56 protein-coding genes and 2 riboswitches (1 of these 58 running past the window's edge) are annotated in these 57,671 nt (G+C 40.0%); of the genes, 34 read left to right on the top strand and 22 right to left on the bottom strand.

The features are described from left to right. From IRY55_RS10860 to IRY55_RS10835, 6 genes are all read right to left on the bottom strand, one after another. Positions 1–560 carry the 5' portion of a pentapeptide repeat-containing protein gene (locus IRY55_RS10860; protein ID WP_194563344.1) on the bottom strand. 76 nt of this gene lie to the left of the window's left edge, so only the first 560 of its 636 coding nucleotides appear in the window; it begins with the start codon at positions 558–560; its stop codon lies off the left edge, out of view. A gap of 133 nt (positions 561–693) precedes the next feature. Continuing rightward, positions 694–2,166, bottom strand: a complete 1,473-nt coding sequence (locus IRY55_RS10855; RefSeq protein ID WP_194563343.1) for a DASS family sodium-coupled anion symporter — start codon at positions 2,164–2,166, stop codon at positions 694–696. Between the two features lie 281 nt (positions 2,167–2,447). Further along, positions 2,448–3,182 (bottom strand): YwaF family protein, encoded by a 735-nt coding sequence (locus IRY55_RS10850; RefSeq protein ID WP_194563342.1) that lies wholly within the window; start codon positions 3,180–3,182, stop codon positions 2,448–2,450. Positions 3,183–3,322: 140 nt separating this feature from the next. Beyond that, positions 3,323–5,857 carry a YfhO family protein gene (locus IRY55_RS10845; RefSeq protein ID WP_194563341.1) on the bottom strand — a complete coding sequence of 845 codons (2,535 nt, stop codon included), beginning with the start codon at positions 5,855–5,857 and terminating at the stop codon, positions 3,323–3,325. Further along, on the bottom strand, positions 5,841–6,239 hold the full coding sequence (locus IRY55_RS10840) for a GtrA family protein (RefSeq protein ID WP_194563340.1): 399 nt from the start codon (positions 6,237–6,239) through the stop codon (positions 5,841–5,843). Before IRY55_RS10840 ends, IRY55_RS10845 begins: the two co-directional genes overlap by 17 nt. Then, positions 6,232–7,173: a glycosyltransferase family 2 protein gene (locus IRY55_RS10835; protein WP_194563339.1), complete on the bottom strand. Its 942-nt coding sequence runs from the start codon at positions 7,171–7,173 to the stop codon at positions 6,232–6,234. Before IRY55_RS10835 ends, IRY55_RS10840 begins: the two co-directional genes overlap by 8 nt. Positions 7,174–7,688: 515 nt before the next feature. Here IRY55_RS10835 and IRY55_RS10830 point away from each other — a divergent pair. Then, positions 7,689–8,531, top strand: a complete 843-nt coding sequence (locus IRY55_RS10830) for a malate synthase (protein ID WP_194563338.1) — start codon at positions 7,689–7,691, stop codon at positions 8,529–8,531. A 39-nt stretch (positions 8,532–8,570) separates the two neighbouring features. Here the strand turns inward: IRY55_RS10830 and IRY55_RS10825 are convergent, their stop codons facing one another. From IRY55_RS10825 to thiD, 3 genes are all read right to left on the bottom strand, one after another. Next, a complete protein-coding gene (locus IRY55_RS10825; RefSeq protein ID WP_194563451.1) occupies positions 8,571–10,205 on the bottom strand; it encodes a Na/Pi cotransporter family protein in 1,635 nt (544 codons plus the stop codon). Positions 10,206–10,308: 103 nt separating this feature from the next. Further along, the gene (locus tag IRY55_RS10820) at positions 10,309–11,082 is read right to left on the bottom strand and encodes a TSUP family transporter (RefSeq protein WP_194563337.1); all 774 of its coding nucleotides are present in this window, start codon (positions 11,080–11,082) and stop codon (positions 10,309–10,311) included. A gap of 102 nt (positions 11,083–11,184) precedes the next feature. Then, entirely contained in the window at positions 11,185–12,015 is an 831-nt protein-coding gene (gene thiD / locus IRY55_RS10815) for a bifunctional hydroxymethylpyrimidine kinase/phosphomethylpyrimidine kinase (protein ID WP_194563336.1), read from the bottom strand. A 307-nt stretch (positions 12,016–12,322) separates the two neighbouring features. After that, a riboswitch (M-box (ykoK) riboswitch) is annotated at positions 12,323–12,486 on the top strand. 199 nt (positions 12,487–12,685) lie between these two features. On the opposite strand from thiD, the gene IRY55_RS10810 reads away from it, so the two are divergent. The 20 genes from IRY55_RS10810 (at position 12,686) to IRY55_RS10715 (ending at position 34,692) form a co-directional block, all read left to right on the top strand. Beyond that, positions 12,686–13,273 carry a GNAT family N-acetyltransferase gene (locus tag IRY55_RS10810; RefSeq protein ID WP_194563335.1) on the top strand — a complete coding sequence of 196 codons (588 nt, stop codon included), beginning with the start codon at positions 12,686–12,688 and terminating at the stop codon, positions 13,271–13,273. Positions 13,274–14,160: 887 nt separating this feature from the next. Then, positions 14,161–14,445 carry a hypothetical protein gene (locus tag IRY55_RS10805; RefSeq protein WP_194563334.1) on the top strand — a complete coding sequence of 95 codons (285 nt, stop codon included), beginning with the start codon at positions 14,161–14,163 and terminating at the stop codon, positions 14,443–14,445. Position 14,446: 1 nt separating this feature from the next. After that, the gene (locus tag IRY55_RS10800) at positions 14,447–16,096 is read left to right on the top strand and encodes a sodium:solute symporter family transporter (protein ID WP_194563333.1); all 1,650 of its coding nucleotides are present in this window, start codon (positions 14,447–14,449) and stop codon (positions 16,094–16,096) included. Positions 16,097–16,168: 72 nt separating this feature from the next. Then, positions 16,169–16,741, top strand: coding sequence for a YIP1 family protein (locus IRY55_RS10795; RefSeq protein ID WP_194563332.1), 573 nt, complete (start codon positions 16,169–16,171; stop codon positions 16,739–16,741). 275 nt (positions 16,742–17,016) lie between these two features. After that, positions 17,017–17,802, top strand: a complete 786-nt coding sequence (locus IRY55_RS10790) for an enoyl-CoA hydratase-related protein (RefSeq protein WP_194563331.1) — start codon at positions 17,017–17,019, stop codon at positions 17,800–17,802. Positions 17,803–17,814: 12 nt separating this feature from the next. Next, positions 17,815–18,855, top strand: a complete 1,041-nt coding sequence (locus IRY55_RS10785) for an enoyl-CoA hydratase/isomerase family protein (RefSeq protein WP_194563330.1) — start codon at positions 17,815–17,817, stop codon at positions 18,853–18,855. Positions 18,856–18,876: 21 nt separating this feature from the next. Further along, entirely contained in the window at positions 18,877–20,649 is a 1,773-nt protein-coding gene (locus IRY55_RS10780; RefSeq protein ID WP_194563329.1) for a sigma 54-interacting transcriptional regulator, read from the top strand. A 98-nt stretch (positions 20,650–20,747) separates the two neighbouring features. After that, positions 20,748–22,400, top strand: coding sequence for an acyl-CoA dehydrogenase family protein (locus IRY55_RS10775; RefSeq protein WP_194563328.1), 1,653 nt, complete (start codon positions 20,748–20,750; stop codon positions 22,398–22,400). A gap of 32 nt (positions 22,401–22,432) precedes the next feature. Beyond that, positions 22,433–23,305, top strand: a complete 873-nt coding sequence (locus tag IRY55_RS10770) for an NAD(P)-dependent oxidoreductase (protein ID WP_194563327.1) — start codon at positions 22,433–22,435, stop codon at positions 23,303–23,305. A gap of 262 nt (positions 23,306–23,567) precedes the next feature. Then, positions 23,568–25,136, top strand: a complete 1,569-nt coding sequence (gene mbcS, locus IRY55_RS10765) for an acyl-CoA synthetase MbcS (RefSeq protein ID WP_194563326.1) — start codon at positions 23,568–23,570, stop codon at positions 25,134–25,136. A gap of 154 nt (positions 25,137–25,290) precedes the next feature. Further along, positions 25,291–26,139, top strand: coding sequence for a DUF72 domain-containing protein (locus IRY55_RS10760; protein ID WP_194563325.1), 849 nt, complete (start codon positions 25,291–25,293; stop codon positions 26,137–26,139). Then, positions 26,139–26,963 (top strand): sulfite exporter TauE/SafE family protein, encoded by an 825-nt coding sequence (locus IRY55_RS10755; RefSeq protein WP_194563324.1) that lies wholly within the window; start codon positions 26,139–26,141, stop codon positions 26,961–26,963. The genes IRY55_RS10760 and IRY55_RS10755 overlap by 1 nt, the downstream gene beginning before the upstream one ends. Positions 26,964–26,968: 5 nt before the next feature. Next, positions 26,969–28,342 carry a bifunctional metallophosphatase/5'-nucleotidase gene (locus IRY55_RS10750; protein ID WP_194563323.1) on the top strand — a complete coding sequence of 458 codons (1,374 nt, stop codon included), beginning with the start codon at positions 26,969–26,971 and terminating at the stop codon, positions 28,340–28,342. Positions 28,343–28,394: 52 nt separating this feature from the next. Next, positions 28,395–28,562: riboswitch (Lysine riboswitch) on the top strand. Positions 28,563–28,636: 74 nt separating this feature from the next. Next, on the top strand, positions 28,637–30,199 hold the full coding sequence (locus IRY55_RS10745; protein WP_194563322.1) for a Na+/H+ antiporter NhaC family protein: 1,563 nt from the start codon (positions 28,637–28,639) through the stop codon (positions 30,197–30,199). A 134-nt stretch (positions 30,200–30,333) separates the two neighbouring features. Then, a complete protein-coding gene (locus IRY55_RS10740) occupies positions 30,334–31,860 on the top strand; it encodes a sodium-dependent transporter (protein WP_194563321.1) in 1,527 nt (508 codons plus the stop codon). 11 nt (positions 31,861–31,871) lie between these two features. Further along, positions 31,872–31,988, top strand: a complete 117-nt coding sequence (locus tag IRY55_RS10735; protein ID WP_194563320.1) for a methionine/alanine import family NSS transporter small subunit — start codon at positions 31,872–31,874, stop codon at positions 31,986–31,988. A 115-nt stretch (positions 31,989–32,103) separates the two neighbouring features. Then, positions 32,104–33,030: a lipoyl synthase gene (gene lipA / locus IRY55_RS10730; protein WP_194563319.1), complete on the top strand. Its 927-nt coding sequence runs from the start codon at positions 32,104–32,106 to the stop codon at positions 33,028–33,030. 25 nt (positions 33,031–33,055) lie between these two features. Then, on the top strand, positions 33,056–33,331 hold the full coding sequence (locus tag IRY55_RS10725) for a YutD family protein (RefSeq protein ID WP_194563450.1): 276 nt from the start codon (positions 33,056–33,058) through the stop codon (positions 33,329–33,331). 144 nt (positions 33,332–33,475) lie between these two features. Further along, positions 33,476–33,931: a DUF86 domain-containing protein gene (locus IRY55_RS10720; protein WP_194563318.1), complete on the top strand. Its 456-nt coding sequence runs from the start codon at positions 33,476–33,478 to the stop codon at positions 33,929–33,931. Next, a complete protein-coding gene (locus IRY55_RS10715; RefSeq protein ID WP_194563317.1) occupies positions 33,928–34,692 on the top strand; it encodes an HAD-IIA family hydrolase in 765 nt (254 codons plus the stop codon). The genes IRY55_RS10720 and IRY55_RS10715 overlap by 4 nt, the downstream gene beginning before the upstream one ends. A gap of 58 nt (positions 34,693–34,750) precedes the next feature. On the opposite strand, the gene IRY55_RS10710 is transcribed toward IRY55_RS10715, so the two are convergent. Then, the gene (locus IRY55_RS10710) at positions 34,751–34,987 is read right to left on the bottom strand and encodes a YuzB family protein (RefSeq protein WP_194563316.1); all 237 of its coding nucleotides are present in this window, start codon (positions 34,985–34,987) and stop codon (positions 34,751–34,753) included. Positions 34,988–35,125: 138 nt separating this feature from the next. Here IRY55_RS10710 and IRY55_RS10705 point away from each other — a divergent pair, with 138 nt between their 5' ends. Both IRY55_RS10705 and IRY55_RS10700 read left to right on the top strand, forming a co-directional pair. Then, positions 35,126–36,193 (top strand): NAD(P)/FAD-dependent oxidoreductase, encoded by a 1,068-nt coding sequence (locus IRY55_RS10705; protein ID WP_194563315.1) that lies wholly within the window; start codon positions 35,126–35,128, stop codon positions 36,191–36,193. Between the two features lie 222 nt (positions 36,194–36,415). Beyond that, a complete protein-coding gene (locus IRY55_RS10700; protein ID WP_194563314.1) occupies positions 36,416–36,649 on the top strand; it encodes a NifU family protein in 234 nt (77 codons plus the stop codon). Between the two features lie 53 nt (positions 36,650–36,702). Here the strand turns inward: IRY55_RS10700 and IRY55_RS10695 are convergent, their stop codons facing one another. Beyond that, positions 36,703–37,395, bottom strand: a complete 693-nt coding sequence (locus tag IRY55_RS10695; RefSeq protein ID WP_194563313.1) for a DUF2225 domain-containing protein — start codon at positions 37,393–37,395, stop codon at positions 36,703–36,705. Positions 37,396–37,505: 110 nt separating this feature from the next. Between IRY55_RS10695 and IRY55_RS10690 the strand changes: the two genes are divergently transcribed. The 4 genes from IRY55_RS10690 to IRY55_RS10675 all read left to right on the top strand — a co-directional run bounded on the left by IRY55_RS10690 (position 37,506) and on the right by IRY55_RS10675 (position 40,156). Next, positions 37,506–37,871, top strand: a complete 366-nt coding sequence (locus IRY55_RS10690; protein WP_194563312.1) for a HesB/IscA family protein — start codon at positions 37,506–37,508, stop codon at positions 37,869–37,871. A 156-nt stretch (positions 37,872–38,027) separates the two neighbouring features. Next, entirely contained in the window at positions 38,028–39,248 is a 1,221-nt protein-coding gene (locus IRY55_RS10685) for an NAD(P)/FAD-dependent oxidoreductase (RefSeq protein WP_194563311.1), read from the top strand. 63 nt (positions 39,249–39,311) lie between these two features. Further along, positions 39,312–39,797 (top strand): NUDIX domain-containing protein, encoded by a 486-nt coding sequence (locus IRY55_RS10680; RefSeq protein WP_194563310.1) that lies wholly within the window; start codon positions 39,312–39,314, stop codon positions 39,795–39,797. A 32-nt stretch (positions 39,798–39,829) separates the two neighbouring features. Next, entirely contained in the window at positions 39,830–40,156 is a 327-nt protein-coding gene (locus tag IRY55_RS10675; RefSeq protein ID WP_328799653.1) for a YuiB family protein, read from the top strand. Positions 40,157–40,251: 95 nt separating this feature from the next. Here the strand turns inward: IRY55_RS10675 and IRY55_RS10670 are convergent, their stop codons facing one another. After that, positions 40,252–40,719 (bottom strand): divergent PAP2 family protein, encoded by a 468-nt coding sequence (locus tag IRY55_RS10670; RefSeq protein ID WP_328799654.1) that lies wholly within the window; start codon positions 40,717–40,719, stop codon positions 40,252–40,254. Between the two features lie 134 nt (positions 40,720–40,853). Here IRY55_RS10670 and IRY55_RS10665 point away from each other — a divergent pair, with 134 nt between their 5' ends. Continuing rightward, entirely contained in the window at positions 40,854–42,347 is a 1,494-nt protein-coding gene (locus IRY55_RS10665) for a leucyl aminopeptidase (RefSeq protein ID WP_194563309.1), read from the top strand. A 56-nt stretch (positions 42,348–42,403) separates the two neighbouring features. Here IRY55_RS10665 and mnhG read toward each other — a convergent pair whose 3' ends face one another. Genes mnhG through IRY55_RS10630 form a run of 7 tightly spaced genes read right to left on the bottom strand, consistent with a single transcriptional unit; the run spans position 42,404 to position 48,165 of the window. After that, a complete protein-coding gene (gene mnhG, locus IRY55_RS10660) occupies positions 42,404–42,784 on the bottom strand; it encodes a monovalent cation/H(+) antiporter subunit G (protein ID WP_194563308.1) in 381 nt (126 codons plus the stop codon). After that, positions 42,768–43,049 (bottom strand): Na(+)/H(+) antiporter subunit F1, encoded by a 282-nt coding sequence (locus tag IRY55_RS10655; protein ID WP_194563307.1) that lies wholly within the window; start codon positions 43,047–43,049, stop codon positions 42,768–42,770. The genes mnhG and IRY55_RS10655 overlap by 17 nt, the downstream gene beginning before the upstream one ends. Beyond that, positions 43,046–43,528 (bottom strand): Na+/H+ antiporter subunit E, encoded by a 483-nt coding sequence (locus IRY55_RS10650; protein ID WP_194563306.1) that lies wholly within the window; start codon positions 43,526–43,528, stop codon positions 43,046–43,048. Before IRY55_RS10650 ends, IRY55_RS10655 begins: the two co-directional genes overlap by 4 nt. Before the next feature lie 7 nt (positions 43,529–43,535). Then, entirely contained in the window at positions 43,536–45,017 is a 1,482-nt protein-coding gene (locus tag IRY55_RS10645) for a Na+/H+ antiporter subunit D (RefSeq protein ID WP_194563305.1), read from the bottom strand. Continuing rightward, complete coding sequence (locus IRY55_RS10640) at positions 45,010–45,351, bottom strand: Na(+)/H(+) antiporter subunit C (RefSeq protein WP_194563304.1); 342 nt, start codon at positions 45,349–45,351, stop codon at positions 45,010–45,012. Before IRY55_RS10640 ends, IRY55_RS10645 begins: the two co-directional genes overlap by 8 nt. Next, a complete protein-coding gene (locus IRY55_RS10635) occupies positions 45,351–45,773 on the bottom strand; it encodes a Na(+)/H(+) antiporter subunit B (RefSeq protein ID WP_194563303.1) in 423 nt (140 codons plus the stop codon). The genes IRY55_RS10640 and IRY55_RS10635 overlap by 1 nt, the downstream gene beginning before the upstream one ends. Next, a complete protein-coding gene (locus tag IRY55_RS10630; RefSeq protein ID WP_194563302.1) occupies positions 45,760–48,165 on the bottom strand; it encodes a Na+/H+ antiporter subunit A in 2,406 nt (801 codons plus the stop codon). The genes IRY55_RS10635 and IRY55_RS10630 overlap by 14 nt, the downstream gene beginning before the upstream one ends. 156 nt (positions 48,166–48,321) lie before the next feature. On the opposite strand from IRY55_RS10630, the gene IRY55_RS10625 reads away from it, so the two are divergent. Then, on the top strand, positions 48,322–48,894 hold the full coding sequence (locus IRY55_RS10625; protein WP_194563301.1) for a DUF5366 family protein: 573 nt from the start codon (positions 48,322–48,324) through the stop codon (positions 48,892–48,894). 38 nt (positions 48,895–48,932) lie between these two features. Here IRY55_RS10625 and IRY55_RS10620 read toward each other — a convergent pair whose 3' ends face one another. Both IRY55_RS10620 and IRY55_RS10615 read right to left on the bottom strand, forming a co-directional pair. Further along, on the bottom strand, positions 48,933–50,798 hold the full coding sequence (locus IRY55_RS10620; RefSeq protein ID WP_194563300.1) for a transglycosylase domain-containing protein: 1,866 nt from the start codon (positions 50,796–50,798) through the stop codon (positions 48,933–48,935). Between the two features lie 121 nt (positions 50,799–50,919). Beyond that, positions 50,920–52,113, bottom strand: coding sequence for an MFS transporter (locus tag IRY55_RS10615; RefSeq protein WP_213086708.1), 1,194 nt, complete (start codon positions 52,111–52,113; stop codon positions 50,920–50,922). Positions 52,114–52,416: 303 nt separating this feature from the next. On the opposite strand from IRY55_RS10615, the gene IRY55_RS10610 reads away from it, so the two are divergent. Together IRY55_RS10610 and IRY55_RS10605 are read left to right on the top strand one after the other, a co-directional pair. Then, positions 52,417–53,004: a peptidylprolyl isomerase gene (locus IRY55_RS10610; RefSeq protein WP_194563447.1), complete on the top strand. Its 588-nt coding sequence runs from the start codon at positions 52,417–52,419 to the stop codon at positions 53,002–53,004. Between the two features lie 26 nt (positions 53,005–53,030). Beyond that, positions 53,031–53,243: a hypothetical protein gene (locus IRY55_RS10605; protein WP_194563446.1), complete on the top strand. Its 213-nt coding sequence runs from the start codon at positions 53,031–53,033 to the stop codon at positions 53,241–53,243. A 48-nt stretch (positions 53,244–53,291) separates the two neighbouring features. Here IRY55_RS10605 and IRY55_RS10600 read toward each other — a convergent pair whose 3' ends face one another. Beyond that, positions 53,292–54,473, bottom strand: coding sequence for a MalY/PatB family protein (locus IRY55_RS10600; protein ID WP_194563298.1), 1,182 nt, complete (start codon positions 54,471–54,473; stop codon positions 53,292–53,294). A gap of 225 nt (positions 54,474–54,698) precedes the next feature. Here IRY55_RS10600 and yugI point away from each other — a divergent pair, with 225 nt between their 5' ends. The 3 genes from yugI (at position 54,699) to IRY55_RS10585 (ending at position 57,490) form a co-directional block, all read left to right on the top strand. Next, positions 54,699–55,085, top strand: a complete 387-nt coding sequence (yugI, locus tag IRY55_RS10595; protein ID WP_194563297.1) for a S1 domain-containing post-transcriptional regulator GSP13 — start codon at positions 54,699–54,701, stop codon at positions 55,083–55,085. A gap of 138 nt (positions 55,086–55,223) precedes the next feature. After that, the gene (locus IRY55_RS10590; protein ID WP_194563445.1) at positions 55,224–56,468 is read left to right on the top strand and encodes a Glu/Leu/Phe/Val family dehydrogenase; all 1,245 of its coding nucleotides are present in this window, start codon (positions 55,224–55,226) and stop codon (positions 56,466–56,468) included. A gap of 113 nt (positions 56,469–56,581) precedes the next feature. Continuing rightward, on the top strand, positions 56,582–57,490 hold the full coding sequence (locus IRY55_RS10585) for a DMT family transporter (RefSeq protein WP_194563296.1): 909 nt from the start codon (positions 56,582–56,584) through the stop codon (positions 57,488–57,490). Positions 57,491–57,671: the final 181 nt, after the last annotated feature.

Below are 57,671 nucleotides of genomic sequence, written 5' to 3'. Positions count from 1 at the left end.
TCATCAAAAGTAATCCGTATTCCTGTTAAATTATTTGTGCTAAGGTCGAGAGAGGCTAAGGAAGTTTGTTCGAAAGTGCTTTCTGTTAAATCGCTGTGAGAAATCGTAACGTGTTGAAATGTGTTATCAAAAAAGTCTATGCCATTTAAAGAACAATTCGTCCAAGCGACTTGTTTAAACGGACTTTGTCGAAAAGAACTGAAATGAAGGACACAAGAAGAAAAGTGAACATCTTGAAAGTAGCACGCGTCAAAAATGGTGCCCATAAATTTACAATTATCGAATGTTACACGCATAAAGTCGACATGATGGAAAGTACTTGTGGAAAAATCAGTATTAGAAAAGTGTACATCGGAAATGGTTATGCGTTGAAAAGTGGTTTGAATGCATTCAGATTGATGAATCGTACATTCTATGATTTCTGCTTTCTCAACATGTTGTTGATTTAGCGTAGAGGCATTACATGTTTTTAAATAAAGTATATGGTCTTCTTCTTCAAATAGCATTTGTAAATGACCTTCCTCTAACTCTTCTGAAAAACACGGGCGTTGAATATTCATATCGTCTCCTACTTTCTGCGGTGATGTCTTCTATTGTAAACAATAGAAAGAGAAAGAACAAATGTTCCAATAAAAGAAAATGATATAGAAAACACCCCTCCTATTTTTTATTGAAAAAGGAGGGGTGTTTTAATTAGAGTAAGCCGATCCATTGCCAGTAAGTTGCACTGAAGAGAAGAATGAGTAAGTACCCGGCAATTGTTAGTGGTAGACCTGCTTTAAAGAAATCTTTGACGGAAAATGCTCCCGTTCCGTATGCCAACATATTTTGTGGTGCGTTAACAGGGAGTAAAAATCCGAAACTAATGACGAATTGTTGAATTAAGACGAATCCGACTGGATTGAAGTCTCCTTGTAATGTTGTCGCTAACACGAGCACGATCGGGATGAGCGCACTTGCTAAACTTGTCGCACTTGCAAAGCCTAAGTGAATTAAAATATTAAATAAGGCGAGAAGAGCAATTGTCGCGAGAAGTGGCATCGAATCTAATCCAAGAGCGCCGAATACTTTATCGGATAGCCATTGAGCACCAGACGTATCGAGTAAAATGAGCCCTAATGCAATTCCAACAGCGAAGACGATAATCGTTCCCCAAGGGATGAGTTTTTCGACGGTTTTCCAATCGAAAATACCGATTTTTGGCGTGAGCAAAATTGCGACCGCAACGAGTGTAATCGTCGTAGTATCGAACGGGTGGAGGCGAGATTCTGTCGACCAGAAAATGAGAAGTAAAACAGAAATGACGATGAGTCGAATTTCTTCTGGGCGAATCGGCCCTAAACTTTTTAAGTTTTCTTTTACGACATCCATGCCACCTTCTACAACTTTCGTTTCTGGTTTAATGAGTCGAACCATAATGAAGTATAAAATGACGGACATGAGAATCGACCACGGTGCGGCATATAAAAACCAATCGCCCCATGCGACAGATTCTCCAAGTTGTTTTTCGATAAAGTCGATCGCGACCATATTTTGAGCAGCAGCTGTTTTAATCCCGACGTTCCAAATGGAGATGGCTTGAACTGCTGTAATGACGAGTAAGGCGCCGAGTCTACTATTATGAGGCAGGCCGAATGCGGCAACCATTCCGAGTAAAATTGGAACGACAGCACCCGCACGTGCCGTAGCGCTCGGTACGAAAAAGGCTAAAATGATGGACACGAGAATCGCTCCGAAAACGATCGCTCCTGTTTTAGCTCCTACTTTCGATAAGATAAAAAGTGCAAGTCGCTTGTGCAAATTCGTCGCTTGCATCGCAGCGGCTAAAAATAGCGCTCCAGCTACGAGTGCGACGGCAGGGCTAGAAAATCCAGCAAGCGCATATTTCAATGCACCTTTCGTTCCCATTACTTTTTCAGGATCGTCCAAACTTGGACTCGTTCCTAAAGATAAGGCGACGATAGCGATAATCATCGCAGCACTGACGGGATAGCTTACTGCTTCAGTCACCCATAAAATAACCGCGAACGCTAAAATCGCAAGCGCACGTTGACCAGCTACAGGTAAGTCAGGCGGTGTTGGAAGAAATGTAATGATAAATAATGTTGCGAATGCGAGTAAAATCCAAAGAGGTTTCAAATTTCTTTTCTTTTTTTCTTCAGTCATATAACTCTCCCTTTCTAAATAAATAAATGATTCCATTACTATTGTGCCATATTTTATAAGGAAAAAGTATGGAAAAATGAAAGTTAATATGAGCGTTACAAATAAAGAATGAATCAAATAGATAATTATTAATTGAAGGTGAAGATATATGATTTTGTAGAAAGTGATGGGAGAGAAGGGAAAAATATCTTTTTTCTTTTAATACTATTCAATTGAAAGCGATAACAAAGGAAATTGAAATGGTAAAAAAGCTCCGATTTTTGTTAAAAAAGGAGCGAATGTTAAATTTCTCGAAATAGCTTATTCATTATTTTTATTTTTTGTACGACTTTATACAAGAGGTTGACAAGGAAAAATAGTGAAAACATCATGATTACGAGAATGGGTACATGATAAGGATAAGCAGGAATATTGCTTAAAAATGGTGTTGGTGGAGCGGCGCGTAAATAAGCGTAATTGCTGCCGAGCCACTCATTGATGACAAGAATGACTATAAAATAAATGGCGCTGTATTGATACGTTTTAAAAAGATGCACTTGATTCGGTTGATAATCGTGAATGACGGCTAGAAAAACAGTCCCCATCAATAATGCAGCATGACCTAAGAAAAATTGAATAAACATCGCATTCGGAAAGCCTAAGCCATTCGTGTCAGGAGAGAGAAGTGCAAGAAAAGCGCCGATTATTCCCCAATAAAACGTAAAATGAAACAATTTCGTATTCCATTTAAACAATAAGAATAGAACAAACAAAGTAGTAATACGACAAGGATAAAGCGGTAGAGCGTCTACTGGATTAAAGGCATTGTGGGCAATGTACCAGGAATATAATAAAAATTGTTGAATGATAATCGTTACGATGAGCGAAACGCGAATTATTTTTTCATAACGAAACGTAATTTGCGGACGAGTGACAAATAATCCAGCAAGTAAAAAAATAAGCAAGAGTAAAGAAAGATGCTCGATCGACAAAATGGCGAATGTCGGCGCCTCTGAATAATACAGAGAATGAATCATCAGCATTGGCCTCCTCATAAAAGTGTTTGTTTACTATACGATAAAAATTGAGAAAAGTTGTCAAAAAAGATAAGAATTAAGGATAACTTAAGATAAAAAACGAGCCCTCGATAAGAGGTGCTCGTTTTTTTACATAAAGGTTATTTTTTTATTTTCCGAAAAACTAATAGTGAGAATGTAAAGAGGCTGAGTATACTTAATGGCCATACGTAAGGAGTTCGGTAATGCATGTCGATGTTATTCATTCCTTCTTCGACAGGAAGCGCAATAAATGCATAATTTGCTTTTATGACGGGAACCTGTTTTCCGTTCACTTGCGCTTTCCAACCTTTTTCATAAGGGACTGGAAGAATAGCGTGAGTAGCATGAGATTCGTTATTCGCTTGAATCGTGATGGTGCTGTCTTCCCATTTCACTTTTTGTATGGAATTGTTCGCGATATCATCGTGCTTAACAGGATAAAATGCTAAGTTTTTCAACTCATATGTTCCTTGCGGTAAGGTGATTTTCACTTCGTTTGTGCCTTGAACGCGGATCGTTAAATCATCAGCAAACGTGCGATAAATGGAAGAATTCTTTTTGCGTGTCGTTTCATATTCATTTACTTTTAATGTGAAGCCTTTGTCTTGATCCAATCGTTGTAGTGAAAATTGCACGTATACATCATCGTCATTTTCAAATACTCCATCTAATAAAAATGTCACGGTCCCTTTTTTCTTTGAAACGACGATTAGTTGGTTGTCGTAAGTGGCATCTTTTGTACGTTCTTCCAGTACAGTTAAAGGCTTAGACGGAGTCGGTGTTGGCTGAGTAGCTGGAAGTTCCTCCGTGATGAGACCGTGTAAGGCGATGTTTTCCTTATCTACCGTTGGTAAAGAAGAAAGGCTTTCTTGTTCATAAATCGCAGATGTGAAATGAACAAATGGACGCAAGGCTTGATTTTCATACAAAATATAATCTCCTTCTTGATCGATTTGTTTAAAGGAAGAAGGGATACTCGTTTCTTTTTTCGAAACGATTGTATATTTACCTTGCATCATTTGATAAATAGGTAAGCGACTCCCTCCCGTCATATAGCGGCTGACTGTTTCTCGCTTCATATCAATTTGTAAATCATGCCAATACATGAGTAAGACATGCTTGTTTAAAATGCTCGAATAAACACTCATGCCATTAAACTGTTGGACGAGAGGGGTATTATTGCGTGTCGGTACCATCCAATCAATGCGATAAAAAGAAGAATCCCGTGTTGTGAGACGATGCAGTAAATGTTCGGTCGCTTTCGGATTATAGTGATCACTGTTTAAAAATGCCGCCGTCACATTGTTTTCTCCAGAAGGAGGAGCGAGTTTGCTACTAGCGAAAAGATTTAATATGACGATGGAAGAAAGCAATAACGTTCCGATCCACATTTGTCTTTTTTGCAATAAACCACCGATTACGAAAAGTAGTGTAAAAGATCCAATGATTAATAATAAAGCATACTCATACTGCTGAAACATCTTCACTCTAGGAAATGAATGGTACGACAAAGTATAGAGCATTAACGTCAAAAGAGCCCCGCCAATGAAGTCTCTTTTTTGTAATTCCCACCAATGAATGATGGTGAATGTTACAAGCATCGCACTTAAAAGCCCGATAAAATATTCCCATCGAAATTGAGGGGCAGAAAAGCCGTTAAATATACTTGCTGCTTTTGGGCTGTAATGGACAATCCACATGAATAGTAATAATAATGATACGCTGCGAAATAGGCGATGACGGTAAAAGCTGATACAACCTAATAGTAGTGGAACAATGAGCGGCATCCACATTGTTTTCCCATTGAAAAGCAAACTATCTTTCCATTCAAACAAAGGGATATCGAATGGATAGTCCGGCCGGTAATTATTGAAGAAAGCGATAGCGGAAGGAATGAAGCTAACTGCTCCGAGACAAAATCCAATAAGGCCGCTTCGAATATAAATGCCAATCTGTTGCAAAATACTTGCTTCATTATCTGTCCATCTGGATAAGAAACGCATACAAATATAGATAAAGGCAAGTAAGAAATTAATATAAGCAAAATAAAAATTATCAAATAAACTAATCGCTACAGCAAATATAAAAAGATAAGAACTTTCTTTGCGAATGATTTTTTCAATCCCTAACAATAAAAGAGGTAACCATAACAATGCATCCGCAAAAAATTCCCAGTAGAAGACATGTCGGAAGTAAATGACACTCGTGGCATATACGACCGAACCTACCCATGCTGCTCGTCGATGTTGAAAGATTTTATTTAAAAATAAAAAAGCAAAAAATGAAATGAATGTCATGCGTACAATGGAGACAAATAATGTAAGTTGCGCCCAAAATACGATGGTCGTTGGATCGATAAGAGATAGGGTAGCCAAAAGATAGACTACGACACATGTTAAAATAAAGACGATAGAAGTAGAATAGTAGTAGCCGAGCCCTGCAAATATATCGCCACCAAGTCCGAAGTGGTCGGCATAAAACCATTCACCCTTCGACCATTGTTCAAATAATAATTTTTTGAAGACGAGCATTTGAGAAACCCCATCCCCATGTCCGACCATATACGTTCCTCTAGTTGTTTGAATGATGAAATAAAGATGAGCAAGAAGAGCGATCAACAAACTAGCGCTAATGATTTTAATATGACTTTTCATCTTTTAAAATCCTCCCGGTTAAAAGAAAAGTAATCGGCACCGTAAAGAGGAGTGCAATAAAAGGAGCAAACAGTTCACTCATATGTAACACTTTAACGAAAATATAAAGAAGGACCGTCGAGCAACTAACATTGACAATTTGAGTAAGAGGATAAGCTAAGAACTTTTTTAAAGTCGGTTTTACGCGATAAGTGAACAAACTGTTGACAAAAAAAGAAAAGATTAAGCTAATGAAGAAGCCGATCCAATGAGCAAATAAAAAATGCAGTTGGATAAAATGAAGCGCTATATAATATACCGCATAATAGACTGCGGTATTGAGAACACCAACGATTCCGAAACGTATAAATTCGTTGAGAGATGTTTTGTTGAATTTAATCATGTTGTTCTCCTTCCAAACTAGCATTATCCACAATATAGTGAGGACGTTTCTTCGTTTCATTGTAAATGCGCCCAATATATTCACCGATAATTCCTAAACTAAATAATTGAATACTGCCTAAAAGAAGTACGGCACTAATTGTAGTGAAGTAACCTGGTACATCGATTCCGCCACTTACAATTTGGAAAAACGTATATCCGATATAAAAGAGAGAAAGTAAAAAAGTAGCTAAACCAAGATAAAAACAAATACGAAGCGGTTTTGTATTGAAAGATAAAATACCATCTACTCCATAATTAATGAGTTGTTTGAAAGACCATTTTGTTTCTCCGTCTTCACGTATCACATTGCGATAACAAATTGTTTTTTTAGGAAATCCAATCCATTCATATAAACCTTTAGAAAAGCGTTGATGTTCATTTAAGGATAAGAGTGCCTCACTTGCTCGTTTGCTAAGCAGGCGAAAGTCTCCTTCTCCGTCTTTCATTTCAACAGAAGTAATCCGATTAATAAGATAATAATAACTTTTTGCAAAAAGAGATTTTATAAAGTGCTCTCCTTGACGATCGCGCTTAGCGACAACTTGGTCGTATCCTTCTTCCCAAGCAGTGATTAATTCAGGTATGAGAGACGGCGGATGTTGTAAATCCCCGTCCATTAAAATAGCAGCATCGTATTCGCAATGTTTAAGGCCTGCAAGTAAAGCGGCTTCTTTCCCAAAATTACGAGAGAAATTAATAAAATGAACATATTTCTTTTGTGCGTGAAGTTGTTCTAATGTTTCTTTCGTATGATCTGAACTTCCATCGTTAACAAAAATATATTGAAACGAAAGGGAAGAATTTTTTTGCGTCACATCGTCTAAAACGTGGACGACACGTGTAATATTTTCCTGTTCATTGTAGACAGGAATAATAATGGCGATTTTTTTCATGTTTTTTCCTCAATTTCCTAAAATGATAATATATTGTCATTTCCACTTTTATGAATAGTTAAACTCACCTCTTCATCTTCTGTAGTATGAACAACCAAAATGTCCCCACCTATATTACGAAATAGAGAGCTATAAGTTTTCAAATAGTAACAAAGTGTTGTCGTGTCATTTCATATTTTGATTTCGCTTTAGTTAAATAGTATACGATGAATTAGAAGAAAAACATCGAAAATCCTTAATTGTTTATGAATAATTCATTGTAAATGATTCGAAAAATAATTAATTATACTATAGGTGAGAAGTGATAGTCAATGATTGAACTTGATTTTTTGTTACATATATGTTACGATAGATAGACAGTCGTTACAGAATTAAAAGATCGTGCTCAATTTCTTTTTTTCGAGAATTTGTGTGCGATTTTTTATATGTAAAAAGAAAAGCGCATCGAGCGTTCTTCTCAATAATCGCTCGTGGGCGAGAACGATGACACATATTGATAAAGGGAGAGTGGAATTGTGAATTTAATTGATGAAACAGTGACGCATAAAGTTTTTGGTGAAGGGCAAATTGTTGAACAAGATGATAAGACGATTACCGTGGACTTTGAAGAGGACGTCAAAAAATTCGTGTATCCAGATGCTTTTAAAACATTTATCATGTTGCAAGATCGTGACTTGTCAGAGCGTTTAGAAGAAACGTTGACCAAAATGCGTGCAGAAGAAAAAATACGTGAGAAAAAGAAAGCGAAAGAGCGTGAACAAAAAATTATTCAGCAACAATTACGCGCTCGTTTAAAAAATGAGAATGTTCATAAAAGCTCACAAATTGTCTTCTGGTTGAATGAAGAAGATGATGAAAAAGTATTTGAAGATTGGTCGGTTTTCACAGGGACAGTGCAAAGCGGTAAGAAAAAAGGAGAGCCGAATCGTGCAGCTCGTTTGCGTCCGAATAGTATGGCAGTACTGACAAAGCGAGACGCAAAAGAACAAGAAGCCGATCGTAAAATTGTCGGGATGTTTATGGTGAGTGAAACATTCATCGGAAGCGCTAACGAAGACGGTTTCATCCCTTCACATGAGCTTTTTAAAATTGAACTGACAGAAGAAGAATCTGAAAAAATGCATTTTTGGAATTATTATATGAATCCGCGTTCACCGAAGCGAATGGCATGGAATTCAGGACGTTACCGTTACTTCGATAATATTTGGGGTGCTCAAATATTGCGAGATGTTTTGAAGATGCGTCAAGGTGAAGAAGAACAAGAACGTTTAGATGCATTTTTGGACTATTATTGTCATTTAAATGTATTAAATCGTGAAACGATTCCAGTTGCAAATGGTTCATTACTTCAACAATAAATAATGAAAAGGCCTGCGTTTTTACGCAAGCCTTTTTTATTATAGACGTTTTCCAAGTACAACTTCAGCCAAGTTTACCGTATGGTCACCGCTACGTTCTAAGTTCGATAAAATATCGACATATACCATACCTGCTTCTAATGTACAAGTACCATCGCGTAATCGATTAATATGCGTTTTCCGATAGCGATATTCCATCTGATCGATGGTTACCTCTTGTTCGACGACTTGACGAGCAAGTGCTAAATCGTTCGTTTGGAGAGATTGAATTGATTTTGAAATCGTTTCAATCGTGAGGGCAAACATTTTCTCCATTTCAGCCATTGCCTCTTTTGTAATCCCATTCTTATTTGTATGATGTAAACTTTTCGTTAAGCCGACAATATTTTCACAATGGTCTCCGATTCGTTCGATGTCACGAATACTATCTAGTAGTAATGCGTGCTTGTGAGAGTCGCTTTCTGAAATGCGCATCGTCGAGATTTCAACGAGATAAGAAGTAATTTCACGATCCAAATGATTGATGGCGTCTTCTAATTGTTTCGCAAGTTCTGCATGTGACTCATCGCCTGTTTGGACGTATAAAAGAGCTTCTTGCATGCCGTGCACGGCAAATTCTCCAGTGCGCACAACTTCTGCTTTTGCTTGGCCGATCGCAACAGCAGGAGATTCTTGAATGAATAATGGGTCTAAATGTTTCGGCTGATATTCAATCGTCACGTCTTTTCCAGGAATTAATTTCGTGACGACCATTGCCCAAACGCCGATTAAAGGAAATTGAATCATCGTATTCGCGACGTTAAACGAGCCGTGAGCGAAAGCGATTTGCATTTTTTCTTCCAGTGCGAGTAGTGCTGCCAACCATTCGACATACAACGTGAAAGGCACGAGTAAAATTAAAAAGATGACGGTGCCAAATAAGTTAAACAATACGTGAACTGCTGCAGCACGTCGCGCAGTGATCGATGCTCCTAGCGCAGCTAAAATGGCGGTAATCGTTGTCCCGATATTATCTCCGAATAAAATCGGCAATGCGGCTTGCAAGTCGACGAGGCCTTCCGCATACAATCCTTGTAATATCCCGACTGTCGCACTAGAGCTTTGGACAATTAATGTAAAGATTGTCCCTGCGATGACACCGAGAATCGGGTTCTCACTCATTGATAACGTAAACTCTGCAAAGGCATCGAGTGAGCGTAACGGTTTCATCCCGTTGCTCATCATTTCGAGTCCTAAAAAGAGACCACCGAATCCGAACATCACTTCTCCGAAGTTTTTCACTTTATCTTTTTTAAAGAAAAAAATGAGAAACGATCCGACAGCCATAATTGGAAGAGCATAAGCGCCGACATCTAATCCGATGATGAATGCGGTGACCGTCGTCCCGATATTCGCACCCATAATGACGCCGATCGCTTGACGTAATGTCATAAATCCGGCGCTCACAAGGCCAACAGTAATAACGGTCGTTCCTGAACTCGATTGGATGAGCACGGTGACGATAATTCCGACGAGCACACCCATCAACGGATTCGTCGTAAACTTATCTAAAATGCTTCGTAATCGGTCACCAGCTGCCTTTTGAAGCGCGTCCCCCATAAATTGAATGGCGAATAGAAAAATACCGAGCCCACCTAAAAATTGGAAAATAATTGCTTGCCATTCGACTTCCACGATACGCATTCACTCCTTGACTCTAAAGATACATTTAGTATAGAGGGAGGAATAGAAAAGGGAAGAGGCGTTACAACAACTTTACATAACCGTTACAAAACCTTCATAGTGAAGAAACGTAGTCCCATGATTGTTTCGCAAGTAAAGAAACGGTGACGACGATAAATAAAATTCGGACGTAACCGCTCCCACGTTTCATCGCAAAGCGAGATCCTACGATTGAACCGATAATTTGTGCAGCTCCCATAATGAGTCCGTAAACGAACAACACTTCACCAAGCATCATAAACATGAGAAGTGCTGCGAAGTTACTCCCGAAATTAAGTACTTTCGCATTGCCTGCCGCTTGTAAAAAGTCAAAGCCGCGCCACAATAATGCAAACATGAGGAACGAACCTGTACCAGGCCCTAAAAATCCATCATAAAATCCGATAAATGCAATAATTCCAGCGAATAAGAGGGCAGTACTTGTCGAAAAGTGTTTCATTTGAGTGACGCTACCCCAATCTTTTTTCATGAGTGTGTATACCGCGATAATTGCGAGCATAATGAGCATGAGCGGTTTTAAGACGTTCGGATCGAAAAAAGAAACGGTGTAAGCACCGAGCATGGCACCGAAGAAAGAGAGAGGAAACAATTTCATCAATGACTTCACATCAAGGTGACCGGAGCGTAAAAACATAAAGCTACTCGTGAAGGAACCGATGGAACTGGCTAATTTATTCGTCGCAAGTGCCGCAGTTGGAGAAATGCCAGTAAATAAAAGAGCAGGTAATGTAATAAGACCTCCACCACCAACGACAGAATCGACGAATGCGGCTAAAAATCCAAAAATAATTAAAATAAGTAAAATGGTAAGATTTAAATCTTCTAACAAGATGCTTCTCCTCGCTTTCTGTTTCCATTATAACGAATTTTCCAATAATAAAATGAAAAAAGTGCGCAAACTCAACAATTCGGTGAGTTTGCGCACTTTTACTTAGTTGATTGGACGAATCGATACTTCAGGAAGCGCATGATGACGCGCAGCTCCGTGCATGACAGGTCCGACATATTCGTTTAATTTCCAGCCGTGTTGGATAGCTGCAGTGACGAATGCTTTCGCTTGGACGACCGCCTCTTGAACAGCGAGGCCGTTCGCTAAGTTTGCGGTAATCGCTGCTGCGAACGTACATCCCGCTCCGTGATTGTAATGAGAGTCGATGACGTCGCTTTCTAATACGTAAAATGTCTTACCGTCATAAAATAAATCTGTCGCTTTTTCAGTAGGGAGTGAACGACCGCCTTTAATGACGACAGTTTGGGGTCCATGTGCGTGAATGCGTTTTGCTGCTTCTTTCATTTCTTCAATCGTTTTTGGCGTTTTCATGCCCGCTAGTTGTCCCGCTTCGAATAAGTTCGGTGTCGTCACCATCGCATGTGGGAGTAAGTATTGAATCATCGCGTCGGTATTTCCAGGGTTGAGCACTTCATCTTCCCCTTTACATACCATGACAGGATCGATGACGACTTTTAGAGTTCCAGATTGTTGAATTGCATCTCCCGCAATTTGGATAACTTCTTCTGTCGCTAACATCCCAGTTTTCATCGCATCGATTCCTGTAGAGAGCGCTGTTTTAATTTGAGCTTGTAATACATCCGTCGGCAATGAGTAGACACCGTGTGCCCAATATTGGTCTGGATCCATCGTTACGACGACAGTGAGCGCGGTCATACCGTAAGTTCCATGTTCTTGGAATGTTTTCAAATCCGCTTGAATTCCAGCGCCACCTGATGTATCTGAACCAGCAATTGTTAAAGTTTTCTTCATATTTTATACACTTCTTTCTCGTTGGAATGAAATGAACAAATTATACATCGTAACAGAAAAAACGACTAGAGTCAGTTCATTTTGAATCGATAAGGTCAGAATTTACATACAAATAACAATCTGAATTATCTGTCAATATAAATTAGTTAAAATGAGCACAAATAACTATATAAAATAGGTCTAAAGTGCATTGTTGAAATGTTGGAATCGATGTAAATTTAGATTGTTCCAAGTGAACGAAACAAGTTTAAAAAATAAAAAATCGGGCATAGACAAATAACGGTCTTATGCCGCTAACAACATAAAATACAAACCTCGTTAGGTGAGGCTCCTGTATGGAGATACGCTGCTACCCAGAAACGTCTACAGACGCCAATGGGTTAGCAAAAACAATCGATTTAAGGTTGTTTTTAATGTAGCTGGATTCGTCCTATGCCATACAGTGCTAAAGCTCAACGATTGAGGGTTGATCTTAGAAATGTCTATGAGACATTTTAGATTCGACGTGCCTTCAATTGTGGAGGTGCGTTTTTTTGTTGTTCGAAAGGAGGGGTGAACATGAGGGACAATTCAGAACTGCCGGCCAGTAGGTCCAACCATCATACAAACAACAATCAAATACAATGTGTGAGCGAGGAAGTACCTCTGTTCACACCGGGAGGTTATCATTATGCTCAAAAAACGTATCCTCAATCATTTCGAACAACAGCGCCTTTACGAAATGATGAGCCATCCTGAAGTGTTACCATTCGTTCGCCACAAAGCGTATTCATTGGAAGAGTTCACAAATGTGAATCGTGAAACAATCGAAGCAGAACTTCGTGGCGAGCTCATTTCACGTGTCATTTTAGACGCGTATGAGCAACCAGCAGGAACAATTAATTTATTCGATATTCATGGTACGAGCGGCTTTTTAGCAACTTGGCTCGGCAAAGAATATCAAGGTAAAGGATTAAACCAAATGGCAAAATCCGAATTTTTATATGAAGTATTTACAACGACATCGATCGATACAGTATACATGTGCATCCGTAATGAAAACATTCGCTCACAACGCGCAGCGATGAAATTACCTTACGTTTCACAAGCGACAGCAGCGAGCTGGGCACATTTTGAAACAGTGCGCAAAGACTACGCACAATTTCAACTACTTCAAGTAAACCGTGAAGATTTTTTACGCTACAACGAACAAGTTGTTCCGTTTATCGCAGCAGAAGCGATGGAAGTTGCGCCGATGTTAGTCGCAACAGAGGGGTAAGCGTATGGATCATCCGATACAAAGATATGAAAATCCGTAAATATGGAGAGAATATACTCCATCATTTACGGATTTTTTATTTTTAAAAAAATTATTTTTCCTATTTTAAAAAGTTTAATAGGAGATAAATTTGATATTAAATCAACTTATCATATATGAAATCAAAGAACACTCTATACATAGTTGTCTAAATGAGAGAAAAAAGAAATGAAAACGAGCAATTGGACAATTGTCTAATGAAATATGTAAAAAAACAGTGTAAGTCGTAAAAAGATCCATTAATTTTTGTAGAAAGTAAACAAAGTTGTGTATTTCAGTTAGACGAAACGAATAAAAAAGAAAAAATGGAGCGATTCGTTTATTGTTCTAAAAAAATAGATTGTCTAAAAAGATTGTATAAATAATAAAAAGCGTCTAAAACTGTCTGAATTATTTTAGTGGATCAATATTTTTTCAGGAAAGGAAATGGAATAAAAAGTATAAAAAAGCATTTGACAACATTTTAGTAGTGAGGTATATTTCACTCATATTAACAGCGTATTTGCTATTTCAAGCAGAAAAAACAGCTCCTGCATTATTTTAGGATATGTTGTAAATTCTAGTTGTGATGCGAGATTGAATTTTTTCCGCTGTTAGCGATCGACTCCAGTATTCTTTCATAACTGTCTAGACATGATAAAGGGAAGTGTCGATAGAAAAGAATTTGGAGAATAGGTAGAGGAGGGTAGTTATAATGAGGAGGTAATGAGTTCACGTTTATTTGTAAGCGCTTTCTTTTATGTGTTGGGGAACACGATGGATAGAAAAGAGCCGATTGGGGAATGGGCACTCCTTTTCTTCTTTACAAAGTGAAACGCTACAAATGAAATAAAAGGGGGAAATAGAATATGAATGCGTATCAAAAAGAAGTGTGGTTCACGATTATTATGTCAGCTATCTTTTTAGTAGTAGGTCACTCTGGTTTATTGTTTGCGATGTTTCCAACAGACGCGATGCTCTTCGGGTTTCCGGTAATGTATATCGTCCCGATTTTGTCTGGTTGGTTCGGCGTTTTAATTTTAACGATCATTGCGGGGGCAATTGGCAATAAAATTGACGAAGCGATCGAACGTGAAAATGAGATGAAACGAGCGGAAGCAGCGGAACAGAAATCGTCGAAAGGAGTGAACTAATATGGGGGAAAATGGATGGCAGCTTGAAAATCCGATTATCGGGATTGTCGTTGTAGCTTTAACGTTTTTATTATTCTATGTCGTTAGTTATATTTCCAACCGTTCGAGTAAATCGGTAGAAGATTTATATGCAGCAGGCGGGGGCGTCGGTGCATTTACGAACGGATTAGCGATGGCTTCTACTTATATGAGTATCGCGACGTTTTTAGGAGTTACAGGTCTTATTCTTAATATGAAAGTTCCATTCGTTATTATGTGGATTCAATTAATTTTAGCGATTCCTTTAATTACAATTATTTACGGAACCTCTTTACGACGTATGGGTGCATTTACACCGACTCACTTTATTCGTGAACGATATGGAGTTCGAGCATCGATCGTCGCAGCACTCTTTATGATTTTAGTTCAAATTATGTACGCTTTAGGGCAGATGATTGGAATTGCAGTAGCATTTGAAACATTGTTAGGAATTCCATATTTTGTGGGTCTTGTTGTTGGAGGGGTTCTTGTCATTGGTTATGTCACAATGGGGGGAATGTCTGGAGCGACAAATAATGCGGCGATTCAAATGGTCATCATTACATTAATGTTCGTTGTGCCACTCGGTGCCATCATGAAAGCGATGGGTGGGTCTGGTTGGTATTTCCCGCCACTTCTATATGCGGACATGGTACCGACGATGTTGGAAGCAGTTCCTAACTTCTTTGACTATCAATATTCTGTGAAATGGTATTTCGCTATTATTCCGGCATTGACATTCGGATCACTCGGCTTACCGCACTTAGCGATGCGTGTGTATACGGCATCTAGCCTTCAAAGTGCGCGTAAAGCGATGGTTTGGTTCGCATTAGTATTAGGAGTCGTATTCTCGGCGACATATGTGATGGGGTTCGCAGGTGTTTACTTTACAGAAACGACAGGTAATCCAATTTCTGTAGAAGATGCAGATAAATTAACGATTATTTTGAACCTTGTGTATAACTCAGAATGGGTGACAGCACTCGTTATTGCGGGAGCTGTATCAGCAGGGCTTTCTACTTTAAGTGGAAACTTAATTGCGATTGGGGCACTCATTTCACAAGATATCGTTTCGACATTGCGTCCGCATTTAGCGAATAAATCAAAAGTACGTCTCGGTTATATTTCGATCGCACTCGGTGGTGTTGTCAGTGTCGTCTTAGCATTTAACCCACCTGATTTCTTAGTCGTTAGTATTTTATGGGCGTTCGGATTAGCAGCCGTAACGAACGCACCACTTATCGTTACAGGAGTTTGGTGGAAAGAGGCGAATAAATTCGGTGCGATGTCTGCCGCAATTATCGGTGGAATCGTCTACATCGTCGTATCACCGTTCGTCTTCCCTTCAATCGTCATTAGTGGCCATGCGATGACGGATGGTTTAGGGTTGTCGGGGGCGATGTTTACCGTACCGATCAGTTTCATTTTATTAATCGTCGTGTCATACGTGACGAACCGTATGCCAGGACTTCAAAAATATTTAACGAAAACAGAAGATGCGGAGTTAATTGAACGTATTCACGGCTGGGAAACAGTTAACCCAGCGCGCTACAATAGTATGGTAGCTGCGGTGATTATCGTTGTCGGAAGTATTGCGGTGTTCGCATGGGCGATCATGCCTTGGAACTTATAATGAAAATGGAGAAATTCGGTGATTGCACATCATCGAATTCTCCTTTTCTTCTATTAAAAGGAGGCGGAAACAATGAACTCACTCCAAACGATTAAAAGAAGTTTATTTTTAGATAAAGAAGCGATGGCGCAATTTAGCCAATCTGAAAACATGGGAAAGTGGAGCATTTTCCTTATCGGATTGCTCGGAGCTATATACGGAGGGCTTTCCATTTATCAAAATCTCGAAACTGTACAGGCGTTAGAATCACCGTTATTGCGCACGGTTTTAATGCCGCTACTGCTCGTAGGTGTCGGTTTTATTACGGTATGGTTAACTGTTTTTGTTTTTTCTTTATTGCTTTGGGCAGCTGCGCGTGGGTTTGGCGGAGCGGGCATTTTACGCATCATCCGTCGCGTGACGAGCATAGCTCTTTTGCCGGCAGCATTTGCGATGCCAGCGTTCATTACATTTACGAGTGGCGGGACGTTAACGATGCTTCATATCGGATTAGCGCTCGTAGCTCTCATTTGGATTTATTTACTTTGTGTTAAGGCGTTGGAAGCGACTCAACAATTCGAAACGAAAAAAGCGTATATTGCAGTTCTCATTATGTTTGTTTTCTTTACGAGTATTTATTACATTATATTGCCACCCGTTGCTTGATCTCTTGCCGACGAACGTTGCGAACGTTCGTTTTTTTATTTGTCTAAAATTGTTGTTTAGACAAACTGAAAGTGAAATGGAGAACGATGTAGAGTGAATATGTTCAATGAGCATAAACTGTAAAAATGTGTATGTACAAAACTATACAATAATGTATAATTGTATATACAGGTAGTCGTTTTTACAATTTAAAAATGTTGAAAGCGCTACCATTTAGACATTGGCATACAACTTGCATTACTTATATAGGCAAATCAACTGGAAAGGGGAAAAGTATGATGAGTGAATATTCAAATGTAACAGTAGAAAATCATATTGCAGTATTGGAGATTGATCATGCACCAGCGAACGCACTGTCTTCGCACGTTATTCAAGAGTTGCGAGATGAAGTGAAAAAATTGGGTGAGCAAGACGATGTTCATGCAATTATCATCACAGGAAAAGGACGCTTTTTCGTAGCAGGAGCGGACATTAAAGAATTCATTCCAGCGATGGGGAACGATGAGAATGGATTAAATATGGCGAAAGCAGGACAAGCGTTATGCGATGAAATTGAAGCGTTACGCAAACCGGTGATCGCAGCAGTGAATGGTCCAGCATTAGGGGGCGGACTTGAAATTGCGTTAGGATGTCACGTTCGTTTAGCGAGTGAGAAAGCGATTTTAGGATTGCCAGAATTGAATTTAGGTTTAATTCCAGCGTTCGGCGGGACACAACGTCTTGCGCGTTTGACAAACGAAGCGGTAGCACTCGACTTAATTTTATCAGGGCGTCATATTACAGCAGCAGAAGCGAAAGATTTACACATCGTTCAATATGTTGTTCCAGGGGAAGAATTGCTCGATAAAGCGAAAGAAGTAGCAGCGTCTTACGTAAGCGCTCATAGTAATACGTCAATTTCACGTGCGATAAAGGCAGTTCAAGAAGGACTGGCAACGACTTTAGAAGAAGGATTGAAAGTAGAGCGTGAGATGTTTGCTGAATTGTTCTTAACAGAAGATGCGAAAGAAGGCGTTACCGCATTTAGCGAAAAACGTGCAGCTGAGTTTAAGCATAAATAAGGAGGGGTTTTTGTGGGAGAAGTACTCGTTATTAAACATGAGAACGGGCTCGGAGAATTAATTCTAAATCGTCCGAAAGCGTTAAACTCATTAAATACAGACATGCTTTTAATTATTCAAAAGGCTTTAGAAGAATGGAAGACAGATGATTCAGTACAAGCGGTGTTGTTACGTAGTGACTTAGAACGTGCACTCTGTGCAGGCGGGGACATCAAGATGCTTCATGCTGCACAAGAATCAGAAGAAAATCGTCAAGCAGCGATGAACTTCTTTGAAATTGAGTATGATGTAGATTTAACGATTGCAGAATATGATAAACCAATCATTGCTTATTTAAATGGAATCGTCATGGGTGGCGGTGTTGGATTGACACAGGGAGCGAGTCATCGCATCGTGACAGAAACAACACGTTGGGCGATGCCTGAAATGAATATCGGCTTCTTCCCAGACGTTGGAGGATCGTATTTCTTAAACCAAGCACCTGGTAAGGTCGGTCGATATTTAGCTTTGACAGCAAGTACAATCGGTGCACAAGATGCGATTTATGCGAAAGTAGCTGATGACTACGTGTTAAGTGATAACTTAGCAACTTTAACAGATGCTTTAAAACGAGCCGACTTTTCGACTGGAGAAGCACAAGCGATCGTTGAACGAGCGATTGCAAAAGTTCGAGCGACATTCGATGGAGAAGGAAAGCTCGAACAACAACGCGAGTCAATTGACGAGCATTTTGCGAAAGAAACAGTAGAAGACATCATCACATCTCTTGAAAATGCGGGGGATGAATTTTCCAAAAAGACGGCTAGCATCATAAAAAGCAAGTCACCCGTTTCTTTAAAAGTAACATTAGAACAACTGAAGCGTGGGGAAGGCAAGTCGTTGAAAGACTGTTTAGCGATGGAGTTAAACATCGGAGCGAATTTCTTAAAGCATAAAGATTTTTACGAAGGAATTCGTTCAGTTGTCATTGACAAAGACCAAAATCCACAATATGAATATAAAAATTTAGAAGACGTTTCGGAGGCGTTTGTCAATTCATTTTTCACAGCGTAAATAGAAAGGTTTGGTGATGATATGTTTGCCTTTGAAAAAGAGACCGAAGTAAAAGATTGGATGCGTCGTAATTATTTAACGATTCAACATACGAGTATCGTCCGAGATGCGATTCATCTCGTTATGCAAGTTGAGTTGAATGAATTGCCAGTCATTCAAGAAGATAAAATTATCGGTGTTTTTAATTTAAAGACGTATGTTCAAGCGTTGCAAAGCGCGGAACAGATTGATCAAACAGACTCAGTCACCAAATGGATGAGCAAAACATTCGCGTACGTGATGGAAAATGAAAAGATGATGCACATTGAAACGGTACCTAGTTATGTCGTCGATACGGACTATACGTTAATCGGTGTCGTCGATCAAGCGGTGCGTCATGATTACCATAAGGCTGCGGTTCAAGAAATTAAACGTCTTCAAGAGTTAGATCACTGGTATAGTTTAACATTTGATCTTGCTTATGAAGGGCTCGTGATCGTGGATAATGACGGCATAATTCGTGTTATGAACGATGCGTATTGTCGTTATGTTGGCTTGAATAAAGAGCAAGCAGTCGGCAAGCGAGCGGCAGATGTCATCGAAAATACACGCCTACCCGTCGTATTAAAGACGGGAGTACCTGAACGTAGCCAAGCGCACGTACTAGGTGGACATAATTTAGTCGTTCATCGTTTGCCGATATGGCGAGATAAAAAAGTCGTCGGAGCTGTCGGGATGCTGTTGTACGAAGGGGTCGCTGAAATTTATCAAGCCGTCCAGCGCATGCAAAAGCTAGAAGTGACAGACAAGGAAGGACTTCACATTCATTGGGAGAGTGAGGAGGAGCGCAATGCGGTTGTTCGTTTCGATGACATTTTAGGAGATAGTTTAATCATTACGCGGACGAAAAACATTGCGATTCGTGCGAGCGATACGAAAGCGACCGTGCTCATTACTGGGGAGAGCGGAGTTGGGAAAGAGCAATTCGCAAAAGCGATTCATGATATGGGAGTCATGAAAGCAGGCAACTTCGTCAGTATTAACTGTGCGGCGATTCCGGATAACTTGATCGAATCAGAACTGTTCGGATATGAAGAGGGCGCCTTCACAGGTGCGAAACGCGGCGGACATAAAGGGAAGTTTGAAATGGCTCATAACGGTACTTTGTTTTTGGATGAAATTGGGGAAATGTCTTTAAATATTCAAGCGAAAATATTGCGTGTGTTGCAAGAGCGTGAAGTTGAGCGAATCGGTGGAACAGAAGCGATTCCAATCGACACTCGAATTATCGCAGCGACGAATCGCAACTTAAAAGAGATGGTACAAGCGGGAGAGTTTCGTGAAGATTTGTACTATCGTTTAAATGTCATACCGATTGAAATTCCACCATTGAGAGAGCGTTTGACGGATATTCCGCTTATCGTTTCACATAAGTTGAGAGAACTGGCGAAAAAATATGGAAAAGAAAAAACGATTGAAGAACAAATCATTCGAAAATTTTATAACCATAGTTGGCCGGGAAATGTTCGAGAGCTCGTTAACATGTTAGAGCGTTTATACGTTTTAACGGATGAAGACCACATTCGCATTAACGATTTGACGATTCATTTATTCCAAGAGCACGAACAAACAATTGAATCACCTGTTCATACACAACCTGTAGAGAATTTAGAAGAGTTGCTGGAAATGGAAGATAAGCGCTCAATTATTCGTGCTTTACAAGAGACGGGTGGCAATAAAACAAGAGCTGCACAATTATTAAACATATCGAGAGCGACGCTTTATAATAAATTGAATCGGTATAAAATGTCTTAAGTAATCGATGAAATGAAAGCGTTTTAATGAGGCTCATGGTGAGCATCATGAGCCGACTATTTCACATAAAGGTAGTTAATAAAGGGAGGATGTTTACGATGACAAGAACTTATATTTTTCCACAAATGAATGATACGACAAAAAACTTTGCACCTGATCACTTCAATGATGAAGAGAAATTAATTGAACAGACGGTAGAGCAATTTGCAGCAGAACGAGTTTATCCATCACTTGAAAAGTTAGAGTCTTACGATTATGCGACAGCGCGTCAATTGTTTGAAGAGGCGGGAGAGCTTGGACTTTTAGGGGCGGACGTACCAGAAGATTACGATGGAATGGAAATGGGGAAAAAAATCTCAGGACTTGTTGCAGAAGGGCTCGGTCATGGGAGTAGTTTCGGAGTATCGTTCAACATACATACAGGAGTGGGAACACTTCCTTACATGTACTTCGGAACGAAAGAACAGAAGAAGAAATGCTTACCGAAACTCGCTTCAGGAGAGTGGATTGGAGCATACGCATTAACGGAGCCAAACGCTGGTTCAGATGCTCTTGCAGCGAAAGCGACAGCGAAGTTAAACGACGATGGTTCATATCGTTTAAATGGTGAGAAACAATGGATTACAAACGCTCACTTAGCGAATGTGTACGTCGTATTCGCAAAGACAGAAGAAGGGATGACAGGATTTATCGTCGAGCGCGATATGCCTGGCGTTTCAGTAGGGCCGGAAGAACAGAAGATGGGAATTAAAGGTTCTTCAACAGCGACATTAATTTTAGAAGATGTGAATGTTCCCGAAGAAAATATTTTAGGTGAGCGTGGTAAAGGACATTACATCGCATTAAATATTTTAAACTTAGCTCGTCTAAAATTAGCTTTCTCTAATATCGGATCAGGAAAACAAGCGTTCAATACGGCACTTCAATATACGCAAGAACGTAAGCAATTCAATCGTGAATTATCGCAATTTTCAATGTTACGTGAAAAGCTCGCCATGATGGCAGCGTCCATCTATCGAGCGGAGACAGGCGTTTATTACACAGCACGTCTTATTGACGAAGAAGATCTTTCCGAAGACAATATTTTGAAAGTTCTTCCACAATACGCAGCAGATTGTGCCTTGAATAAAGTAGCAGCATCTGAAATGCTCGACTATGTTGTAGATGAAGGGGTTCAAATGCACGGTGGATACGGATATATGGAAGAGTATGATATCGAGCGCATGTATCGCGATGCTCGAATCAACCGTATTTTCGAAGGAACGAACGAAATTAACCGTCTTACAGTAGCGCGAAGCATTACAAAATTGTTTACGAAAGATGCATCGGTGTTCGAAGCGGATGATGCGTTAGGCAATGAACAATACGAAAAAGCGTTAGCGGCATTTAACAAAGTGATGCAAACATTGACGAGTGAAGAAGTGATTTCATTAAAAGAGTTTGAAAATGAGCAAGAATTAATGCGCCTCATTTCAGATACAGTAATGGACTTATACTTAATGAAAGCAGTGCTCATTCGCGTTGAGGAATCGAAAAAGCGCGACATTGAAGAAGCGCTTGCAGCGTACATTACACATGATAGCAGCCGAAAGATTCAAGCGAACTTATTAGAAATTACAGCACGTATCGCAAAAGATCCAGCAGCACTCCAAGGGGCAATACGTGATTTAACAGTAGATTCAGTGGATTTAATCGGTCTGAAGCGTCAAATTGCCGACTATATGATTGGAAAAGGTTCATACTCACTATAATTTAACACACATTCACAAAAGGGGGATTTTACATGAAAAAGGTAGGAATGATTGGACTCGGGAATATGGGATTACCGATGGCGAAAAACTTATTAGCGAAATTTGAAGTGTACGGAAACGATATCAATGAGGCAGCATTAAAGGAGTTAGAAAGTCTCGGGGGAAAAATTGCGACAGGACCTGCACAGTTAGCGGAAGAATGTGACGTCATTTTAACGAGCTTGCCTTCTGAAGCGGTCGTTGAAGCAGTTTATTTGGGGAAAGACGGCATTTTCAACAATCCGACGAATGCAATTATTGTCGATACGAGCACAGTATCACCTGAAATGAACTCGAAACTCGAAAAAATTGCGAAAGAAAAAAACATCCGGTTTTTAGCAGCTCCAGTTAGTGGTGGTGTCATTGGAGCGGAAAATCGTACGTTGACATTTATGGTCGGAGGAGACAAGGCGACATTTGATGAAGTCATGCCTGTATTTGAACAGTTAGGGGAAAATATTTTCTTAGTTGGTGAACAAATCGATAGCGGAACGACTGTAAAATTAATCAATAACTTATTGATCGGTTTCTATACAGCAGGTGTCGCGGAAGCGCTCCATATTGCGAATAAACAAAATATCGATTTGGATATGTTATTCTCCATTTTAAATGTAAGTTATGGCCAAAGTCGTATTTATGACCGTAACTATAATACATTCATTGCAAAAGACGACTATGAACCTGGATTTGCGCTCGCACTCTTATTAAAAGATGTAAACTTCGCATTAGATTTGGCGAAAAGCCATGGCTTAGATTTGCCAATCAGTGAACAATTACAAAAATTATACACGGAAGCGAATTCAGAAGGATACGGACCGAAAGATATGGCTGTCTTGTATGAACGAGTAAAAGAACAGTCAAAATAAATAAAGATAGGATTGAAACAGGAAATAATTTTTTATGTAAATTATTATTTTAAAAAGAATTAGAAAGGAAGTTATTCACTTCCTTTCTCCATTCTATTTTTTTACAAAAAATGGGTTGAATTCTCTTAATGTAAGGGTTATCATTGATGTAATGATTTTTGTGAAGGGGAAAGCAGAAATCAGTAATTATTATTTTTAAGTAGTTTTATGATCGTTGTTTTGGGGTTCATACATTTAGTAATTCAAACGGAGGGAATGCGTTATGACAAACAAAGACATTATTGCACCAGAGAAGTATAATATCATTCAAGAATTTGAACAATTTACATCGGATCCAGAAAGACTAGCACTCGTATGGCAAAGTGAAGCAGGAGAAGAAAAGCAAATTACGTATGATGAATTAATTAAAGGTGCAAATAAAATTGGAAACGTTTTCAAAAAGCAAGGATTGAAAAAAGGGGACGCGATTCTCGTTATGCTTCCACGTTTAATCGAAGCGTATCAAACGTATATCGCAGCATTGAAAATTGGTTTAATCGTTGCACCAAGTTCAGAATTACTTCGCGCGAGCGATTTACAATATCGTATTAATCATGGTGATATTAAAGCGGTCGTATCTTATCATCCGTATGTCGATCGATTCAATGATGTAGAAGAAGTTCAGAAGGTGGAGCGTTTCGTCGTTGGAGGCGATACAGATAACTGGACGAACTTAGTCGCAGCTGCAGAGTCAGAATCAGATGAATTGGAAATGTCGGACACGACACGTGATTCGACAGCGTTTTTATCTTTCACATCAGGGACAACTGGAAATCCGAAAGCCGTCATTCATGCGCACGGATGGGGTTATACACATCTTCGTTTAGCAGCTAAAAAATGGTTGACGATTAAAGAAGGTGACCGTGTTTGGGCGACAGCTGGACCCGGTTGGCAAAAGTGGATTTGGAGTCCGTTTTTAGCGACACTTGGACTCGGAGCGACAGGTTATACGTACTACGGTAGCTTTGATCCAGAAAAGTACTTACAAATGCTTCAAGAGAATGAAATTAATGTTTTATGTTGTACGCCGACAGAGTACCGCCTCATGTCGATCGTTGACGATATCGGCAAGTACGACTTAAGTAAATTACGTTCTGCAGTATCAGCAGGAGAACCGTTGAACCGCGAAGTAATGGACACGTTCAAAAAGCACTTTGATTTAACGGTCCGTGACGGATACGGTCAAACGGAAAATACATTGTTAATCGGTGTGTTAGAAGGAATGGAAGTTCGCCCAGGATCGATGGGTAAACCGATGTTCGAAGGCATGATTGAAATTATCGATGATGAAGGAAAGCCAGCACCTGTTGGTCAAGTCGGAGATATTGCGATTCATAAAGACACACCTGCATTGTTCCGCGGGTACTATAAAGAGCCAGAGCGAACAGCAGCTCAGTTCCGTGGAGATTATTATGTGACGGGTGACCGCGCATCGAAAGACGAAGATGGGTACTACTGGTTTGAAGGTCGTTCAGACGATATTATTATCAGCTCAGGATATACGATTGGACCTTTCGAAGTTGAAGATGCATTAGTCAAACATCCTGCAGTTCAAGAATGTGCGGTCGTAGCAAGTCCAGACCCAATTCGCGGAAGTGTCGTTAAAGCGTTTATCGTGTTACGTGGCAAACAGTTTACACCAGGTGAAGAATTAACGAAAGAAATTCAAGACCATGTTAAAACAGTAACAGCACCTTATAAATACCCACGTATTATCGAATTCGTCGAAGAACTTCCGAAAACAATTTCAGGAAAGATTCGTCGTGTAGAATTACGAGAGCAAGAAGAATAGAGATTTCGAGCGTATAGACAGTGTTATTTGTCTATACGCTTTTTTTATAAACCGAACGGTACAAAATAATATCATGAAAGTTTTTTTGCGACGTAAAATACGAAGCCTTCTAGAAAATATGGTATGATAAAACTAATCTTTAGGAGGATTTTGTATGATTCGAATTGGGTTAACAGGATGGGGCGATCACCCTTCCTTATATACGTCGACAACTGCTTATAAGTTAGTCGATTACAGCGCGCACTTTCCTTTAGTCGAAGTTGATTCAAGTTTCTATGCGATACCGCGGGAAACGACGATTCATAAATGGATTCATGAAACACCGCGTACTTTTCAATTTATCGTTAAAGCGTATAAAGGAATGACGGGCCACTTGCAGAAGTCAGATTGGCCGTTTGAAACGACTGAAGCAATGTTCGAAGCGTATCGACAAGCTTTTCTGCCGATGCAACAGTCAGGAAAGCTAGCATTTTTACTTTTTCAATTTCCACCTTCTTTTTTATGTGGAACGAAAGAAGTGAACTTATTGCGTTACATCCGCCAGCAACTACCAGAGTTTGATATTGCGATAGAATTTCGGCATATGTCTTGGTTTGAAGGAGAGCGAGCTCAAGCAACATTACAATTTTTAAAACACTATCACTTCATTCATACGATCGTTGATGAACCGCAAGTTGGAGTAGGTAGTGTACCGAAAATAATTGCCCAAACTGCGCCGAAAATGTTTTATCGTTTACATGGGCGTAATGATCGGGGATGGGTCAATACATTCGGTTCATCAGAAGCGTGGCGGAAAGTACGCTATTTATACAATTATTCGGAACAAGAGTTAGCAGAATTACAAAAAGTTGTACAACAAGAACAAGGCGAGCAATATATTATATTTAACAATAATTCAGGCCATCATGCTGCGCCAAATGCGAAGCGTCTTCAACAGTTGTTACAAATTGAATATGAAGATTTAGCACCGATGCAACTGGATTTATTTAAGGAGGATTTGTAATGGCATATGTCATATTGGCGCTCATTGCGCTCGCTTCAGGTGTTATCGGAGCCCTTGTCGGTTTAGGTGGCGGCATTATACTCGTTCCGTTAACACTTTATTTCGGAGCGGAACTTGGGTGGATTGAAGGGATCACCCCTCAAAAGGTTGTCGGTTTATCCGTGATTATGATGATTTTCACAGGTTTGTCATCGACTTTGTCGCATATGAAAGCGAAAACGGTGGACTACAAGAGTGGTTTGATTTTCTTCGCCGGAAGCGTTCCTGGCACATTGATTGGTGCCTACGTTAATAAAGGGCTTGAAATTGCATCATTTAACTTATATTTCGGAATTCTGTTAATTATTTTAGCGACGATTTTACTCGTGCGAGATAAAGTGAAGCCCATTCATTGGTTTGTCGATCACGGTACGAAGCGTACTTTCATTGACCCATCTGGAGAATCGCACGTTTATGGATATCCGATTTGGTTTGCTTTATTGTTGACATTCGGCATTGGATTTGCATCTGGATTGTTCGGAATTGGTGGCGGTTCGATTCTCGTTCCAGCGATGCTCATTTTATTTTTATTCCCACCTCATGTTGCAGTGGCAACAAGTATGTTCATGGTCTTTTTATCAGCGATTGTCAACTCCATTTCTCATATTTATTTAGGGAATGTACCATGGTTATATACACTTCCAGTCATCCCAGCAGCGTATTTAGGAGCAACACTCGGCTCGGTCTTGAATCGTAAAATGCAATCGAAAACAGTCGTCACGATGTTGCGCATTATATTACTCATTATCGGGATTCGTTCGATTATCGATGGTATATGGGGGTGAACGAAATGGATTCATTGGAAACCATTCATATTTATCATTTAAATGATGTGCATAGTCATTTTCATAATTGGCCTCAAATGAGCCGGTTTATTCGGGAAAAAACAGCGCTTCATCAAAAGGAAGGAGCTTCTACGTTCACTTTCGATTTAGGTGATTTTATCGATCGTTCTCATCCATTGACTGATGCGACGAAAGGAAGAGCGAATGTTCAGCTATTAAATGAAATGGGTGTCGATGCCGTCACGATTGGTAATAATGAGGGAATCACGATGGCCCATAAAGACTTAGAACATTTATATGAAAAGGCGGAATTTGATGTTTTGGTGAGTAATTTAAATCATTTAGACGGACGCCCTTTCGCAAAACGTTCTATCATTTATGAAACACCTTATGGGACGAAAATTGGAGTGTTTGGAGTAACAGCTCCTTATTATCAGTTTTATAAGCAACTTGATTGGGAAGTGACGGACCCTTATGAAGCGGTCGCTGAAATGGTAGAAATATTAGCTTCAAAAGTGGATATTTTAATTTGTCTCTCTCATATCGGTGAGCGATTTGACCGTGAAATTGCAAAGCGTCATTCTGAACTGACCATTATTTTAGGGGCGCATACCCATCATTTATTTCAACATGGAGAATATGTGAATGAAAGTTTGCTCGGTGCTACAGGGAAATATGCAGAATATATTGGGCATATGAAATTAAAAGTGGATGAACATCATCAAGTCGTCAGTCGCCGTGCAGGTGTTATTCGGACGGATCAACTTGCTGTGACCTATCAAGATGCTCAGTTTTCAGAAGACTATATGAAAAAAGGAAAAGAGCTATTAAATAAGCCGATTTTTCATAATGAATTTAATTTGAGTAATGATTTATTTCAAACGACAGAACTTGATCGTTTCTTTGGACGAGCACTTTTAGAATATACGGGCGCGGATTGTGCGATGTTCAATTCAGGTATTTTTTTAGGAAGTTTACGACGAGGGTACGTGACGAGCGAACAACTTCATGAATTGTTACCTCACCCAATTAATGTTGCCACAGTTGAAGTAGAAGGCTCTTTTTTAAAACATATTTATGAAAAGACGAAAGCGGAAGATTGGCCTAAAATTGAAGTGCGTGGATTAGGTTTTAGAGGTACATTAATGGGGAAAATGCATTTTGAACGTTTGTATGAGAAGGCAGATGGAACGATATTTATCGGAAACCGTCGATTGCGTCGCGACGAAACATATAGGCTGGCGACTCTAGATATGTTTACGTTCGGATTCTTTTTCCCGGAATTAGCAGAACTTCCAAAGAAGTATTACATGCCTGAACTTATTCGAGATGTGTTCGCTTGGTATGGCATTCAATCGTTCGGCTCACTCTCATCGTGACGGCTTGCATGAAAAGTGAAAAGCTGTTAAAGTAAATGCACAAAAGAAAAAAGTGTGAAGTAGAGGTTGCAGTGTCGAAGAGTATCTTTTTGGAGCGGACAGCGAAGAAGAAAAGAGAAAGGCGACATTGCCGAAAAATGAAAAGGGTCGCTTTTTCATTTTGGGGTTGCATAAAATATGTGCAACACTGTCATCCGAAAGATGTTGGGCTACTTAAAATGTTCGTCATAGAACATTAGCCTAAAGCCGATACGTTCAACGTATCGGCTTTTTGAATAGAAAGGAGTTTTTTATATGATTGGAAGTATTGCGTCAATCATTCCACCAATTATTGCGATTGTCATGGTTTTATTAACGAAACGTGTCATTTTATCGCTCGGGTTTGGAATTTTAAGTGCAGCTATTTTAATTAGCATCGATGGCCACTCTTTCTTCAGTGTATTAGGAAAAGGGATGATCGCTTCTTTATGGGATGGAGAGGCTTTTAACTGGAGTAATATTTTCATTATGTTATTCATTTTATTATTAGGGATTATTACAGCTTTTGTCAGTTTGTCAGGAGGAACGAAAGCGTTCGCTGATTGGGCGACGAAGCGTGTGAAAACACGTCGAGGCGCAAAATTATTAACCGTCTTTTTAGGTCTTTTATTTTTCATTGATGACTATTTCAACGCTTTAGCAGTCGGGCAAATTGCACGACCAATTAGCGATAAGCAACGTGTATCACGTGCGCAACTTGCGTACTTTATCGATTCGACGAGCGCCCCAATTTGTGTCGTTTCACCAATCTCCAGTTGGGGAGCATTTTTGATTGGACAACTCGCTCCGATTTTAGGGGCTGCGGCGATTGTGACATACTCTCCATTATCAGCCTTCGTTTTAATGGCTCCGATGAATTTTTACGTCGTTGCAACATTAATTTTTGTGTTCTATTTCGCTTGGACGAATGTTTCATTCGGAGGGATGCGCGACCATGAAATGCGTGCCATTGAAACGGGTGAATTGTACGATGCGACAAAAGATATTCCAGGAGAGTTAAAAGAAGATTTTCCAGAACATACTTACGGTCGTGTACGAGATTTAGTATTGCCGATTGTCGTGTTGATTCTCGTAACCTTTACGATGATGTTCATTACAGGAGCACGCGCAAGTGGAAGCATGAGTATTTGGGCGATTTTTGAAGAGACGGATGTGCCGTTGTCCTTAGCAGTAGGTGGATTAACAGGAGCACTATTAGCGATTGTCTTATATTTAAGTCAGATGAAACGAAACGAAACAGCTTCTTGGGGCTGGGTCGGTACCGCTTTAAAAACAGGGCTTCAATCGATGGCACCGGCTGTTCTTATTTTATTCTTCGCTTGGGCGTTGACAGATTTTATTGGAACATTAGAAACGGGGAGCTATTTAGCATCCATCGTAGAGCGAACGAATGTGTCTCCAGCCTTTTTACCACTCGTTCTTTTTATTTTCGGTGGGTTAATTGCCTTCTCAACAGGGACGTCTTGGGGTTCATTCGGTATTTTATTACCGATTGCAGCAGATGTCATGATTGCGACAGATGTTTCTCTATTACTACCGGCAATGAGTGCAGTATTAGCGGGAGCAGTCTTCGGAGATCACTGTTCACCGATTTCAGATACGACGATTTTATCAGCGACTGGAGCAGGGTGTAACCATATTGATCACGTATCCACTCAATTACCTTATGCCATTTTATCCGCGCTTGTCGCGGGCTTCGGTTATCTCGTATTTGCCTTTACGACTTCAATCATGATTAGTTTAGGAGCTTTGATGATGGTGATGGTCATCATTTTAATTATTTTATCTAAAAGAAGCACAATGCCAGTCGCTTCATAAGAAAAGACGTTAAGAAGTAGAACAACTACTTTTTAACGTCTTTTTTGTAAGTTTTATTGAAAAAACACCCTATTATTGACAATATTCAGAAAATTAGATAAAATTCGAACTAAAGAATGAAAGGGGTGGAATGTATGGACAAGCAACAAAATTCGCAATGGGGGACACGGGCAGGTTTTATTTTAGCGGCTGTCGGATCGGCAGTTGGACTCGGTAACATTTGGCGATTCCCATACGTTGCGTATGAAAATGGTGGAGGCGCTTTCTTTATTCCATATTTATTCGCTTTATTAACTGCAGGAATACCGATTTTAATTATGGAATTTACGATTGGTCATAAATATCGTGGTTCTAGTCCGTTATCCTTTTTTAGATTGGCAGGGAAAAAAGCAGAGTGGATTGGCTGGTGGGGTGTCATCGTAGCTTTCGTCATTTCCACTTATTACTCGGTTATCATTGCCTGGGCAATAAAATATACAGGCTATGCATTTACGCTGAAATGGGGACAAGATACGAAAGACTTCTTATATGGGGATGTATTGAATCTTTCAGAAGTGCCTGGAGAAATTGGGGGATTCGTTCCGGGCGTGCTCATTCCACATTTATTCGTTTGGGCAATTGTTTTCCTCATTTTATTCGGGGGAGTTAAAAAAGGAATAGAATTTGCGAATAGAATTTTCATTCCATTATTAACGGTTGTTTTCATTGCGATTGTCATTCGCGCTGTCACTTTACCTGGTGCAATGATTGGATTACAGTCATTTTTCCAACCAGACTTAAGCAAGTTGACGAACGCGACCGTTTGGGTTGCAGCATACGGTCATATTTTCTTCAGTTTATCGATCGCCTTTGCCATTATGATTACGTATTCAAGTTATTTACCTAAAAAATCAGACGTGACGAACAACGCGTTTATTACAGGGTTCGCAAACTCAAGCTTCGAATTGTTAGCAGGGATTGGAGTATTCGCAGCGCTCGGATTCATGGCTTTACAAAGTGGCTTACCGATTGATGAAGTCGTATCAGTAGGTGTCGGATTAGCATTCGTCGCATTCCCATCTATCATCAATGAAATGCCGGGAATGAATGTAATTTTCGGAGTGTTATTCTTCTTATCTTTAACGTTAGCAGGAATTTCATCATTAATTTCCATTGTGGAAACGTACATTGCAGGAATTCAAGATAAATTTAATATTTCACGAGGGAAAGCAGTCTTTTTCGGAGTTAGCTTATCGATGTTGTTCTCTTTAATTTACTCGACGAATAGCGGTCTTTATTTCTTAGATACAGTCGACTACTTCATCAATAATTTCGGTGTAGCAGCACTCGGTTTAGTAGAAGTTGTCGCGATCGTTTGGGTATTCAAAAAGCTGGATACGTTGCAAACGCATGCGGATGCAGTATCCGATATTCGTTTAGGAGCTTGGTGGAGAATTTCATTACGCTACATTACACCTGCTGTACTCGGCTATATGTTTATCGATTTATTACGTTTAAACATTATGCGACTACATGATTCAAAAACAGGAAACTATGAAGGGTATACGAATGAGTTCATCCTGACAGCGGGTTGGTCAGTAGCTGTGGGAGCATTAGTGCTCGGCATCATCTTCATGTTGTTAAAATGGCGTAAAGATCCGCAGAGAGAATTGTATAAATAGGAGGGATGTATATGACAGCAAGCGCGATTGTAATGATGATTATCGGAATTTTAATCATTTGGGGTGGGCTCGCAGCGAGCATCGTCCACGCGGTGATGAAATCGAGAAGGTCGATTGAAGGAAATTAAGGTCATTTCGCTTAAAAATAGGTAAGAATGTTTTGTTGTCGACATTTGTAATTTGTGTTACATTGACAAATAGAATGAGTACTCAAATTTTCTGAAAGAAACGGAGTCGAGCAAAGTGACAACAAAACGTAAAGATGAATATTTACGCAAGCCGGAATGGTTGAAGATTAAGTTAAATACGAACGAAAACTATACAGGGTTAAAGAAATTAATGCGTGAAAAAAACTTGCATACGGTATGTGAAGAAGCGAAATGTCCGAACATTCATGAATGTTGGGCAGAGCGTCGTACGGCAACGTTTATGATTTTAGGGGATACGTGTACACGTGCTTGCCGTTTCTGTGCGGTAAAAACTGGACTTCCTACAGAATTAGATCGTGCGGAGCCAGAGCGTGTAGCGGATTCTGTCGCATTAATGAATTTAAAGCATGCGGTCGTAACAGCTGTAGCACGAGATGATTTAAAAGATGGTGGGTCGGAAATTTTCGCTGAAACGATTCGCGCAATCCGTCGTAAAAGTCCGTTTACAACAGTCGAAGTACTCCCTTCAGATATGGGTGGAGACATCGATAACTTACAGCGTTTAATGGATGCGAAACCAGACATTTTAAACCATAATATTGAAACGGTAGAACGTTTAACACCTCGTGTTCGTGCACGCGCAACATACCCGCGCTCACTCGAATTATTGCGTCGTGCGAAAGAAATGTATCCAGAAATTCCGACGAAGTCATCATTGATGGTAGGTCTTGGGGAAACGAAGGAAGAAATTATTCAGACGATGGATGACCTTCGCGCAAACAATGTCGATATTATGACAATCGGTCAATATTTACAACCGTCACGTAAACATTTAAAAGTACAAAAATATTATACGCCTGAAGAGTTTAATGAATTATATGAAATCGCTATGTCAAAAGGCTTCTCACACTGTGAAGCAGGTCCACTCGTCCGTTCAAGTTACCATGCGGACGAACAAGTGAACGCTGCAGCTCGTGAGCGTCAAAAACAAGGTGAACAAGAACTTCAAGCGAAACAATAATCGATTGGAGAATCTATTCGTGGAAATTAAAATTGGTAAATTTCAATACGAGGTCATACATGATCATAAAGAGGCGTTTCAAGAAGAAGTATTCGCAGAACGCTACACAGATATTTTAGGGAAATATGATTATATCGTCGGGGATTGGGGATACGGTCAACTGCGATTAAAAGGATTTTATGAGGACCGCCATCCGAAATCCACGTTTGAAACGAAGTATAGCAATGTACAAGATTACTTATACGAGTATTGTAATTTTGGATGTGCGTACTTTATCGTGAAAAAATTGAAAAAACAATGAGGCAATCGCCACGCTATAAAGCGAAGGAAGGTTCAGCAATGAACGAATCCTTCGCTTTTTTGTTGGAACTTCAATGCGTATTATCAAGTAGTTATGATATGATAATACGTAAATGGAATTTATAATTTAGTTGGAGGGGTCATCATGTATTTTGTAGATCGAAATAAAATTAATGACACATTGCAACATATGGACCAATTGTTAGAAGTATTTCATGAGCGTTCAGAATGGACAGAAACTGTGGTGGAGCGACTCGCGTTAGAACGTTTAACACATGTCGTCATCGAATCGATTATCGATGTTGGAAATTCGATGATTGATGGATTCATCATGCGTGATCCAGGAAGTTATGAAGATATTATCGATATTATGGATGATGAAGAAGTCATTACGGACGACATGGTCGAGCCGCTAAAGACAGTGGTTGCACTTCGTAAAGAAATCATCCAACAATTTACGAAGATGGATCATACAGCGATGTATACAGTGATGCAAAAAAGTATGCCGGCTTTACAAAATTGGTCAAAACGAGTGAATTACTATTTAGAAAATGAGCTCGGCCCTGTATCAGCGTTTTTACCGGAGGATCATGCAGAATGAAACAGTACCGCGCGTATTGTTTTGATTTAGATGGTACGATATATAAAGGAACAGAAGTGATTGAAGCGGCAGCGCAAACGATTTATGAGTTGCAAAAGAGAGGCATTGAACCATATTATATTACAAATAATGCTTCCGTTAATCGCGAAGATGTCGAAAACAAACTAGCGAAGATGGGAATTGTAGCGAAGCGAGAACGTATTTATACAACCGCGGTCGCTTCGGCTTTATATTGTGCAGAATATCATGCTTCTTCGCATATTTATTTATATGGAGAAGAAGGGTTGCGAAAAGCGTTTGCTGAGCAAAACCTTCGTGTTGTCGGCCCAGAGGAAGCGGATGTTGCGGTAGTCGGTATTAATCGCGAGTCGACGTATGAAAGCTTATCCGAAGTGATGAATGTCATTCGAAATGGTGCAACATTTATCGCCACGAACAGTGACAAGATCATCCCGACGGCTACAGGATTCGGTGTCGGAAACGGTTCATTCATTCGACTTCTTGCACATGCAACTGGAATTGAACCACTTTATATTGGGAAGCCTGAGTCGACCATGCTTGAACTCGTTCGTGAGAGCGGAGGATATGCGAAAGATGAGATGGTCATGATCGGTGATAATTACGACACCGATATTTTATGTGGGATTCAATATGAGATTGATACGATTCATGTGGCAGGCGGTGTTCATACGCAAGCACAAATACAACAACGAGAAAAACAGCCCACTTATTTTGTGGAAAATTTAACAGAATTGCTATAAAAAAGCCCTTTTCCTCAACATCTTTCAAAAGAAAGACAAGGAAAAGGGCTTTTTTATATTAAAAGAGAGGATTGTCCTCAATGTATTGATAAATGCGCTCGGTCAGTTGTTCAGGGGTTTCTGCTTCGACGATATCGCCGTTAACGAGCGCATATAATCCTTCTGTACATTTCGTACAGTAACTTAAGCAACCGTATTCGAGTACATCTAAATTCGGATCACGTTCTAACGTTTCGAATGTCTCTTGTGCACCTTGTGCGAGATTTGAAATACAAAATTCGATTATTGGATTCACTCTGTTCACCTCACCTTTAAAATGTACGCTGTTTTTTCTAAGCCGTCAATAAATAAAAATCATTGTGAAACTTTGCACAAACTGCTATAATCAAAAGTAGAAAAGTTCGGACTATAACAAAAGGTGAAGGAGAATAACATGAGAAAACTACTGTTATTAGGTGCAGGATACGGAAATATGCGTATTTTATTGCGTTTATTAAACAAAGACTTACCAGAAGATATCGATATTACATTAGTCGATCGCACGCCATTTCATAGTTTAAAAACAGAATTTTATGCGATTGCGGCTGGAACAGTTCCAGACTCAGAAATACGCGTAGCACTTCCAGAACATCCACAATTAACATTTGTAGAAGGGGAAGTATCTCGCATTGATGCAGATCAACAATTTGTTGAGCTAGGGGACGGTAAACAATTACAATATGATGAATTAGTGATCGGCTTAGGGTGTGAAGATAACTATCACGACGTGCCTGGAGCTGCTGAGCATACATACAGCATTCAAACGATCGGCGATTCACGCCAAACATATCAAACATTGCTTGGATTACCAGGTGGTTCAACGGTTGGGATTGTCGGAGCGGGATTGAGTGGAATTGAACTTGCGAGTGAACTTCGCGAAAGTCGACCAGATTTAAAAATTAAATTGTTCGACCGTGGACCGCGTATTTTGCGGGACTTCCCAGAACGTTTAAGTAACTATGTAAAAAGTTGGTTCGATGAGCATAATGTAGATGTAGTAGCGGAGTCGAATATTACGAAAGTAGAACCGAAGTGTTTATATAATCATAAAGAAACGATTCCAGTCGATGCCGTTGTGTGGACAGCAGGAGTACGTCCTGTGAAACCTGTTCGTGAACTTGAAGTAGAAAAAGCTAGCGGTGGACGCGTCGTCTTGAATCAATATCATCAAGTGCCAGAACGAGATAATATTTATGTCGTTGGAGATTGTGCAGCTTTACCACATGCTCCAAGTGCACAATTAGCGGAAGTTCAAGCGGAACAAATCGTTACTGTGTTACGCAAAGTGTGGACGAATGAACCATTACCGGAGAAAATGCCAGAATTAAAGTTAAAAGGATTTATGGGATCACTCGGTAAGAAAAAAGGTTTTGCTTACGTTGCTGATCGCACGGTGACAGGTCGCATTGCACGTCTGATGAAATCAGGATTACTCTGGTTTTATAAATGGCATAATAACTAAAAAAGAATCTCCTTCTGAAATTTGAAGGAGATTCTTTTTTATTAGAATAACTATTAAGAGAGTATACCTATTTGATAAGAGAAAGAACGATAAAATATTCATTTCCATATAGATGACAATGAAAATCAAGCTTATTCATTCTCAATTAAAAGAGTTCATGCTATAATAAAAAAAACTCAAGTAACTTTGAGTAAAAGTTAAACGTGAAAGGAGCATCCATCAATGTCACAAGAATTAATGGAACCTGTACAGGAAGTATTGGATAAATTACGCCCATTCCTCATCCGTGATGGAGGGGACTGTGAATTAGTAGATGTGGAAGACGGAATTGTAAAATTACGTCTACTCGGAGCATGCGGTACGTGCCCAAGTTCAACGATTACGTTAAAAGCAGGAATTGAACGCGCACTTTTAGAAGAAGTACCAGGTGTTGTGGAAGTCGAGCAAGTCTTTTAGTTGAACGTATGAAAAATGTAGACAAAGTGCTTGCACTTTGTCTACATTTCTTTCTATTCAGATTGATCGCCATGAAGTTCACGAATTTCTTGCCAACGTTCTTTAGCGAGATCGACAGCTTTCGGATCAGTAGAGTTCTTTTGATTACTGATAATATAGCTGAAGTTACGAATTGCTTCGTCCTTGTCTCCAATTCGCCATGATAATTCAGCGATTAAGTATACGACGCGCGTTTCGGACATCGTAGTACCTATATGATCACCCGTTGTGAATGCTTCTTTGTAAGCGTCGCGTGAAGCGGTTAAAAAGCGAATTTCATTTTCTTTGTCTCCAAGTTCTCGGTAGAGCCAAGCGAGGCGGAGGGCGAGTCCAGCAGTGGGAAGAGCCTTTTCTTCTTTTAACTTGGCGCTGAGAAGGGCTAACTTATACGTTTCAATTGCCTCTTCGATAGAGCGTTCACCTGTGAGGTCGCGCTCTATCCAATTTGCACGAATAATTTTTTCGATATTTTGTTCAGCATGTGGAGTGAAGTACGGTACAAAATCTTCCGTGAAAGCAAAACCGCAACTGGGGCATACTGCTACATTGTAGTAGAGTGGATTAGCAGCAATATTTTTATAGTTAGGTTTAAAGTCAGTATCGTGGGAAGCAACGCGAACGAAACGCGAACGAACACGCGACGTTTTAAAAGGATGTTTACAATAAAGACATGTCATACTTTTTGGATAAATCGGTTCAATTTGCATAATAGAAGTCCCTCCACAAATAATTGATCGTTCTTAATTAGTATTATAGACGAATAATTAAAAAAATGTGAAGAAAGACGGATAACTATATAAAAGGAGGATGTTGAGAAATGAAACAAGCAGTAGAAATTACAGCAGCAGCAGCGACACAAGTGAAAACGATGATGAAGCATAATGGGGAAGAAAATTCTTATTTACGTGTTGGAGTTCAAGGTGGAGGATGTAGCGGTTTAACCTATAGTTTAGGATTCGAAAAAGAACCACGAGAATCAGATATCCATTACGAACAGCATGAAATTCCAATCGTCATTGAACGAGATGATACGGCAATTTTAGAAGGTACTGTTGTTGACTTCAAACAATCACTCATGGGTGGAGGATTTACAATCGATAATCCAAACGCTATTGCTTCTTGCGGATGTGGAACATCTTTCCGCACAGATAAAAAAGTAGGCACACCAGAAGTATGTGAATAGTTCACGAAATGGTAACTTTGACACGAGAAACTCGTATAACGTATTGAAATAACCATCTAAAAACGATATTATTAAATGTAGCAGTTTGTTTCTAACAACATTTGCCAACCGTTCGCGGCAAAGTAAATAAATAATTAAAAGGTGGTTTCGATTTTCGTGAAAAGACCAACGATTTTAGTATTGGGTGCAGGCTATGGTGGTTTGATGACCGTCACGAACTTGCAGAAGAAGTTAGGAGTGAATGAAGCAGAGATCGTTCTCATTAATAAAAACTCCTATCATTACGAATCAACTTGGCTCCATGAGGCAGCAGCAGGTACGTTAGAGCCAAGTGAAGTTCGTTATGACATTAAAGATGTGATTGATCAATCGAAAGTGAACTTCATTCAAGCGGAAGTGACAAAGATTGATGTCGATGAGAAAGTCGTATTATCAACAGCTGGAGAGCATACGTACGATTATTTAGTCATCGCATTAGGTTTCGAAGGAGAAACGTTCGGCATTCCAGGATTGGAAGAGCATGCATTTTCAATCGCAAACGTTCTTGCAGCACGTCGCATTCGCGACCACATTGAATATCAATTTTCAACGTGGGCTACAGAACCAGAAGCAGAGCGTGACGACAGTCGTTTGACATTTGTTGTTGGGGGCGCTGGCTTCACAGGTATCGAATTTTTAGGTGAATTAGCCAATCAAGTACCTGTATGGTGTGACGCTTATGACGTTCCACGCGAAAAAGTACGTGTCATTTGTGTGGAGGCAGCACCGATGGTATTGCCAGGATTCGATCCTGAACTCGTCGATTATGCCGTAGCTCAATTAGAATCAAAAGGCATTGAGTTCTCAATCGGTACGCCGCTTGTAGAAGCGACGGAAGAAGGCGTTAAAATTAAAACAGGTGAAGAAGAATTTAAATTCATCGAAACGAAAACAGTTGTATGGGCAGCAGGAGTTCGTGGAAACCGTCTAATCGAAGAAACGAATATCGAAAGTGCCCGTGCTCGTGTACGAGTAGAGCCAGATTTACGTGCACCAGGACGCGAAGATGTATTCATCGTTGGAGATTGTGCGTTTATGATTAATGAAGCAGAGAATCGTCCATATCCACCGACAGCGCAAATTGCGATGCAACAAGGTCAACAATGTGCAGCGAATATCGCATCATTATTGGCGAAAAAACCGACAACTGCCTTTGTACCTGATTTGAAAGGTAGCGTTTGTTCACTCGGTTCAGATGATGCAATCGGTGTTGTGTTCGGGAAGAAAGTGACAGGCGGTACAGCATCATTTATGAAAAAGATGGTAGATAACCGTGCATTGTTCATGGTTGGTGGACTCGGCTTAACGCTGAAAAAAGGTAAATTTGATTTACTATAAGAGTGCATATCAACACTTGCCAACGATTTGTTGAGCAAGTGTTTTTTAAAGGGGGAATGACATTTGAGTCGTAGAGGTGAAGTGTGGTTAGGGGCAGCAGCAGTTGTTGAAAACTCAAAAGGTGAACTTCTCGTCGTTGAAAAATCATACGGTGGATTAAATGGCCGATGGAGTTTCCCCGCAGGTTTTGTCGACAGAGGGGAGACGCTCGATGAAGCAGCAGTTCGTGAAGTGCAAGAAGAAACAGGTATTTCTATTGAAATCGTCGGTTGTATCGGTGTCCGTTCAGGCGTTTTAAGCAATGATGTTAGTGACAATATGGTACTATTTGTAGGACGCCCATTAAATGAGCGACAGACGATTCAAGTAGCTAAAGGTGAAATTAACCGTGCGTATTGGTTATCGAAAGAACATTTATTGCAGGACGAACGCAGTTCAGAGATGATTATTCAATTTTGCCACGCTTTTTCGAAAGGATATTTTCATAAAGTTGAAAATTTCAATCCTGGAAATCAATTTGGCTATAAATCATACAATCTGTTCTTATAACAGGGGTTAATGATCAACAGGAGGTTAACGAAGTGGAACAAATTACACTCGTCCAACTATTTTTAACAGCATTGTTATTTTTAGTGATTTTTTTCGGAATCGGGTTTTTAATTAATATGTTGCTCAGAATGACATGGTTTATGGCCATCGTTTATCCAATCATCGTCATTTTAATTATCGATGAAGTGAAATTTTATGAATATTTCACAAAACCGAAGTATGCATTTGATATGCTCGGAACGAAATTATCCAACTTAATGATGGCAGATATCGTGACGCTCATTTGTGGCTTTGTCGGAGCGGTATTGTCTGGAATTGTTATGCGTATTTTACGTAAACAAGGATACCAAATGTTTTGATCAAAAGACCTCACCTTTTATGGAACGACTAAAAGGTGAGGTCTTTTGTGATGACTGAAAATTATTTTGTAAATGGAGCGATTCTGTCGCGTCTTTTACATACTGAAATATAAAATAAGTGCTAAACCAACACCTGTACAAGCGCCAAAAAAGACTTCACTTGGTTTATGGCCGAGCAATGTTTTTAATTCTTGACGCTTTTCAGGCTCATCCTTCTGAGCCCACTCTTTTGAAACTTGAACGAATTGTTGAAAGTCGTCGCGCATTTGATTAATGACTGCTGCTTGTTGGCCAGCCTGATAGCGAATACCTGTTGCATCAAACATGACAATCACTGCAAAGATCGCACTGATGGCGAACAATGGAGAATCAAACCCTTCCTGCAATCCAACGGCTGTCGTCAAGCCGGATACAGCGGCCGAATGAGAACTAGGCATGCTACCTGTGGAGGTGAGCAAGCCCCAATTTATTTTCCGGGTCACGAAAAAGTGAATGGGTACCTTAACGAATTGCGCTAATCCGATAGCGAGTAATGCAGTAATGAGAGGAAAATTAGAAAATATGGAAATGGGGCTCAGTCCTTCCGTTCATTTTCTTCATTATACTAAACATTATGTAAAGTGGATGTAAAATCGATTCGGAACTCGAAATAATTTAAAAACATGGTATAATGAAACACGAAAAGGAGTGGAATTTCATGAACGTTAAGCAAGTGAATCAAACAAAATTTGGTAAAGCAACAAGTTCTTTCTACGTTGTAGCGGTACACCGTGCAACGGATCAAGAGCAATGGGTGAAAGATTTAAAAGAAAAGACAGGCGTCGATCTCGTCGCACTTTTAAAGCAACAACTCATTTCCCATGAAGAAGGAAAAGTATCGCTCGTTCCTACGATGCAAGAGACAGGAATCACACGTATCGTAACAGTCGGTCTCGGAGCAAAATCGGATTGGACGATGTCGACAGTACGTGAAAGCTTCGCAGCAGTCGGAAAAGTAGCACTTCAAGCGAAAGCAGAAGAAGTGACCATCTGTGTGCCAGCACTTGAAGCATTTGAACAAGAGATAGAAGAAGTCGTCAATGTGGCAGTAGAAGGAATCGGCCTCGGTCAATACGTCGTTCCCCATTATAAAGCGACGGTGAATGAAGCGGCATATGAGTGGTCTACACTCGGTTTAGACGGTGTGGAAGATTTAGATGTTACAGTAGGTCTCGCGAGTGCAGAAGCGGTAAACTATGCTCGCACGCTCGTCAACATGCCACCGAATATTTTAACGGCACGTGAAATGGCACGCCAAGCAGAAAAGATTGCAGAGAAGCACGGTTTTGAAATTGAAGTGCTCGGCAAAGAAGAGCTTGAAGAAATCGGCGCGGGTGCATTGTTAGCGGTGAACCAAGGTTCTGTAGAGCCACCACGTCTCATCGTTATGAAATATCATGGCGGCGGAGAAGATTGGACAGATGTTTTAGGACTCGTTGGAAAAGGAATCACATTCGACACAGGCGGATATACGTTAAAGCCAGGTGCTAGCATGGTCGGCATGAAAGGTGATATGGGTGGTGCAGCGGCAGTTCTTGGAGCGATGGATTTAATCGGTACACTTCGTCCAGAGCGCAATGTGATGGCAGTGATTGCATCGACAGATAATATGATTAACGGCGAAGCGATTCGTCCAGATGATGTCATTACATCACTTAGCGGCAAAACGATTGAAATCGTCAGCACAGATGCGGAAGGTCGCCTCGTTTTAGCGGATGCGGTAACGTATGCAAAACAAGAAGGAGCAGATTACTTAGTCGATGTTGCGACATTGACAGGTGGTGTCATCGTTGCACTCGGTAAAGACAAAACAGGTGCGGTGACGAACGACGAAGCATATTTTGAAGAATTTATGCAAGCGGCGATTGAAGCGGACGAATTCGTTTGGCGTCTACCGTTGACGAAAAACGATAAAAAGCGTATTCGCAAAAGTTTAGTGGCAGATTTAAATAATGCTCCAGGTCGTGATGGTCATATGATCTTCGGTGGTGGCTTTGTAGGTGAATTTGTAGAAGACACACCATGGGTTCATTTAGATATTGCGGGCACATCTGATGCAGAAGGACCGCATGTATTAGGTCCAAAAGGTGCGACAGGTGTTATGGTTCGTACGCTTGCAACATTTGCAGAGCAATTTGAACCTGAAAAATAAAAATTTCCAAACAAAAAAGCGAACAGCTCAGGTTTCTGAGCGTTCGCTTTTTGTCATTAATCGATTTCAGGGCGAGGGCGTGCTTTACGCTTCGCTTCCTCAACAACTTCCTCTAATTCATCTCCCACAGTGAGCGGTGACTTCTCGACGCCTGAAATATAAGCTGCGCGTCCCATTAAGTGACCTCCAATAGGGGAGGTAATGAATAGAAAGACGATGGCGAGCAATAATTGAATACTGAACAAGCCTTCTTTCAACCAATAGTGGAAAAATACCCCGAGTAAAATACTAAGTACACCAAATGTCGTACTTTTTGAAGCGGCATGTGCGCGTGTATACACATCGGGCAGACGGAGAATACCAATCATCGTGACGAGTGTGAAAAGCACTCCGACACTAATTGTAATAACAATTAACGTATTAGCGATCACGGTCATATTGAATGATCTCTCCTTTCTCTATAAATTTAGAGAATGATACAGTTCCGATAAAGGACATAATCGCAACGAGTAAAATAACTTCGATGAAAAATTCTGTATCAAAAATAATAGAAAGCAATGCGGTAGCGGAAATGATTAAAATACCAATTCCGTCTAAAGCGATGAGCCGGTCAGGAATAGATGGCCCTTTAAAGACACGGTACATGAGCCCGAGCATCGACAATAAGACGAGCACGAGCGCTACCCACATAAATGTCATCATGAACGACTCACCTCCAATATCGCTTTCTCGAATGTGTTTTTGATTGAATGAATCGCTTCATCCACATCATCGACATCGATTGCGTGAATATACAATGTACTTTGATCATCTGAAACGTATAATACGACCGTTCCTGGTGTCAATGTAATTAAACTAGAAAGCAATGTAATTTCCCAGTCATGTTCTAATTCAGTAGGTAAGGCAAAAATCATCGGTTGAATGTTTTCAAGATCTGGTTTAAGGACGACCATCAAAACCGAAATGTTGGATAACGTTAATTCCTTTAAAAAAATGAGGAATAGTTTCGTCGCTGACCAAAGACGGCCAATATAGAGACGCTGTTTGAAGAAACGACGGAAAAGCACGATGAGCAAAAGCCCAATAATATATCCAACGATGAAAGACGTTGCGGAAACCGATGAATTAATTAACATCCAAATAACAGCGATAAATACGTTTAGTAATATTTGAAATGCCATTCGTTCATCACTCCTTAAATACCGCATCAATGTATAATGATGGGTCTAATAATACGTCTTTTGAATCTGTAATCAATGGCATGAACCATTCAGTTCCAACTCCGTAGACGACAGACAAGATGACGAGCAATGTCGTCGGAATCATCATCTTTTTATATTGCATTCGGTTGATAGGCTTCGTCTCTTTCGGTTCTCCCCAAAACGCATATAAGAAAATACGAATGACAGAGAGCAATACGACTAAGCTTGATAACAGTACCGCAATCGCTCCAATCCAATGTCCAGCATTGAACGAACCTTGAACGATGAGAAGCTTTCCGATAAATCCACTAAGAGGTGGAATTCCAGCAAGTCCAAATGCAGCGATTAAGTAAACCCAACCGAGCCCTGGATATTGTTTCATCAATCCGCTAATTTCTCGTAAATTGCTCGTACCTGTGACGAATATGATGATACCAATTAAGAGGAAGAGCGCTGCTTTAATAAGCATATCGTGCACAATGTAGTACACGCTTCCTGCCATTGCGAAATCATCCATCAAAGATACGCCATATAAAATGACCCCAACCGCGATGACGATGTTGTAAATAATGATTTGTTTTAAGTCGAAGTAAGCGAGTGCTCCGATACATCCGACAACGATTGTTAAAAGAGATAATCCCATTAACCACATGTGTGTGTATCCCACATCATGGACGAAGAAGAGCGTATACGTACGTGTGATGGAGTATATGCCGACTTTCGTAAGTAAAGCACCGAATAGTGTCAAGATAGGAATCGGTGGTGCAGCGTAAGCGCTAGGCAACCAGAAGTACAATGGGAAAATCGCACCTTTAATTCCAAAGACGATTAAAAATAAAATTCCAATCACTGTAATAATTCCAGGTTGATCGACTTCTGCAATCTTCACTGAAATATCCGCCATATTTAATGTTCCGACGATGGAGTATAAATAAGCGACCGTAATGACGAAGAGTGCAGATGATACGACGTTTACCAACATATATTTAATCGATTCACGAAGTTGACGTTTCTCTCCGCCAAGGACGATTAAAACGTAACTTGCCATGAGAAGCACTTCGAAGAATACGAACATGTTGAAAATATCGCCCGTTGTAAATGCACCATTAATTCCTGTAATCATGAATAAAATGGCAGGGTAGTAATAGTTGCGTTCTCGTCCTTCATCAATTGCATAGAAGCTATAGATGACGACGAAAAATGTGACGATTAATGTCGTCGTGACGAGCAAAGCAGAGAAGGCGTCTGACACCATAGAAATTCCATATGGTGCCGCCCAGCTTCCTAAGTTGACTGTCTGAATTCCGTCCGTATGGACGATGTACGCTAAGAAAATGGAGCTAACGAGACTGAGCGCGAGTCCAAGAGAAACGAGAATTCGTTGGACGATAATATTTTCTTTAAAGAACAATAAGACAATCGCAAAGAAGAACGGGATGAGAATCGGAAATAATACGATATTAGTCATGTTCATCATTTCCTCTCAATGCATTCATATTGTCAGTTTTATGGACCGCATATAAACGGTAAGACAGCACTAACATGAATGCTGTCACTCCAAAGCTAATGACGATCGCTGTTAAAATGAGCGCTTGTGGAAGCGGGTCAGCGAAGTCTGTCACACCATCTGCAATAACAGGTGGTGATTCTCCACCGAGTCCGCCCATCGTTAAGATGAGCAAGTGAGCCCCGTGACTGAGCAGTCCCGTTCCTAAAATGATTTTTAAAAGAGAGCGCGATAAGATTAAGTAGACCGCTGCTGTGAAAAGTACGCCTACTAAAATAGCTGTGAGCAGTTCCATTACGTATCGCCTCCAATCGTTTGAATCATCGTCATCGCCGCTCCGACGACGACTAAATATACACCTAAATCAAAGAGCATAGCCGTATGCAATGACGTTTCACCGAAGAGTGGTAAGTTGAAATCATCGAAAGCATGTGTGAAAAATGGCAAGTCAACAAATAGTGGCCAACTTGCCGTTAAAATCGCGAGCAATAGTCCGACAGCAACGACTTTCATAAAGTCGAAAGGCAATGCTTTTTGAACTGTTTTTAAATCGAAGGCGAGCAATAATAAAATGAGCGCCCCTGTCGTTAATAATCCTCCAACGAATCCTCCACCAGGTGTGTAATGACCTGCGAAGAAAATGTGGATGGAGAAAATGAAGATGATGAAGAAAACGACTTTCGTAGTTGTCTGTAAAATGACATCATTTGTTTTCATCTGCATGATCTCCTTTCAAACGTAGACGAATCATCGTGAATACACCGATTGCTGCAATCGATAAGACCGCGATTTCGAACAATGTATCAAAGCCACGATAGTCGACTAAAATAACGTTTACGATATTTCCCCCACCTGCTAATGTGTCGACCGTATCTTTATAATACTGCGAGATAGAAGGGATGAGCTTCGTCGAATGAGAAGCGAGTGCGACAAGAGTAATGGTAATTCCGACTCCTGCTGCAATGATTCCATTGACGATTTTATTTTGTTTCGTTTCCCCGTGGGTATTCATTTGTGGCAAACGTTGGAATGCCAATAAGAATAGCGCGACAGAAACTGTTTCAATGACGAGCTGAGTGAGCGCTAAGTCTGGCGCTTTAAACATGACGAAAAATAGTGCGATCGAATATCCGCTTGCTCCGAGCGCGATAAACGCTGCAATACGTGATTTTGCCAATAAGACGAAACTGATCGCTAACAGTAAAATCATCGCATTTAAAATCGCGAAAATCGACACAGGTGTTACGGAAGATAAATCAAACGCAAATGCGCTTTTCGCAAAGACAGCGATTAATGTAATGATCGAGAATGACGCGAAAATGTATAAGAAATATGTGCGCGTCACACCTGTCATATAAGCGCGTGAAATTTTATTCATACCGACTTCGCTAAAGTTCATCATCGCATCGTAGAAACGATTGAGCGATAAGTAGCTCGGCTGAATACCGTAATACGGTTGCCATTTGTCCAAAGTTTTATACATGAGGAATCCGATGACGACGACTCCGACTGTTAACCAAAGTGCGGGTGCATCGAACCCGTGCCAAGCTTGAATTTTAATCGTTACATCTTGTGGCACTGCATATAAATGTGGTTGGAGTGCTGCGACAGCAGGCTTAATAATCCAATCACTAAACTTGTTCGGGATGAAGAAGATGACGACGACAAATGCCGCTAAAATAATCGGTGAAATGAGCATGCCAAATGGTGGCTCTTTCGGTGAAGCGGGCAGTTGTTCGACATCGCCTTTTTTCACGAATGTGTAGAAGACGAAATAGAAGCTGTAAATAAATGTGAAAACGCTCGCAACCCAAGCGATGACAGGGAATAAAATACCCCACGTATCAAATTGGAACAATTCGAAATGACGAATTGCAAGCATCGCATCTAAAAACATCTCTTTACTTAAGAAACCGTTAAATGGTGGAAGACCTGCCATCGAGAATGAACCGATGGCCGCTACAGTGAATGTAATCGGCATAATGCTCATCAATCCACCTAATTTGCGAATATCTCGAGTTCCTGCTTCATGGTCAACAATCCCTGCAATCATGAACAAGCTTCCTTTAAAGGTAGCATGGTTCAATAAATGGAAGATCGCTGCGAAACCGGCAATTGCAAAAATAGGTTCAGCAGAATGTACAGACATTCCACTCGCCCCGAGCAACGACATAATTAAACCGAGTTGACTCACAGTAGAGAAGGCGAGAATCGCTTTGAGGTCGGTTTGTTTGACCGCAAAGAAAGAGCCCCAGAACAATGTGAATAACCCGATTCCTGTCACGATCCAAATCCAAACGCTCGATGTTGCAAATAAAGGGGTGAAACGCGCAACGAGATAAAGACCTGCTTTAACCATCGTCGCAGAGTGTAAATATGCACTGACTGGAGTCGGTGCTTCCATCGCATCTGGTAACCAGATGTAGAATGGAAATTGTGCAGATTTCGTGAATGCTCCTAATAAAATGAGGAGTAAAGCTAAAATAAATAATGGATGATCCGCAACTTGTGAGCTGTTGGCAATCATCTCCCGGATAGAATAACTGCCTGCTGCTAAGCTTAAAATTGCAAAGCCTCCAAGCATCATTAAACCACCGAATACCGTAATCATCATCGATTTCAAAGCTCCGAATCGTGATGCATCTTTCGTATACCAATATCCGATTAAAAGGAATGAAGAAATCGATGTTAATTCCCAAAATAAATAGAGTGAAATGACGTTATCCGATTGAACAACACCGAGCATCGCACTCATGAAAAGTAACAAGTACACATAGAAGTGACCTAATTTTTCCTTTGATTGATCTAAATAATAAATCGAATAGAGGACGACGAGCGACCCAATTCCAGTAATTAATAAACTAAACAGTAAGCTTAGTCCATCAATGTATGAATAAAATTCAATTCCGAGCGATGGAATCCAACTGAAAGACGACTCGATTACGAATCCTTCCATAGATGTTGGAATAAGCATCGCATAAATGATAAAAAGCACGAATGGAACGGCTAAAACGAACCAACCGGTATGTATGCGCTTTACTAAACGGAACAATAACGGGACGAATAAAGCTGCAATCATCGGAACGAAGATAAAGAAAACATAATCCACGAAATAATCCTCCTTTCGAAATAAAAAAGCATGTACTACCAACAAAGTATAGCGCAAAATAAAAAACTTTGCATTGTCTAAAATAGAGCAACTCTTGCTAAAAATGAGTTCTTTCCTATATATTAGAGAGGTTAAAAAATATTTTTGAGGTGCCGTATGAAAAATCCTTATATTTTTGGCTATTTACCGTTTGTAAACATCGTTTTATTTAGCTTGACGTTCGGTGTTTACGCGGTTAGTTTCGTCGTTGAACAATTTAAACAAATCGGTCTATATGAAGGGCTATTAGAATTTTTTTCAGATATTCAAATTCGCTTACTATTTTTAATCGTTTTCGCTGTTTTATTTTTTATGATTTTTTCTGCTTTGAAATTAATTGCAGAGACGATTCATGAGACAGCGATGCTCTTTTTCGCGAAAGAGGTAGATCCTTCACTCTACCGAAAAGTGAAGAGCGGTAACTTAATTTACTTTTTAGGTGCTTTAATTTCCGTAGCATCGATTCAATCATTACTTGGACTTATCATTATTTTTATAGCTTCTACATTATTCTATTTTAATTTTTTAATGTATCAGTTGAGTAAACAAACAAAATTTATCCATTTAATCGGTCTTATTTTTTTTGAGATTATCGTTTGGGCAACGCTTCTATCCGTTGTCGCCTACGCTTTATTGAAATTGTATAATGGGATTATGGAAGCTATCCCACTCGTTACGACAGAACAATAAAAGAGAAGGCCCTCGCTTTAGCGAAAGCCTTCTCTTTTTCAATGTCCATCATAAGGATTGAGTAAATATGAGAGCGCGCGATGATGTAATTTAGCTGAACTGTAAGCTTCGATGCTTTTATTCTCATCGTTACCGAGCCAAATTGCTGCGGTGTATTGATCATTTAATCCTGCAATCCAAAGGTCTTTATAATAATCTGTCGTACCTGTTTTGGCGCCTGTATAGTTTGTCGAATAAGTTAAACCTTGCGCCGTCCCGTTAAGTACAGTGCTTTGTAGCAACTGGCGCATCGTATTCACAGTGCGCTCATTCCATACCTCAATGGAATCGACAGGTCGTTGATATAGGACGTCGCCTAAGCTCGTTTTTAAAGAACGAATTGTAGTCGGTTCTAAATAATATCCATCGATAAAACTAGAGTAGCCTTTTGCAATTTCAAGCGGGGTAAAACCTTTCGTAAAACCGCCAAGCGCTGCCGCATACGTGTGGTCTTGTTCGGTAATATGTTCAAAATTGAATGGTTCAAGTGAATCAAAAGCACGTTCTAAACCGACTCGTTGTAGTGAGCGAACGGCTGCAGTATTGTAACTATAGCGAAATGCTTGGTCTAATGTCGTCATACCATATGTCACTCGTCCGATATTTTTAGGACAGTATTGATGAATGCAAATATTGCTACTATCAATTAAAGATTGAGGTGTGTAGCGTTGTTGTTCAAGCAAAGGAGCGTAAACGAGCAACGGTTTAATCGCAGATCCTGGTTGTCGAACCGCTTGATATGCCCGATGAAAACCTGCTTTCTCATACTGTTGTCCCGCATACAATGCAATGATTTCTCTCGTGTCATTCGAGACTACAGCTCCTCCCATTTGAAGGATGGGATATGGTGAGAGCAATTGATCGAGATTCATTTCAATTTGATTTTGTTTTTGTACAGCGAGCGCTGTTTCAATGATGAGTCCATCTTGTAATAGTTGATGATATTCGTTTTGGAATTCTTGCCAAATTATATTTTTTTCATCTATTGATGCATGGTGCAGTCGCTCCTCATACCCAAGTTGTCTCATTAAAATTCGCTGTGCTTCTGACATGACGTAATCAGAGTACATCGGGAAACGGTCTACTTTTTGTTTCACCTTTAAATGAATCGGTAGTCCTTTGAACATTTCTGCTTCTTCTTTTGTAATGACGCCTTCACGGGCAACGAGATCAAGCAATCTCTCTTGTCGTGTTTTTGTTCTGTCAAAATGACGTAATGGATCATAGAAGGAAGGATTATTCGGAATCGCCGCTAAAAATGCAATCTCGGCTTCATTCAATTCAGCGAATGGCCGGCTGAAGTAATAGGTTGCCGCGGCGCCCAATCCGTATACGCGATTAGCAAAATACATTTCGTTTAAATACATTTCTAAAATTTCATCTTTAGAAAATTGTTTCTCTAACTCTGCAGAGAAAAGAAGCTCTTTAAATTTTCTTTCATATGTTTTTTCAGTCGTTAAAAATCGCATGCGTACAAGTTGTTGCGTAATCGTTGAAGCACCTTGTTGAATGTCGTCACTTACACTATTCATCGCAAAAGCTCGAATAATCGCTGCGATATCATAGCCTTTATGTGTATAGAAGGCGCGATCCTCACTTTGTAAAAAAATCTGTTGAGCGAAGTGAGAAAATTGATGAAGTGCCAATGGCTCGCGCCATTCTACATACACTTCTGAAAACGTCTGCCCATCACTATTAAGCAAAGTAACAGGTAAGGTGAGTAGCGGTTCTTCAATAACGATTGAATCTTGAACACGCTGTTTATATTCAGTGGCATAATACCACTCTGCTACGATTCCTCTTTGAGCTAAAAAGAGAAATGGAATCGCTAAAAGAGCGATTGAAAAGCCGACCCATTGCTTCATGCAAGCAGCCTCCTTGATTCAAAACATAATAGTAAAAGAATAGCATACTTTGAGGGGAGGAGCACCGCTAAAAAAGTAAAAAAACTCCACACCTACATAAATAGGAATGGAGCTACATACTTTATGTTTGTTGTTCTTTCAATAAATAATCCTCAAAGTCAATCGTTTTTCGTTTACGCGCTAAAAACAACAGAATGAACGCTACTACGAAGAGGGACGCCGTAACTAAAAATACAGCCGAAATTCCGATGATTCCGCTAATGATTCCACCGAACATCGGCCCGATAATATTTCCAAGGAAACGGAAGCTCGTATTGTAGCCCATAACCTCCCCTTGAATTTCAATCGGGGCTTCTCGGCGTACAAGTGCTGTCGTTACAGGAATCATTCCACCTACAACAATCCCAAACAATAAGCGGCATAAAATTAATTGCCAAAGGCTCGTGACGAATGCTTGAGGGAAAATAAAGAGTGCGGAAAATATGAGCAGAATCGTCAACACTTTTTCATACCCGATAGAATCCCCGAGTTTCCCCCATTGTCTGGCGAATAATAAGTTCCCAAGTCCTGCCGCACTAAAGGTTAAACCTGCTAAGAATGCAACTTCTTGTGCCCCTGTTAATTCTGCTACATAAAGAGAAAGTAAAGGCTGTATGCTAAAGTTTCCGATTTGGATTAACGATGTGACAAGCATGACATTCAACATGAGAGGATGATGTAAAATTCCATGTAAAATTGTTTTTCGTGAAAATTGAGCTTTTCTCTTCGTTTTCACTTTTTTCTCTTCTTTAATGCCGAAGAGGACGAGTAAAGCGGCTGTTGCTACAGTAGCAGACGTGATGATAAAGGTGTATTGAAATCCGAAAGTATCTGCAAGAAGACCTCCGAAGACAGGACCGAATAAAGTACCCGCGACGCTTCCCATTTGCATCGTACCGAGCATTTTTCCTGCTTCTTCTTTTTTCACTTGTGAGGAGATGAAAGCGAGAGATGTCGGAACAAATCCTGTCACGACACCATTAAAAAGACGTAAAATGAAGAATGTTTCGACTGAATTGACAAATCCCATTAAGAAGACAGAAAGTGCAATTCCGAAACCGTTGATGAGTAAAATCGGCTTAAAGCCGTACTTGTCTGCGATGCGCCCCCAAATGGGAGACATGATGAACGCAGTGACGAAAGTGGCCCCAAAAATGAGACCTGCCCATTTTTGAATGTATGCATCAGAGTGATCTCCGAATGTTGTAATGTATAAAGATAAAAAAGGCATGATCATCGTCATCGTACCCGCCACTAAAAAGTTGGCGAACCACATAATGATAAAATTCTTTTTTTGCACGTTTTTCACTATAGAAAACCTACTTTCTTTCGCGTGCTCTATTGATTTAAGTATAGGCTACTTCCGTTTGTGAATAAAGTGTCATGCTTTCTTATCGAAATTGTGAGATACTTGTGCTAAAATAATGAAGGTGATAGACGTATGAAGAAATTGAAAATTAGCCTCTTCTTTTTACTCGCTACATTCTTGCTCATCGCATGTTCTGAAGAGAATGAGCCGATTGAGCAAAGTGGAACAAGTAAGCCTACAGAGGGGCAAAGCCAACAGGAGGATTCTATTATGTACCCACAGTTAAACAAAGAAGTAGCAGAAAATGAAGCGCTCGTTGTCATGCACACGAACAAGGGTGACATCAAAATAAAATTATTCAAAGAGGAAACACCGAAAACAGTAGAGAACTTCATTACTCACGCTGAAAACGGTTATTATGACGGTGTTATTTTCCACCGCGTCATCGAAGATTTCATGATTCAAGGGGGCGACCCGGATGGAACAGGAATGGGCGGTGAAAGTATTTACGGTGGTTCATTTGAAGATGAGTTCACGATGAACTTATTTAACTTGCGAGGGGCGCTTTCCATGGCGAATGCTGGTCCGAATACGAACGGTAGCCAATTCTTTATCGTTCAAGCGAGCAAATCACAAGGTTCAGCTGCGCAATTAACAGAAGGTGGATGGCCAGAAGAGATTGCAAAAGCTTATGAAGAAATGGGTGGAACACCACATTTAGACCAACGTCATACGGTATTTGGTCACGTAGTAGAAGGAATGGACGTTGTCGATGATATCGCAGCGGTTAAAAAAGGCCCTGGCGATCGTCCGGAATACGATGTAGTCATCGAATCAATCGACGTCATTCAAAAATAATAAAAGAATAGGAAGTGGTTCAATTGATGCCGTTCCTTTATTTTCCAGAAGATAAGTCGGAATATATTCCGGCTGCTATATCATTTACGATTTTTATGATTTTAATGATTATTACCTATCGTTGGATTCTTAAAATCTCGAAAAAGCAAGAAGCTGAATCGAAAAAAATCGAAGAACGTGTCATGCGTGAACGTGAAGAGAACATGCAACATACTGCTCAACATTCGCACGATAAGTAAAGAAAAGCTCTCAGTAAGATGAATTTCATCTCTCTGGGAGCTTTTTGGTTAGCTTAAAGACAGGAATCCTTTTATGATGCGTGCGACGCCGTCTTCAAGAATTGGCTTCGGAGTTGCAACGTTAATGCGTAAAAATCCTTCTCCTTCTTTTCCATATTTACTACCAGGATCGAGGGCTACTTGCCCTTCATGAAGTAAAGCGTGCATCACTTCTTTTTCTGAAAACCCAGTTTCACGATAGTCGAGCCACATTAAATACGTACTTTCTGGTTTGCGGATTTTTAATTGAGGAACCGCGGTCGTCAATGTATCGATGACGTAGTCGAAGTGCTCATCCAATACGACTTTTAATTCTTCAAGCCACGGACGGCCTTCGCGATAAGCCGCAATCCAAGCGCTTGAAGCGAAAGCGTTCAATTCCATTTGACCGTGGAATTGAGCAGTTTGCTGTAATGCTTTTCGAATTTCTGGATTTGTAACAACCATGGCAGCTGCTTGTACACCTGCTAAGTTAAATGTTTTCGTCGGAGCGACGCAAGTAACTAAGCGATCTTCTTTTGTCGCTAATGTCGCGATTGGAATATGTTGTTGTGAAAAGACAAGGTCTGAATGAATTTCATCCGACAAGACGAAAACATCATGACGACGACAAATGTCGAGCACTTTTTGCAAATCTTCCCGGCTCCATACAACACCGGCAGGATTATGGGGATTACATAAAATAAACATTTTGACATCGTGTTCAACAATCGCTTGTTCGAAATGATCGAAAGCAAAAGTGTATTGCCCATTTTGCTCATGCAAAGGAGAGTAAACGACTTTTCGATTTTGGTTGGTAGGGATATTGAAAAATGGCGGGTAGACAGGAGGAGTCATAATGACTGTATCTCCGGCTTCAGTGAATGTTTCCAAAATCGCAGCGATTGCTGGAATAACCCCGTGTTGGAATAATAAATCCTCCGTTTGGATTGTCCAATCATGACTTAATTTTAACCAATCGACTAATGCGAGCTTACATTCCTCGCACATATAAGAATAACCGAAAATTGGATGTTTCAATCTTTCCTCTAAAGCATGAGTGATTACTTCAGGGATAGCAAAGTCCATATCGGCAATCCACATCGGCAAAATATCGCGTGCGTCATCTAGCTGATAAACCGCTTCCATTTTGCCCCACTTTACGGATCGTGTATTGTGACGATCGTATACTTTTAAAAATTGTTCTCTCATAAATACCTTCAACTCCTTATGCATATTCTGTTTCAGTATAAACGATATGCATATCGAACGATAGATGAAGAAGACAGAATTTTTTATATGAAGAAAAAGATAAATTCACTGAATTATGAAAAATAAACGAAATCATTCAGTCTTTTTTGCGACAAGAGGGTAGCTTTGATATACTTATAATTGAGCATATACACATAGCGGATGAATAATGAGGAGCTGTTCCACATGGCGAAAATTTACAGAGTAGGTGACATCCTCACTGGAAAGGTGACAGGTATCCAGCCGTACGGAGTTTTTATAGCATTAGACGAACAGACTCAAGGACTCGTCCACATTTCAGAAATCACATATGGTTATGTGAAAAATATTGATGATTATGTGAAGGTTGGCGATTATATTCGAGTAAAAGTATCCCATATCGACCGCGATACAGGAAAAATTAGTTTGTCGATCCGTGCGCTCAAAAAAGCACCTGCTCGCCGACGCAAGTATTACCGTTCTACGAAAACATTGCAGGAGCGGGTGAATGAGAGGGACGAGATTGGTTTTCATTCGTTAGCAGAGAAATTAGACGAATGGATTGAACAGTCGGGATTTAAAAACGGGGATTAGCATTACAGAGCTAATCCCCGTTTTTTAATTAACAGGAATGTGGTCAAGCCTAATGAGTAATTAAAACGTTCACTATTTTCGAAAGATTATGTTACAATGAGTGCAACAAATCATTTTACAAAAGAGGCGAATGAACTTATGGGGGAAAACTTTAACTTATTGACATCGACACAAGAGATTATTAAAGAAGCACTTCAGAAATTAGGTTATGACAATGGCATGTATGAATTGCTAAAAGAGCCATTGCGCACTGTAGAAATTAGAATCCCTGTCCGTATGGATGATGGCAAAGTACAAGTGTTTACCGGTTTTCGCGCTCAACATAATGATGCGGTCGGTCCGAATAAAGGTGGAATCCGTTTACACCCGAATGTTACGATTGAAGATGTGAAAGCATTATCGATGTGGATGACATTGAAAGCAGGCGTCATGAATTTACCTTATGGTGGTGGAAAGGGAGCAATCATTTGTGATCCAAGAGAATTATCATTAGGTGAACTAGAGCGTTTAAGTCGCGGTTACGTGCGCGCATTATTTGATTTATTAGGACCGAATCAAGACGTTCCAGCGCCAGACATTTTTACAAATGCGCAAATGATGGCGTGGATGTTAGATGAATACAATTTAATCAATCGCTCTCAGCAACCGGCATTCATTACAGGAAAGCCCGTTGCATTAGGGGGTTCAGAAGGACGCGAACGCGCAACAGCTTCGGGTGTAACCGTTGTCGTAAAAGAAGCAGCTAAAAAACGTAACCTTGATTTACAAGGAGCAACCGTCATCATTCAAGGATTTGGCAACGCAGGTAGTAACTTGGCGAAATTCCTTTCAGATGAAGGAGCGAAAGTGATTGGCATTTCCGATGCACATGGCGCATTGCATGATTCGGAAGGGTTAGATATCGAATACTTATTGGATCGCCGAGACAGTTTCGGTACAGTAACAACACTATTTGATGAAACAATAACAAGTGAAGAGCTTTTACAAATCCCTTGTGATATTTTAATTCCAGCAAGTATGGGGGAGCAAATCTCTTATCAAGATGCTAAGACCCTCGATACAAAAATTATCGTAGAAGTAGCGAATAGTCCATTGTCGGAAGAAGCGAATCGTTTGTTGACGGAAAAAGATGTCTTAATTATACCTGATGTGCTTGCAAGTTCAGGAGGGTTAACCGTTTCTTATTTCGAATGGGTTCAAAATAATTCTGGTTACTATTGGACGGATGAAATGGTAAGAGAGCGTATGTCAGCTAAAATGATTGAAGCTTTCGAAAACATTTACACCGTTGCTGAAAGTCGCCGAATTGATATGAGACTTGCAGCATATATGGTAGGAATTCAAAAAATCGCTGAAGGTTCGAGATTTAGAGGTTGGGCGTAAACGAAAATATATTCGCCTTTCTTATAAAGAAATAATATATTTGTAAAGGGAAGTTCTTTCGCAAAATCCATTGCGGGAGAACTTTTTCTATGGAGAGAGGGCGGGAATTCACAATGAAACCAAAAATGCATCCCTATATTCCGATTGCTATCGGGGTGATCGCGGTAGCGTTATCTGCTATTTTTGTAAAGATGACAACGGCAGATTCAGGTGTTGTCGCGTTTTATCGTATGTTGTTTTCAGTGCTATTAATGTCACCTGTTTTTTTAACACGTTACTTACATGAAGTGAAACTTTTAACAAAGCGGGATTGGATTTTCTCAAGCATTGCAGGATTATTTTTAGCTTTACATTTTGTGTTTTGGTTTGAATCTCTGAATTATACATCCGTTGCTAGCTCTACTGTGCTTGTAACATTACAACCGATTTTCGCTTTTGTGGGCACTTACTTCCTATTTAAAGAGAAAATTTCGATGCAAGCTTTTTTCTCGGCAACATTAGCGATTACAGGGAGCTTTATTATAAGTTGGGGAGACTTCCAAATTGGCGGAACCGCATTATTTGGAGATATCCTTGCTTTACTTGGTTGTGCATTTATTACAATCTATTTGCTTTTTGGGCAAGATGTAAGAAGAAGATTATCGTTAATGACTTATACATTTATCGTATACAGTGTAAGTACAATCGCTTTGTTTTTTTATATTTTAATGAAAGGAGCATCATTCGGCCCGTATTCGTCAAATGAATGGATGTGGTTTTTCTTATTAGCACTCATTCCTAACTTCCTTGGTCATACACTTTTTAACTGGGCTCTAAAGTATGTCAGTACGAATGTAATCTCTGTGGCTATTTTATTTGAACCAGTAGGAGCGTCGATATTAGCTTATTATATATTTAAAGAAACATTAACGACGAGCCAAATAGCAGGGGGAATCGTTGTCATTGCAGGGATTTTATTGTTTGTAGTGGATCTCAAGAAAATAAAATTAAAGTATTTTCAAAAAAGACTTGATTTAAATTAGAGAGATGGTGTATATTAGTTATTGTCTTCTTCGAGAGACGGAAAACAACTTTCGAATAACGAAATAAAAAAATATTAAAAAGTTGTTGACAAATGAATGAAGATGCTGTAAATTAAAGAAGTCGCTAAGAACGACACCATGAACATTGAAAACTGAACAGTAACTTGTTGATGAAATAAAT

It is taken from the genome of Savagea serpentis, assembly GCF_015351395.1.
Taxonomy (GTDB): Bacteria; Bacillota; Bacilli; order Bacillales_A; family Planococcaceae; genus Savagea; species Savagea serpentis.
The sequence above is the reverse complement of the archived record's forward strand: the minus strand, read 5'-3'. Positions and strand labels throughout refer to the sequence as shown.

Excerpts from the sequence above, each read along its gene's own strand:
- IRY55_RS10855 (WP_194563343.1), bottom strand. The coding sequence starts at position 2,166 with ATGACTGAAGAAAAAAAGAAAAGAAATTTGAAACCTCTTTGGATTTTA.
- IRY55_RS10850 (WP_194563342.1), bottom strand. The coding sequence starts at position 3,182 with ATGATTCATTCTCTGTATTATTCAGAGGCGCCGACATTCGCCATTTTG.
- IRY55_RS10845 (WP_194563341.1), bottom strand. The coding sequence starts at position 5,857 with ATGAAAAGTCATATTAAAATCATTAGCGCTAGTTTGTTGATCGCTCTT.
- IRY55_RS10840 (WP_194563340.1), bottom strand. The coding sequence starts at position 6,239 with ATGATTAAATTCAACAAAACATCTCTCAACGAATTTATACGTTTCGGA.
- IRY55_RS10835 (WP_194563339.1), bottom strand. The coding sequence starts at position 7,173 with ATGAAAAAAATCGCCATTATTATTCCTGTCTACAATGAACAGGAAAAT.
- thiD (WP_194563336.1), bottom strand. The coding sequence starts at position 12,015 with ATGAAGAAAACTTTAACAATTGCTGGTTCAGATACATCAGGTGGCGCT.
- IRY55_RS10810 (WP_194563335.1), top strand. The coding sequence starts at position 12,686 with ATGCTCAAAAAACGTATCCTCAATCATTTCGAACAACAGCGCCTTTAC.
- IRY55_RS10805 (WP_194563334.1), top strand. The coding sequence starts at position 14,161 with ATGAATGCGTATCAAAAAGAAGTGTGGTTCACGATTATTATGTCAGCT.
- IRY55_RS10800 (WP_194563333.1), top strand. The coding sequence starts at position 14,447 with ATGGGGGAAAATGGATGGCAGCTTGAAAATCCGATTATCGGGATTGTC.
- IRY55_RS10795 (WP_194563332.1), top strand. The coding sequence starts at position 16,169 with ATGAACTCACTCCAAACGATTAAAAGAAGTTTATTTTTAGATAAAGAA.
- IRY55_RS10790 (WP_194563331.1), top strand. The coding sequence starts at position 17,017 with ATGATGAGTGAATATTCAAATGTAACAGTAGAAAATCATATTGCAGTA.
- IRY55_RS10780 (WP_194563329.1), top strand. The coding sequence starts at position 18,877 with ATGTTTGCCTTTGAAAAAGAGACCGAAGTAAAAGATTGGATGCGTCGT.
- IRY55_RS10775 (WP_194563328.1), top strand. The coding sequence starts at position 20,748 with ATGACAAGAACTTATATTTTTCCACAAATGAATGATACGACAAAAAAC.
- IRY55_RS10770 (WP_194563327.1), top strand. The coding sequence starts at position 22,433 with ATGAAAAAGGTAGGAATGATTGGACTCGGGAATATGGGATTACCGATG.
- mbcS (WP_194563326.1), top strand. The coding sequence starts at position 23,568 with ATGACAAACAAAGACATTATTGCACCAGAGAAGTATAATATCATTCAA.
- IRY55_RS10760 (WP_194563325.1), top strand. The coding sequence starts at position 25,291 with ATGATTCGAATTGGGTTAACAGGATGGGGCGATCACCCTTCCTTATAT.
- IRY55_RS10755 (WP_194563324.1), top strand. The coding sequence starts at position 26,139 with ATGGCATATGTCATATTGGCGCTCATTGCGCTCGCTTCAGGTGTTATC.
- IRY55_RS10750 (WP_194563323.1), top strand. The coding sequence starts at position 26,969 with ATGGATTCATTGGAAACCATTCATATTTATCATTTAAATGATGTGCAT.
- IRY55_RS10745 (WP_194563322.1), top strand. The coding sequence starts at position 28,637 with ATGATTGGAAGTATTGCGTCAATCATTCCACCAATTATTGCGATTGTC.
- IRY55_RS10740 (WP_194563321.1), top strand. The coding sequence starts at position 30,334 with ATGGACAAGCAACAAAATTCGCAATGGGGGACACGGGCAGGTTTTATT.
- IRY55_RS10735 (WP_194563320.1), top strand. The coding sequence starts at position 31,872 with ATGACAGCAAGCGCGATTGTAATGATGATTATCGGAATTTTAATCATT.
- IRY55_RS10720 (WP_194563318.1), top strand. The coding sequence starts at position 33,476 with ATGTATTTTGTAGATCGAAATAAAATTAATGACACATTGCAACATATG.
- IRY55_RS10715 (WP_194563317.1), top strand. The coding sequence starts at position 33,928 with ATGAAACAGTACCGCGCGTATTGTTTTGATTTAGATGGTACGATATAT.
- IRY55_RS10705 (WP_194563315.1), top strand. The coding sequence starts at position 35,126 with ATGAGAAAACTACTGTTATTAGGTGCAGGATACGGAAATATGCGTATT.
- IRY55_RS10700 (WP_194563314.1), top strand. The coding sequence starts at position 36,416 with ATGTCACAAGAATTAATGGAACCTGTACAGGAAGTATTGGATAAATTA.
- IRY55_RS10695 (WP_194563313.1), bottom strand. The coding sequence starts at position 37,395 with ATGCAAATTGAACCGATTTATCCAAAAAGTATGACATGTCTTTATTGT.
- IRY55_RS10690 (WP_194563312.1), top strand. The coding sequence starts at position 37,506 with ATGAAACAAGCAGTAGAAATTACAGCAGCAGCAGCGACACAAGTGAAA.
- IRY55_RS10665 (WP_194563309.1), top strand. The coding sequence starts at position 40,854 with ATGAACGTTAAGCAAGTGAATCAAACAAAATTTGGTAAAGCAACAAGT.
- mnhG (WP_194563308.1), bottom strand. The coding sequence starts at position 42,784 with ATGACCGTGATCGCTAATACGTTAATTGTTATTACAATTAGTGTCGGA.
- IRY55_RS10655 (WP_194563307.1), bottom strand. The coding sequence starts at position 43,049 with ATGATGACATTTATGTGGGTAGCGCTCGTGCTCGTCTTATTGTCGATG.
- IRY55_RS10650 (WP_194563306.1), bottom strand. The coding sequence starts at position 43,528 with ATGGCATTTCAAATATTACTAAACGTATTTATCGCTGTTATTTGGATG.
- IRY55_RS10645 (WP_194563305.1), bottom strand. The coding sequence starts at position 45,017 with ATGACTAATATCGTATTATTTCCGATTCTCATCCCGTTCTTCTTTGCG.
- IRY55_RS10640 (WP_194563304.1), bottom strand. The coding sequence starts at position 45,351 with ATGGAACTGCTCACAGCTATTTTAGTAGGCGTACTTTTCACAGCAGCG.
- IRY55_RS10635 (WP_194563303.1), bottom strand. The coding sequence starts at position 45,773 with ATGAAAACAAATGATGTCATTTTACAGACAACTACGAAAGTCGTTTTC.
- IRY55_RS10625 (WP_194563301.1), top strand. The coding sequence starts at position 48,322 with ATGAAAAATCCTTATATTTTTGGCTATTTACCGTTTGTAAACATCGTT.
- IRY55_RS10620 (WP_194563300.1), bottom strand. The coding sequence starts at position 50,798 with ATGAAGCAATGGGTCGGCTTTTCAATCGCTCTTTTAGCGATTCCATTT.
- IRY55_RS10615 (WP_213086708.1), bottom strand. The coding sequence starts at position 52,113 with ATGTGGTTCGCCAACTTTTTAGTGGCGGGTACGATGACGATGATCATG.
- IRY55_RS10610 (WP_194563447.1), top strand. The coding sequence starts at position 52,417 with ATGTACCCACAGTTAAACAAAGAAGTAGCAGAAAATGAAGCGCTCGTT.
- IRY55_RS10605 (WP_194563446.1), top strand. The coding sequence starts at position 53,031 with ATGCCGTTCCTTTATTTTCCAGAAGATAAGTCGGAATATATTCCGGCT.
- IRY55_RS10600 (WP_194563298.1), bottom strand. The coding sequence starts at position 54,473 with ATGAGAGAACAATTTTTAAAAGTATACGATCGTCACAATACACGATCC.
- yugI (WP_194563297.1), top strand. The coding sequence starts at position 54,699 with ATGGCGAAAATTTACAGAGTAGGTGACATCCTCACTGGAAAGGTGACA.
- IRY55_RS10590 (WP_194563445.1), top strand. The coding sequence starts at position 55,224 with ATGGGGGAAAACTTTAACTTATTGACATCGACACAAGAGATTATTAAA.
- IRY55_RS10585 (WP_194563296.1), top strand. The coding sequence starts at position 56,582 with ATGAAACCAAAAATGCATCCCTATATTCCGATTGCTATCGGGGTGATC.